This window comes from Martinezella tropici, from assembly GCF_008370325.1.
GTDB classification, from domain to species: Bacteria; Pseudomonadota; Alphaproteobacteria; order Rhizobiales; family Rhizobiaceae; genus Rhizobium; species Rhizobium tropici_B.
The window spans coordinates 226,555-282,246 of sequence record NZ_VNIP01000006.1 but is presented as its reverse complement, the minus strand read 5'-3'; the positions used below and the strand labels follow the sequence as shown (position 1 = coordinate 282,246).

The window sequence follows — 55,692 nt, the reverse complement described above, 5'->3', positions numbered from 1 at the left end:
GCGATAACGTGGCAGGGCTCTCGCTACTCGAGAAGCGGCGACCATGCCGGGTCGGAAGCGAAGCCAGGAGTCGGGATCTTCTGTTCGTTATAGCCGGTCAGGTCAATCGAATAGAGCTGCGGGCCGCCTGAACCGGCCGGCTGACGGAAGAACATGATGACGCGGCCGTTCGGTGCCCAGGTCGGGCCTTCGTTATGGAAGCCGGTGGTCAGCAGGCGCTCGCCCGAACCGTCGGTCTTCATGACGCCGATGGAGAAGCTTCCGCCGGACTGCTTGGTGAAGGCGATGAGATCGCCGCGCGGCGACCAGACCGGCGTGGAGTACGAACCGTCACCGAAGGAAATGCGGCGCTGGTTGGAACCGTCGGCACCCATCACATAGATCTGCGGCTTTCCGCCGCGGTCGCTTTCGAAGGCGATCTGCGAGCCGTCGGGCGAATAGGACGGCGAGGTGTCGATGGCGGCCGTCGAGGTCAGGCGTGTCGTCGTGCGCGAGCGCAGGTCCATCGTATAGATGTTGGCGTTGCCTTCCTGCTGCAGGCTCATGATCACGCGCTGGCCATCCGGCGAGAAGCGCGGCGAGAAGGTCATGCCGGGGAAGTTGCCGACCAATTCGCGCTGGCCCGTCTGCAACTGCAGCAGATAGACGCGCGGCTGCTGGTTGGCGAAGGACATGTAGGTCACTTCCTGCCGGTTGGGCGAGAAGCGCGGCGTCAGCACCAGATCGCTGCCGTCGGTCAGCATGCGCACATTGGCGCCGTCCTGGTCCATGATGCCGAGCTGCGTCTTGCGAGCCGTCTTCGGGCCGCTTTCGGCAACGAAAACGACGCGCGTATCGAAATAGCCCTTCTCGCCGGTGATCTTCTGATAGATCGCATCGGCAATGATGTGCGCAACGCGGCGCCAGTTATCCGGCTGGGCAAAGAACTGCTGGCCGATCATCTGGCTATTGCCGAACGTGTCCCACAGGCGGAATTCGGCACGAAGGCGGCCGCCTTCCTGCGTGACGCGGCCCGTCACCAGCGCCTGCGCGTTGATCGACGTCCAGTCCTGGAAGCGCGGGGTCGAATCCGGATTGGTGATCTTCTCGATGAAGGCCTGCTTGTTGATCGGAGCGAACAATCCGGAGCGCTGCAGATCGGCTGCGATCACGCCCGAGATCTGCGGGCCAAGGCTATCATTCGACAGAAGGTCGGTGATAGCGATCGGCATGGGCTGGACATTGCCCTTGTTGATGTTGAGCTCGACCACGGCATAGGCCGGAGTGGCGAGGACTGCCGTCAGGCCTGCCAGCACCAGCAGGAGACGAACGAGGGAGTTTCTGATCATATGTGCCAAGCCTTTCAGCATTAATTCGTCAGAGAACCGGTCCGAAGTTAAGGGTAACTTCTTTCCAGTCGTCATATTGATCTGTTGGCAGATTCTTGAAGGGGGCAGTCCGGAGCACAGCTCGCATCGCGCTCGCCGCGATGGCTTGCTGCGTCGCCTTGGGACCGCCGGTCACTGTAACCTTCGGCTCGCCGACGATTTCTCCGCTTCGGCTGAGCTTGAGATGCACCTGGACGTGGACGTGCTTCGCTCCTTCCATGCCGGGAACGATATTCCAATTCCTCGCGACGTCGTCGCGGATACTGTCTCTAGTCGAATTTTCATGCGGCTGTGTAGGGCTTGCAGCCTGCACCGACGCGGAACCAGCCAACATCATGCCCAAGGCCGCAAGCAAGCTCAGGCCGAAACGGCGACAGTGGCTCATTGAAGGCTGCATTTCCCGCATCACAGCCCCAAGTCTCTCGGATCGAAGTTGAGCACCAGCTCGTTCCAGCCGTCCGCGCCATCATATTTATCCGGCGGCAACAATCCTCCGGCGTTCACTTCCTTTTGCAGATCGGTACGGCTTTTCAGCACCGCACGCTCGGCGGCGCCTCTTAGCGCTTGCTGCGTCGTAGCCGGGCCGCCGCTGACGGAGACTTCCGGTGCGCCGACAATCTGACCTGACTTGTCGAGACGAACATGAACCTTGATCGTGACATCGCTTGCCCCTTCCATGCCGGGGACAACATTCCAGTTCTTACCAATCAGATCGCGCAAACCGTCCTTCTGGCTCTGGCTGAGCTTGCCACCGCCGAGCGATTTCATCCCACCACGTGAAGCAACCTGCGTATCCGCACCGGCGGACGCCTGCTTGGACGACCGTGCAGCACCGCCCTTCGACGATGTATTGTTCAACATCGCCGAGATTTCATCGGCGTTGAAATCGCTGGCCGATTTAGCTCCCTTTGGAGTCTCGCGCTTCTTGTCAGCGTCCTTCTTGCCGTCATCGGGAGAGGTTGTCTTGCTGGTGCTCTGCGTCGTCGTCTTGTCCGTCGGCTTGGCGTCGGCCACCTTCACATCCGGCTTCGGCGTCGGTTTGACCTCCGGCTTCTGCTCGGCGGCCTTCGGCGGCGTCGGTTGCGGCTTGACAACCGGAACGGGAGCATTGGTTGGCAGCGGGATTTCAGCCTGGTCGACCGGCTGTTGTACCGGCGGCGGGGTCGGCGTCGCATCGGCTTTCGGTGTCGGCGGTGTGGGGTCCGTCTTCGGTGTCGGAGTGGGCGTCACATCCGGCTTCTGCTGCGGAATGGCAGCCACTTCCTTCGGTGCGGCTTCCGTTTCCTTCTGCTCGATCGTCTTGACATCATTCGGCCGCGGATCGTCCTGCGGAACAGGCGTCTCCACCTTCTTCGGCGCCAGGGCCGCAGTCTCGCTCTCCGGTCGTTGGGTCGGCACGACCGGGTTCTTGATATCGACCTTGTTCTCGCCGACATTCTGGGCGTTGGCGACCTGATCCTGCTTCGTGGTCTGCTTGCGCGAGACGTGATCCGTCACCGGCGCTTTCTTCTCGCCCTGCTGGAGTTGATCCGCAGTCACGATATCGACATCCATTGCCGTGCTTTCCGGCGTCTCCAGCGGCGCCGGGGCACTCAGTGTCACCATGGCGCCGATCAGCACCAGGATGTGAATGACAGCAGATGTAGCAATACTGCGCTTCATGTCGGTTCGTCAGTGATCCGTTGTCTGCTGCTGCGTAACCAGGCCGATGTTCTTGTAGCCGGCCTCCTGAATGCGAGACATGACGTCGGCAATCACGCCGTAAGGCGCTTTCGCATCGCCCTTTACGAAGATGCGTTCGCTATAGCCGGTCGTGGCGATCGCCTTCAGCTTATCCGCGATTTCGGTGGCCTGGATCTGCGATTCCCCGATGAACACCTGGCCATCGGCCTTAATCGAAATCGTGATGGGCTGCGTCTGGGCGTTCAGCGCGCCGGCCTGCGTCTGCGGCAGGTCGATCGGAACACCCGATGTCATCATCGGTGCCGCCACCATGAAGATGATCAGCAGCACGAGCATGACGTCAACCAGCGGCGTCACGTTGATCTCGGAAATCGGACCACCCCGGCCACCGCCGCGACGACCGCCCCGGCGGCCACCGCCGCCACCCTTGCCTCCAACAGACATTGCCATGTGAAATACTCCGGTCCTGTCCGCGACTTACTGCGCTGCCTGACGCGGCTGCAGCTTCTCATCGATCTGGCGCGAAAGGATGGCGGAGAATTCGTCCGCGAAACCTTCCATGCGGCCCGAGAGCTTGCCGGCATCGCCCGAGAACTTGTTGTAGGCGATAACGGCCGGGATAGCGGCGACCAGGCCGATGGCGGTTGCAAGCAGCGCTTCGGCGATACCCGGCGCAACAACCGCAAGGTTGGTCGACTTCGAACCGGCGATCGCCTGGAACGAGGTCATGATACCGACGACCGTACCGAAAAGACCAATGAACGGACCGGCAGAACCGATGGTCGCGAGCGATCCGAGGCGCGCGGTCAAATGTTCCGATTCACGCGCCAGGGTCACGTCCATGGCGCGGTCGATACGCATCTGCAGGCCGATCGGCGAGCGGGCGCCGCGCTCGAAGGACTTCTTCCATTCGCGCATGGCGGCGACGAAGATGGCGCCGAGGCCCGTATTGTTGCGCTCCGAAAGCGTGCGATAGAGCTCTTCGAGCGACTGGCCAGACCAGAAGACCTGCTCGAAATGATCGAACTGTCGGCGCGCTCGCGCATAGCTCAAATATTTGTCGATGACGATCGCCCAGGTCCATACGGACGCTGCCAGCAAACCGATCATGACGAGCTTGACGACCAAGCCCGCCTGCATGAAGAGCGACCAGAGCGTGATGTCCGGTGTGGCCGCCGCCGCCAATGCTACTTGTTCCATTGATCCAAAATCCCCGAATCCAAACGCCCGGCGCTAGACCGGGCGGCTAAAAGTGATCTCACAAGAATTGTTTGGCAGCCGCCGCTGAACGCCCTGGTCAAGCCTTCCAAGCTTACAACTGCCTTCTTGCCGTCAAATTTGGTCAAAGGAAGGCGTGCACCGCACAAACTCCGACATAACCAGTAAGACACTATTATGGTTAAAAGAATGTTAGCGTCGAAACATGAAGGATTTAACGGCGGCGAAGGTTATTCTAGCTCCAGGGAAGAACTGACCGGACGAAACCGGCGGCAAACGCAGACAAAGCTTGCGTGGCGAATTCCTTCACATAAAACTCAAGTTATTGCAAGCAGCCTATTTCCAATCACGTATCTTTGCTCCCGCCGTCTGGCGACGTGAAGACGCCAAATCCTCTGCTAGCCAACATTTTCCGATGCCGCCAGCATCTGCGCGGCGAGTTTTTCCGGCAAACGCCGCGGGCGTCCTTTCGCGTTGATCACGGCGATGATGACCTTGGCGGCGATCAGCAACGTGTCGCCGCGCCGTATCTCCTGGGACAGCACCATCTTGGCGCCGCCGGCCTTTTCCGTGACCGTGCGGATCGTCAGCACATCATCCATGCGCGCCGGCCCCTTGAAATCGATCTCCATGCGATGAACGACGAAAACCAGCCCTTCGTCATCGGCATTCAATAGTTCGCGCTGTTCCACACCGAGGCAGCGCAGATAGTCCGTGCGCCCGCGCTCGAGGAAATGCAGATACCGTGCGTGATAGACGAGACCGGAAAAATCCGTATCCTCGTAATAGACTCGCTGCATCAGCCGGTGGCTTCCGGCTTCCAGTTCCCCAGCAATCAGAAAGGGGCTGTTCATCGTTGCCGCATCTCCTTGAATGTCCGGCATCTCTTTGGCCGAAGTTCTGCCATCAAGCAAGCTTTGAACAATTGTCATAGACTCCGACTATCCGGAATGGTGCCGGCTAGCGGATCGGCGCAGAAGGAAAAATCTCATGAAAATAGCGGTTATGGGTGGTGACGGATTCATCGGTTGGCCAACCTCGCTCCACCTCTCCGACGCCGGTCATGAGATCCACATCCTTGACAATCTTTCCCGCCGATGGATCGATACCGAACTCGGCGTCCAATCGCTGACGCCGATGGATTCGATCCAGGAACGCACCCGCATCTGGCACACCGAAACCGGACGCCGCATCCATTTCAATCTCATCGATCTCGCCAAGGACTATGAGCTTCTGAAGAAATGGCTTGTCGAGCACCGCCCCGACGCCATCGTGCATTTCGCCGAGCAGCGCGCCGCGCCCTATTCGATGAAGAGCGACCGCCACAAGAACTACACCGTCAACAACAACGTCAACGCCACGCACAATCTCTTGAACGCGCTCGCCGAACTCAATCTTGACGCGCATCTCGTGCATCTCGGCACGATGGGCGTCTATGGCTATTCCACGGTGGGTGCCGCCATCCCCGAAGGCTATCTGCCTGTCGGCATCGATACGACCGACGGTCGCACCGTCAGCCAGGAAATCCTTTACCCCGCCAATCCCGGCTCGATCTACCACATGACCAAGTGTCTCGATCAGCTGCTGTTTCAGTTCTATGCCAAGAACGACGGCCTCAGGATCACCGATCTGCATCAGGGCATCGTCTGGGGTACGCACACGGAGCAGACGCGCCGGCACGAGCAGCTGATCAACCGGTTCGACTATGACGGCGACTATGGCACGGTGCTGAACCGCTTTCTCATCCAGGCGGCGATCGGCCATCCCCTGACCGTGCACGGCACCGGCGGCCAGACCCGCGCCTTCATCCATATCCAGGACTCCGTGCGCTGCATCGAGCTGGCGCTGAAGAATCCGCCGGCCCGCGGCGCTCGTGTCGAAATCTTCAACCAGATGACGGAAACACATCGCGTCCGCGATCTCGCCGACATGATCGCCAAGATGAGCGGCGCGGAAGTCGTCCGTCTGCCCAATCCGCGCAAGGAAGCGCCCGAGAACGACCTGATCGTCAAGAACGAAAAATTCCTCGATCTCGGGCTCAAGCCAATCACCCTCGAAGCCGGCCTTCTCAGCGAAATCGTCGACGTCGCCAAGAAATATGCCTATCGCGTCGATCGATCGCGCGTTCCGGCCATCTCCGCCTGGACCAAGGATCTCGCCGCGACGGTCAACCATGATCCCGAGGGCAAGAGGTTGAAATCCGTGTCATGATGCTCGGAAGCGAAATGCTGCAGGGCTTGTGGCCTCACAGCCGTCCCCGTGCCGGGCAGGCATTCGTGACGCTCGTCACGAATGCCGATTACGCCATGGGTGCTCTGGCGCTTGCCCGCTCGATCGTTCACAGCGGCACGAAGGCCGATATCGTCGTGCTCCATACGGGAGGGGTCAATGGAGACGATCTTGCCCCGCTATCAGCGCTCGACTGCCGGCTGGTCGAAGTCGAACACCTGCCTTTGTCGGACGCCTTCAACGAGCGGCATGCCCGCGGCAATCTTCATGCCGCCGCCCCCTTCACCAGGGGTCGCAAGCCCTCCTTCCACACACCGCTCGACAATTTCTGCAAGCTCAGGCTCTGGCAGCTGATCGAATACGACACCTGCGTCTTCATCGATGCGGATGCGCTGGTGCTGAGGAATGTCGATAGGCTCTTCGACTATCCGGAATTTTCCGCCGCGCCGAACGTCTATGAAAGCCTTGCTGATTTCCATCGGCTGAATTCGGGCGTCTTCGTCGCCAAGCCGTCGCTTGCGACCTTCCGGCATATGCTAGAGAGCCTCGACCGTCCCGACGTCTTCTGGCGGCGCACGGATCAGACCTTTCTCGAGACATTCTTCCCGGATTGGCACGGACTGCCCATCTTCATGAACATGCTGCAATATGTCTGGTTCAGCATGCCCGCGCTCTGGGACTGGAACAGCATCTCGATCCTGCACTACCAGTATGAGAAACCCTGGGAAGAAAACCATCCCAAGGCCGAACAGCTCAGACCGTTAATCGAGCTGTGGCACAGCTTCCACACCGGCCGGAACATGCCCGATATCGCTACGCTCGCAAATCCAAGAGCAGCGGCATGAAAGTTCTCATCGCAGGCGGAACAGGCGTCGTCGGCCGATACATCGCCGAGGAGCTGCTGTCCGCCGGATACAAGGTTGCAATCGGCGGGCGCAATCCGCCTCCATCAGGCCTCGTTTCGCAGTCGGTCTCTTTCGTCCCCTTGAGCCTCGACCCAACGAAAAATCAGAGCGTTGCTTTCGACGACGCCTATTTCTTCGTGCATGCGGCCTTCAGCCATGTTGCCGGCAAATATCGCGGCGGCGAAGGCGAGGATCCGGACGGCTTTCGCCGGCTCAATCTCGACGGCTCGGCCAAGCTTTTCGAAACCGCCAGAAAGGCCGGCATTCGCCGTTGCATCTTTCTCTCCTCCCGCGCCATCTATGGCGATGGCACTGCCGGAGAGAAGCTGACCGAGGCGATCAAGCCGATGCCAAACACGCTCTATGGCGAGGTGAAGCGCGACGCCGAACACGCACTTTTCTCCATGTCCGCGCCCGGCTTTGCGACCACGAGCCTGAGAGCGACAGGCGTCTATGGAGACCTCCGACCGAACAAATGGGACGAGCTGTTCGACGACTATCTGAACGGCAAGCCGGTTCCCGCGCGTGCTGGAACCGAGGTTCATGGCCGCGATCTCGGCCGCGCTGTCCGTCTTTTGCTGGAGACGGAAGCTGCCCGCATTGACGGCCAAGCCTTCAATCTCTCGGATATTCTGACCGACACGCGCGAGATCCTAGGGCATCTTCAAAGCGCAACGGGCTGTCCCCACGCGTTGCCGGCGCCTGCAGCGTACGGGTCCAACGTCATGAATACGTCGAGGATCCGCGCTCTTGGATGGCAAGGCGGCGGAAAGGCGTTGCTGCAGCGGACGATCGAAACGCTGGCAAAGACGATGTCGCTACAGGCTGACCTCAGCGCATCAGCTTCGTTTCATCCCAACCAAGCGCTGCCAATTCCTCGCCCCTGAACCGCGCATCGTCCGAAACGATGAACTCGTCGAGCTGCGGTGGCGCGACGCTGGTTCCGGCAAGCATGGCATGAACCTGCCCGCGATGATGCGTCTGATGCTGGAACAGATGGTTCAGCACATCATCCGCCCTCTCCCGCTGGATGCGGCCGTCGCGTTGGATATCGATGACCCGCATCGCCGTCTCCGTCATCAACGCCTCACAGAAGGTCACCAGCCGCCGATCGACATCGGCCTGCTGCCCGGTCAATTCGTCCAGGCGGTCGTACGGCTCCTCAATGTCAAAAGCCTTCAGGCCCAGAGTGCCGCCTTCAAGCGCGTCGACATAGAACCAGTCCACCTTGAGGATATGATTGAGGGTCGCCTTGATTGAAGGAAAGAAACTCACACGCTTGGCTTCGAATTCGCCGGGCTCCAATGCCGCGCAGGCACGATGCAGCCGGACATTCGCCAATGCGTTGTTATAGGCAAGCTTGCGAAAGCTGCGAACGGCATCGAAAGCGGACATGGAGCCTCCTCGCTAGGCCTTGTCGAGATCGCCGTCCCGCCAGACGAGATGACGAGACGTCAGTGGCAAGGCTTCGATTTCCTCGGCGATAAAATAAGGTGGGATGTCGAGCGCCACCAGTGCATCGCGCGTCGCCCGCACCCATTTGAATTCCAGATCGTTGTCGCCATCCTGAATGCGATGCACGATGTCCTTCGGATCGAAGGGAAATTCGGCGGGAATATCCATCAGATAGTAGAGGCCGAGTTCATGCCAGTCGAGCTGCTCGTAGTGGAAGAAATTCTCGACCGACCACAGCAGTCGCCCGACCGTAACGTTAACGCCGATCTCCTCCATCATCTCCCGCCGCAAGGTTTCTTCCGAGGTCTCGCCGATCTCGGCGCGGCCGCCGGGAAAAGTCCAGAAGTGTTCGTGCACGGCGCGATGCACCAGGACATGGCCGTCCCGAAATCCAAGGCCCGCGACACGGACCTGGAAGCGCGCGCGGCCGGCATTCAATCTGATGTGTTTGCGTTTCGGCATGATCCTCTATCCCACATCGATCACAACGATTTCAGGCGGAACGCCGAGGCGGACCGGCGCAATGGAGCAGCCGAGGCCGCCGGATACGATGATATGGCGTTCCTCCTCGACAATATGGCCATAGACATACCGGTCACCATAGCGCGAGGGCGAATAAGGCGACCAGCCGAAAATCCTCACCTGTCCTCCATGCGTATGCCCAGAAAGAGTGAGCGAAACGCGCTGGGGAACGGCGGGAAAGATATCGGGTTCATGGGCGAGAAGGATCACGGGCGCATCATCGCCGACTTGCGCCAGCGTACCGCCGAGATCGTCAAGTCCCTTGGTGAAAGGGCGCTTCCAGCGCATGCTCCGGCGCAGCGCCAGCTGATCCTCGACGCCGGCAAGCCAGAAGCCTTGTCCATTCTTCTCCAAACGCGCTGCGCGGTTGGAATAGACTTCGATGCCGACAGCTTCCAATGCCCGATGGCTGAATGTAGGCCCGTGGCCAGTTCTTTGCGCACTCGTATCATGCCACCAATCATGATTGCCGAGGATGGCATGAACGCCGAGCGGCGCCTGCAGCTTTGCCAGTTCCGCCGCCCAGATACGATGATCGACGCGTGAGGTAATAAGGTCCGTTCCCGACGTATAGTCGCCGAGCAGCAAAATAATGTCGCCGCCGAGTTGGTTTGCGCGGTCGCAGATCGAAGCGATGCGCTCGGCCGTCATCCAGGGTTCGCAGGCATGAAAATCGGCAAGCGCCACGATCCTGAGTTTGAGCCCAGGCGCCCATCCCGGCGGGACCAAGGCGTAGCGTGTGACATTGAGACGGACGACCGGCTCATACCCGAAGGCATATCCCCCGAGTGCCATCAATCCGAATATGCTGCCGCCGAAAAGCTTCAAAAAGGCACGACGGCCGAGCATTCAATCTTCCTCCCGGAACAGCCCGAACTGTGCGGCCTCCAGATCCTTGGGCGGCTGCATGCCGAGATGTTTCCAGGCAATCGCGGTCAAAACGCGGCCGCGCGGCGTGCGTTGGATGAAGCCCTGCTGGATCATATAGGGCTCGATAATATCCTCGATCGCATCGCGTGGCTCGGAAAGGCCGGCGGCTATGGTTTCGATGCCGACAGGCCCGCCGCCGAAATTGACCGCGATCATATTGAGATAGCGCTTGTCGAGCTGGTCGAACCCGACATTGTCGACCAAAAGCCGTGTCAGAGCCTCGTCGGCAATCTCCCGGGTCACCGCTTCGACTTTCGCGACTTCGGCGAAATCGCGCACGCGCCGCAGCAGCCTGCCGGCGATGCGCGGCGTACCGCGCGCACGACGCGCGATCTCGCGCGCGCCTTCATCCGTCATGCCAAGCCCCATCAGCCTCGCACCACGCCGGACGATCAGCTCCAGTTCCTCGACCGTATAGAAGCTCAACCGCACCGGAATGCCGAAACGGTCGCGCAGCGGCGTCGTCAACAGGCCGAGACGGGTCGTCGCGGCAACCAGCGTGAACTTGGCAAGATCGATCTTGACCGAACGCGCCGCCGGCCCCTCGCCGATGATGAGATCGAGCTGAAAATCCTCCATGGCCGGATAGAGGATTTCCTCGACAGCCGGATTGAGACGATGGATCTCGTCGATGAAGAGCACGTCGCGCTCCTCGAGATTGGTGAGCAGTGCGGCAAGATCGCCCGCCTTGGCGATGACGGGGCCGGAAGTCGAGCGAAAATTGACCCCGAGCTCCTTAGCCATGATCTGCGCCAGCGTCGTCTTGCCGAGACCGGGCGGGCCGACGAACAGCACATGATCCAGCGCCTCGCCGCGCCCTTTGGCAGCTTCGATGAAGACCTTCAGGTTGGCGCGCGCTTCCGCCTGGCCCGTGAATTCGTCCAGCGATTGCGGCCTGAGCGTCGCATCGATGTCTTCGCCCCGCTTTTCCGGCGATATCAGACGTGCGGCTTCACTCATGTCAGAGGTTCCATTCCCGGTATGCGTTTCGCGGCTCCCGCGCCGAAGACGGCATTATTCTACCGCACTCAAAAATAGTCTTTAGCGAAGGAGCACCACACGTCGATCTCTCGACTTTGCGACAATAGTAAGGATTGCGGAAGGTGCAAAGCCTCACCGCGACAGTTCCTTGAGACCGAGCCGGATCAGCTTGGCGCTGTCGGCGTCCTCTCCGGCCGTCTTCATCGCAGCGGCAACGGCATTGGCGGCCTGATCGCGGGAATAGCCGAGATTGGTCAGCGCCGAAACGGCATCGGCTACGGGTGCTGCGGCAACCCCTTCCCCCAGCTCCTGCTTGAGCCCGATATTGATCGCATCACCAGCAAGGGCCGGCGCCTTGTTCTTGAGTTCGGTCACGATGCGCATGGCAACCTTGGGGCCAACACCCGGCGCCCGCGAGACGGCGGCGCGATCCTGCAAGGCAATCGCATTGGCAAGCTCGGCAGGCGTCAGCGTCGACAGCAGCGCCAGCGCCACCTTCGCGCCAACGCCCTGAACCGTCTGCACGATGTTGAACCATTCGCGCTCCAGCGCCGTCATGAAGCCGAAAAGCCGGATCTGGTCTTCGCGGACGTAGGTTTCGATGAAGACAACGCAGGCCTCGCCGACGGAGCCGAGCTTCGACAGCGTGCGAGCCGAGCAATAGGCGACGTAGCAGACGCCGTGCACGTCCACGAGCACATAGTCTTCACCGATTTCTTCGATTGTGCCTTTCAGCTTGCCGATCATGAATGAGGTCCGTCAGGGATGGGTTTCGGGAGAGATGAGGTCGAGCGAAGGAAAGTAGGAGCGATAGCGCGAGGCATCGCGCGTCAGCAGCCTATGCCTTCGCCATTCGGCATGGGCACCGATCAGGAAATCCGGAAGTGTTCTTTCCCGTTGCCCTCCGGAAAGCCGATAGAGGCGATGCGCTTTTCCAGCTCGAAACGCCGCTTCGAAAGGTATGGCCTCGCGCTTCATATCGAGCCAGGACAAGGCGATCGTCAATTCCTCTTCGCTCAAAGGCGAGGCGGCGAGTTCCGACCACACCACCGGACTGATGACGAGATCGCCTTCGCCGACGCATCGTTTCAAGAGTTTGGCAGACCATTGCCGTTGGACTGAAGCCGGGCCGAGGATATCGATGAAAATGTTGGTATCAATGAGGGTCGACGTCGTCACGCGGCCCTCTCAGAAACTCCATAAATTCGTCCGCTGTCATCCCGCCGAGGTCAATCGTGCCTCTGACACGCTCGAGCCAATCATCGAAATCGCGAATGGCTGGATCCGACGCCTCCCCGATCTTGACGAGCATCGCGCCGCTGCCGGAAGCGATGAAATCAACCTCGGAACCTGGAGCGATGCCCAGCCTATCTCGAATTTCCTTCGGGATGGTCACCTGACCTTTTTCGGTTACGCGCATGGTAATACCTCTTCAGTAATACCTAGCGATCCACCAGGAACAAGTCAAGAACAAACTATCCAGCCAATGCCGCCTGCCGCAGGCGGCTCGCGCCGCGGTTATGGGCATGGCAGATGGCGATGGCAAGCGCATCGGCCGCGTCATTGCCCTTGAACTCGACCTTGGGCATCAGGATCTTCAGCATCATGTGGATCTGCTGCTTCTCGCCGTGGCCGACGCCGATGACGGCCTTCTTGACGGCATTCGGCGCATATTCCGACACCGGCAGGCCGGCGCGCGCCGGCACCAGCATGACGACGCCGCGCGCCTGGCCGAGCTTCAAGGTTGCCACCGCATCCTTGTTGACGAAGGTCTGCTCGACGGCAGCCTCATCCGGCTTGTAGCTGTGAACGATATCGGCAAGCCCGTCATGGAGCTGGCAAAGGCGGGATGCGAGATCCATGTCGCCATCCGACGTCACGGTTCCCGACGCCACGAAACGCAGGGAATTACCGAGCGTATCGATGATACCCCAGCCAGTGCGGCGCAGGCCTGGATCGATGCCGATGATGCGAATCGTATTTTGCATGGGTCAACCTATCTTTCAGGCCTGACATGTGCCAGCAAAATGTGAACAAAACAAAAACAAGACACAGTTTGCGCTTCTGAGCGCCGTGCCGAAAACATCGTGACGAAATTGCAGCATAGGGTTTGGAATGAGCGGTCAGCACTCCTACATGTGCAAGCGACCCTCCCTTCCACCACGCAGGTTCTTGCCATGGTTCCCTTTTCCATCCTCGATCTTTCGCCCGTTGCCGAAGGCAGCAGCATCCGCCAGTCCTTCGACAGTTCGAAGCGGATGGCACAAAAGGCGGAAGAACTGGGCTATAACAGGTTCTGGCTCGCCGAACATCACGGCATGCCGGGCGTCGCCAGCGCCGCGACATCGGTCGTCATCGGCCATGTCGGCGCGGCAACCTCGCGCATCCGCATCGGTTCGGGCGGCGTCATGCTGCCGAACCATTCGCCGCTCGTGATTGCCGAGCAGTTCGGCACGCTGGAAGCCCTGTTTCCCGGCCGCGTCGATCTCGGCCTCGGCCGCGCGCCGGGCACCGACATGCGCACCGCGCAGGCCCTGCGACGCAATATCGAGGCTGGCGCACAGAGCTTCCCTCAGGATATCGTCGAGCTTCAGCATCTCTTCAGCCCGGCCGATGAGGGTCAGATCATCCTCGCCGTTCCCGGCCACGGCGCCAATGTACCGATCTGGCTCCTCGGCTCCAGCCTCTACAGTGCCCATCTCGCCGCCATGCTCGGCCTGCCCTACGCCTTCGCCTCGCATTTCGCACCGGAAGCCTTGATGGATGCCATCGCCATCTACCGCGAGCGCTTCACACCATCGGCCACGCTCGACAAGCCCTATGTGATGGTCGGCGTGATGGGTGCGGTGGCCGACACGGACGAGGAAGCGCAATATCACTTCACCTCCGCCCAACAGCAATTCGTCAATCTCCGCCGCAACGTGCGCGGCCCCTTCCCGCGCCCGCGCAGCGACATGGACGATTTCTGGACGCCGATGGAAAAGCTGAACGTGGAAAATACGCTGCGATATGCCGTGGTCGGCTCGCCGGAGACAGCCGAAACGAAGCTTGCGCAGTTCATCAAGGACACCGAGGCCGACGAGGTCATCATTTCGATGCCGATCCACGACATCGAGGCCCGCTTGAAATCGGTGGAACTGTTCGCGACGCTTCCGAGCTTCGAGAAAGTGTCCTGATTTTCGAGAAATGCAGATCCCCGGTAAGCCGATTTCATATATCCGGCTCACCGGGCGATCGACGGACTTAAGCCACGAGCCTCGTCTTCCAATGACGCCGGATGAGCATGTCGAGCGACAGCTTGCCGGCGCCCGCGACAATCAGCGCGAACATGCCGCCTGAGATCGCTAGATCCTTTTCGAAGTGCAGCAGCTCGTTATGGCTGGCGAAGTTCGTATGAAAGAGCATCGCCGTCAGCAGGCAGAACAGGCCAAGGCCAAATGCGGCTAACCGGGTCATCAGGCCAAGCGTAATGGCGAGACCCGCGCCAAGCTGCAGCACAATGGTTGCAACCGCGATGGGGGCCGTGACGCCAAGTCTGGCCATGGCATCCAAGGCATTGTCGAGATTGCTGGCAAGTTCGATGCCCTCTTCCAGGAAGAGCAGCGACAGCAGTATGCGACCGAACAGCAGTGCCATATCGGTCATGTTCACGAGAACGGCACTCTCCTCTTCAAATTCCATGACCATCTCCTTCCCGTCAAGATCCATAGGTTTCCGATCCTGTCCGGCGGCATCCCCACGACTTGGTCGAATGGAATGCCCCGGATTGGTTGAAGCCCAGCGTTAGTTGGTTGCTTTGGCGGTGATCGCCTTGGTCAGATCCTCAAGTTCCTCGCATCCGGCCGGGCAAAGCTTGGTCAGTGTTGCAAGCTGCTCGCGAGCCTTGGGCATATCGCCGGTCTCGACATAGAGTTCGCCGAGATATTCGTGCGCTCCCTTGTGATCGGGCTGCAGCTCCAGGGCCTTGGTGTAGTAGGTGAGCGACGTCTTGAAATCGCCGGTCTTGCGCAGGGTAAAGCCCATCAGATTGTAGACGTCGGCCTGCTGGTGCTCCTCGGCAATGTCGCGAAGCTCGGCGAGCGCGCCGGCATAGTCTTTCGCATCGATCTTGGCGCGCACCGAGGTGAGATCCGGCGCGTCGGTCGATTCCATATTATCGACGGCGAAGGCAATGCCTGCCGTTGCGGCCGGCAGGATGGCGACGGCGCACAGGCTGGCGATCCCGAAAATGGCATGTCTGAACATGGTAGTTGCTCCTCTTTTCGACCCTTCAGGCCTGGATGGTGGGGGTGAAGCCGTAGGCATTGCCGTCCTTGACGAAGGTGCCGGAGCCCGGGAATGGGAAATGCGAGCCGCAGATCCTGATCTTGTCGGCAATGACGCGATCGACGAGCCTGCGGCGGGTGGCGACGGCCATCGGGCCGTCCTGGTCGTAGGCGCCTTGCCATTCCGGATGCGGAGCAAGCAGCGCCGGCACATACATGATATCAGCCGAGACCATCAGCTGCTCGCTGCCGCCATCGATGAGGAAGACGGAATGACCCGGCGTATGGCCGTATGCAGCCAGCATGTGCACGCGGGGCGCGACTTCGGCGTTATCGTCGACCAGCTTCCAGTTCTTCCATGTCGGGAAGACGGAGGCGATGCGCCGGCCGGCTTCCTTGCGGCCCTCGGCCAGCTTGTCGACGCGGCCGGGATCGGTCCACCAATTATATTCGGCCGCATTGACGATCAGCTCGGCATTCGGGAAGACAGCCGCATTCGTACCCTTTTCCATCAGGCCCCAGACATGGTCCGGATGGAAATGCGAGATCATGATCGTATCGATCTTCCTATAGTCGATACCGGCTGCCGCCATGTTGGCCGGCAGATGCGTGGCATTGGTCTGCCATTGCCCGACACCCGAGCCGGCATCCATCATGATCTTGCGCCCGCCGATATCGAGGACGACGACCGTCAGCGGAATGGGCATGAACTCCGTCGTCAGGCCAGCCTTGGAAAGCGCTTCCTTCGTGTCGTCGACGGAAGCGTTCTTGATGAAGGCCGGATCGTGCGGCTTGCGCCAGATGCCGTCATAAATGGCCGTAACCTCGATCGAACCGACCTTGTATTTGTAGAAGCCGACCGTCGGCTCCAGCGGTGTTGCGGCAAAGGCTTGCGGGATGAATTCGAGCTTCGACGACAGCCCGAAGGCTGCCGCAGCTGCAGCCGTGCCGAGCACGGCGCGGCGGGTCATGTCAAACATCGCACTATCTCCTCAGGGTTATGGCTTTCGGGCCAGGCGGAGGTCGCGAGTGATTGCGACCATCCACTGAGGAAGAAGATCGACGGTCGGAGATGCTTATTCCTCGCCGAGCGAAGAATTCTTGCAAGCCATTGAAGTTTATTCGATTATTTTAACGAGCGCGGATTGAAAGGGTGGGATCGAGGCCATCCGCATTCCATGTCCGAGATTTTTTGCGTGCGGTCGGGAATAAAACCGGCGCGAGCGCGATCTAGCCTTTCAGGCAACATTGCAAGCGCCTTAGCTGAAGCTTACAGTCGGTAGCGGCGTTTTGCGGGGATCACGATGACAGACGCCCGAATAGCGATTTCGATGACGCCCGGCGACCCACTCCAGCTGTGGACATGGCACTGGCCGCAAATCACCATGACAGGCAGGCTGGCGCGACTTCTGGCCCACCTACGGGTCTTCGTCGCAGAGCCGAAAACCGCACGTCTCTTCTCCCCTCGGGGAGAAGGTGACCCGAAGGGTCGGATGAGGGGGCTTTCCGAACTGAATTCGGGGATTTTCGTGCTCCTGGCAGCCCCCTCATCCGCCTGTCGGCACCTTCTCCCCGAGGGGAGAAGGGGACGCGGCAACGATCTCATTTCATATGCGATTGCCCTGCTCATGGCGGTAGCGGAGCCGACCGCAAATGCCGGGCCGCAGCAACGCGTGATCTCCTCACCCGACGAGACTATGCGCCGCTTCCAGCACACGATCATCCCGCATCTGGACGCCGCCTATAATTTCGCACGTTTCCTGAGCCGGGATGCCGATGCTGCGCAGGATATCGTGCAGGAAGCATATCTTCGCGCCTATCGCGGCTTTGGCGGCTTTCGCGATGGCGATGCGCGGGCCTGGACCTTCACCATCGTTCGCAATTGCTACCACGCCTGGCTGCAGGAGGGCCGGCGCAAGACCCGCTACGAACAGCCGATGGCCGACGAAAGGGATCTGGATGAAGGCTCACCCTCCCCCGATCCCGCCTCCGAAGAGGACACGCCCGAGGCGGCCTTCATCCGCAAGACGGAAACGCAGCGGGTGCGCGAAGTCATCAACAGGCTGCCCGATGCCATGCGCGAAGTTCTGGTCCTGCGCGAACTGGAGGATCTCTCCTACAAGGAAATCGCCGAGATCATCGATGCACCGATCGGCACCGTCATGTCGCGCCTCGCCCGCGCCCGCCGCGATTTCGGCGAGCTCTGGCGCAGTCTCGACGAAAAAGAGGCGGCGCGATGAGTGGCGGGGAGCACGATGATCACGGCGAATGGAACGACCTGCTGCATGGCTTCATCGACGGCGAACTGGACGCAGCCAATGCCGCCCGTTTCGAGGCGCATCTGGCGACTTGCCGGGAATGTGCCGACGAGATGGAGAATGCCGTGATGGTCAAACGCCTGTCCGCACGCGAGGGCGTCAAATGGCAAGCGCCGGAGGCCGTCCATGTCCGCGTGCAAGCAGCACTTTCGCTGGAACAGGCTATGATGACACGCGCCGCAATGGCGACGCGCCAAACGGAAACCCCATGGCAACGCGCTTGGCGCTTGGTGCGCGAATGGAGCTTCGTGCCGTCGCTCGCCGCCCTTGCCGCAAGCCTCATGCTGGTGCTGAACGTGCCGCAGCAGAGCCAGATGATCGAAGATCAGCTTCTTGCAAGTCATGTCCGTTCGATGCTCGCCGATCATCTGACCGACGTGCTCACCTCCGACCAGCACACGGTCAAACCATGGTTCAACGGCAAGATCGATTTCTCACCGCCCGTGGTCGATCTGGCGGCCCAGGGCTTCCCCTTGGTCGGCGGCAGGGTGGATTATCTCGATGGCCGCGTGGTGGCGGCGCTGATCTACCGCCGGCATGGCCATGTCATCAATCTCTTCATCTGGCCGGGTGTTGCGAGAGCAAAAACTAATGCCGAGAAGGAGGGCTATAATTTCGTCGAATGGCATGCGGACGGGCTGGTCTTCTGGGCTGTCTCCGATGTCGCCGCACCGGATCTCGCCACCTTCCGCGACGATTTCACCCGCGCGACAGCCCCATAACGCAAAAAGCCGGCCGCATTGCTGCAGCCGGCTTTCTTGAATAACTGCAAAGGATCAGGCCGAGAGCTTGGCCAATACCTCTTCCGAAACTTCGAAGTTCGAATAGACATTCTGAACGTCGTCGTCGTCTTCGAGGCTGTCGATGAGCTTCATCAGCGATATGGCCTTTTCTTCGTCGACCGGCACGTTGTTCTGAGCGCGCCAGATCGCCTTGACCGTTTCGGCTTCACCAAGCGTCGCTTCGAGCGCCTTGGCAACCTCGCCGAGGGATTCGAAGGCACAGATGATTACATGGCTTTCTTCATCGCTCTCCACGTCATCGGCGCCGGCTTCGATCGCCGCTTCCATGACCTTGTCGGCATCGCCGGCGGAAGGCTTGTAGGTGATTTCGCCAACGTGATCGAAGGAGAAGGACACCGAACCGGTTTCGCCGAGCGCACCGCCGGCCTTCGTGAAGATCGAGCGGACGTTGGATGCCGTGCGGTTGCGGTTGTCGGTCAGCGCTTCGACGATGATCGCCGTGCCGCCCGGACCATAACCCTCGTAACGGATCGCGTCGTAATTCTCGGTATCGGCACCGGACGCCTTCTTGATGGCGCGATCGATATTGTCCTTCGGCATCGACTGCGCCTTGGCGTTCTGGATCGCCAGACGCAGGCTCGCGTTCATCGTCGGGTCGGGCAGGCCCGACTTGGCGGCGACGGTGATTTCACGCGCCAGCTTCGAGAACATTTTCGAACGCACCGAGTCCTGGCGACCCTTGCGGTGCATGATGTTTTTAAACTGTGAATGGCCAGCCATGGCACCCCTGTTCACGTCTTTTGTTGGGAATGGCCGCCTTATAAGAGCGAAGCGGCCTTCATTCAAGCAAAAAGCCGGATAATGGGCATGGAGAGCGCTGCGCGTTAGGAAGATCGCAGAGGCGGCCGTGACGATCAAAGCCCCTTGAGCACATAGATCAGCGGCTTGCGCGGCAGGGTCTTCAACGACACCGTGACACTTGGCGTCGGCGCATAGGCAACATCGAAGTCGGGCCCGAACAGGGCCAGGAACTGATCGACCGGCGGACCCCAGCGATGCATGGGCAGGATGAGCGACGAGCGCAGCCGCTTGACCACGCGGCTCATGCTGTCAGCACCCATGGTCAGACCGCCGTCGACAGGCACCATGACGACATCGAGCCGGCCGATCTCGGCATATTGCTGATCGGTGAGCTCGAAATGCAGGTGCCCGAGATGGCCGATGCAGAGGCCTGCCACCTCGAAGATGAAGATCGAATTGCCATTGGCTTCGATGCCGCCGCCCCAGGAGCGAATATCGGTGACGACATTGCGGATCAGCGTGTCACCGACGGTCAGATGGATCTTCGCCGGCCCTCCGGGCGTATCGCTCCATCCGTGCAGCACATATTTGATCGCCGGATCGGGCGTCAGCGTATAGTGACTCGGATGCGCCTTGTTCATCGTCACGACTTCGGGCGTATAGGGCGGCGGATAGGCGCCGCTATAATCCGTGGCGATGGAAACGCCGCCAGGTGTCTCGATGAAGAGCGTCGCGTGACCGAGGAACGTGATCTTCACTTCGCCGTTGACGGTATCGTTGGCAAACGTGGGACCGGCGGGCGAAAAACTGGCGAACGTCGCCTTGGGAAGGGATTGCGCAATCGCCTGGCATTGGCTGGGCTGCGGGCGTGCCGGCATCTGCTGGGCATGAGCCGCGCTCCAGCAGACGATCATCGACAGGAAAAACATGGCAAGGACAGGAAATCGCGGCATCATGCCATCCTCGAGCCCGATACTGGCAAGACGATGCGGCATGACCCGAAACAGGTCCAGCGACATTCAGGCACGATTGCTCACAATCGCGTCATCGCATGGCGATGCTGAATTATCGGGCAGCGATCAGCGCCAGAAGTCCGGAATGGTTTCCGCAAGGCGCGGCCCGAGCCGCAGCGGCGCGATCTTTTCGGCCAGGCCCGTCGCATCGGAAATCTCCACCCCGACGCCGCAGATGGTGGCAGGTCCCGAAGCCGCCTCGAAACGCCCCTTCGGCATCTTCGAGATGAAGCGGTTGAGCGGCTCCTCCTTGTCCATACCGAGCGAGGAATCATAGTCGCCGCACATGCCGGCATCCGACATATAGGCGGTGCCGCCGTTCAGGATCTGCGCGTCGGCGGTCGGCACATGCGTATGCGTGCCGATGACGAAGCTGGCGCGGCCATCGACGAAATGGCCGAAGCACTGCTTTTCGCTCGTCGCTTCCGCATGAAAATCGAAGACGATCGCATCGGCCTGTTCCTTCAGCGGGCAGGCATCGAGAATGGCTTCGGCGGACTTGAAGGGATCGTCTAGCTCCGGATGCATGAAGACGCGGCCCATGATGTTGGCAACAAGGACGCGCGCACCGTTGCGGGCGTAATAGAGGCCTGAGCCGCGGCCGGGCGTGCCGGCCGGATAGTTGGCGGGGCGCAGGAACTGGTCATGGCGTTCGCAGAAAACGACAGCTTCCTTCTGGTCCCAGACATGGTTGCCCGTCGTCACGACATCGGCGCCAGCATTGATCGTCTCGAGGAAGATGTCCTCGGTAATGCCGAATCCGCCGGCGGCGTTCTCGCCGTTGACGATGACGAAATCGAGCTTCAGGTCGGACACGAGGCCCGGCAGGCGTTCCCACACCGCGGTCCGTCCCGTCTTGCCGACCATGTCACCCAGAAAAAGCAGCCGCATTCGCTATCCAATCACTTCCGAAACGAAATTGAGTCCGCTCTCGGTCAAAATCGCGTCAAGACGGACATCATGCGGCTCAGCCGGTACTGATGGCACTTCTTGGCAATCGAATGCAATGCCGATCAGCTTGGGATTCAGTCCTTTTTGATGCAGCCGTTCGATAGCGCGGTCGTAATGGCCAGCCCCGTAACCGATGCGATGGCCGCTTCTGTCGAAGGCCGAAAGCGGTACGAGCATGATATCGGGATCGAACACCGTCGCATCAGGCCCCGGACCGAACGTCCCGAATCCGACCGGGACCAATGGTGCGCCCGCAACCAACTCCCGGAAGACGATCGTGCTGCGGTCGAGGATGACGGGCACGCAAAGCCGTGCACCCCGTTCCCGCAGCCGCGCCATCAGCGGCCTTATATCCACTTCGGAGCGGATCGGCAGGAAGCCGGAGACGACGGTTCCCGGTTCGACATCGATGACATCGCCGCCATGGGCAAGCATGGCAAGGCCTTTTTCGATGCGCTCATCGGCCGGAATGGCATCGCGCGCCGCCAAGCATTCGTTGCGATATCGGGCTTTCAGCTCTTTGGGAGTCATCGGATCTTCGCGAAAGTTTATATTATCGCAAAAACATAATGAGCCGGCAGCGCATTGCAAAGCGCGAAAGCGACATACGGTCGTCGCAGAAAGGAACCGGCTCCATCAGCCCTTGCGGATGATCGACAATTTTCCATCGCCATCGGCATGCGCGCGAACATTTTCATAATTCTGCAGCATCGTGTGATTGGTCTCGATTGGATGCGAGTGCGTCGCGGTGATGACGAGCACATCGGCGCCGGCCGCCTCACCCGCCTTGACGCCGGCCAAGACGTCTTCGAACACCAGGCATTCCGAAGGGCTGAGCCCAAGGCGCTGAGCGCCGAGGATATAGCCCTGCGGATCAGGCTTACCGACCTTCACGTCCTCGGCAGTGACAATGAAGCGCGGCACCGGAATCCCGGCAGCGTCCAGCCGTGCCAGCGCCAGACGATAGGGCGACGAAGTCACGATCGCCCAGCGCTCGGGCGGCAGGGAGGCGAGGAAATCGACGGCGCCCGGCAGCGCGACGACACCCTCGACATCGGCAATCTCGGCTTCCGTAATCTTCAACGACTCCGTGACCGGATCGACGCCGCGCAGATTCAGCTGGCCAATCGTATCGACACCGCGCTTGCCGTGCATGGTCGGCATGAACTTCTCGACATCAAGACCCTGGGCACGCGCCCAGTTGCCCCAGACGCGCTCGGCGGCGGCGATCGAATTGATGATCGTACCGTCCATGTCGAACAGGAAACCGGAATAGGTCTTGGTGAAGGCGGAAGACGATGCGGCGGACAAGGATGGACCTTTCTGGATGTGACGGCGAGCGTCGGCGTGAAACCGACGCTCATGGTATGTGTCCTTCCCGACTAGCGACAGCCGCAGCAAGAAGCAAATGAATGCTGCGCCGAGCGTCCAGGAAAAGGCATCTGCCTGCGCTAACGGGGAAGGACAGGAGAGACGCGCGGCAAGCAGGGATGCCGCGCGCCATGAATGCTATTCGCCGAGGCGGCTCTTCAGGCCATTGATGATATGGTTCGCCAAAGCCTCGTAGTCGTCGTCGAAATGATGACCGCCATTCATGGCGATGATTTCAGCGCCAGTGCCCTTCAGTAGCGGGCATGCGACATCCTCGTCATCGTCCTTGCCGTAGACGCACTGCACCATCTTCGGATTGACGGACTTGAGATCGCTGACAGGATCGCCGCCCTTACCCGCGCTTGAAGCGCCGAGCCAGCCCATGACCGAGATCACATAGTCGACTTTCTGCGACAGCGACAGCAGCGACATCTGGACGATCTTGTCTTTCTCGGCCTGCTTCAGACGGTTATAGCTCGCCGGCAGCACGTCGGCGCCGAAAGAATAACCCACCAGCACCACATGCTTGACCTTGAAGCGCTTGGTATAGAAATCGATGATGCGGGCAAGGTCGTCGGCCGTCTGCTGTGGATCCCGCTCCGACCAGAAGTAGTGCAGGGAATCGACGCCCACGACCGGGATACCCTGATCCTGCAGATAGCTGCCGACTTCCTTGTCGATATCACGCCAGCCGCCGTCACCCGAATAGACGATCGCAAGCGTATCCTCGGTCGGCGTCGTTTCCAGGACATCGAGGGGGAGGCCGAGTGGCGACTTGGAACTATCGATCGACTTCATCAGATCGGCAAGCGAAGCCTCGAGGCTCGCATAGGTATCGCCATTGTCGGAATCCGTCGACTGGACGTCGGGATGTTCCTTCTGGATCTCCTCGACATGGTCGCGCCCGTCCTTCGGTGCACTCGGCGTGAAGGTCACGAGGATCGGGTTGGGCAGCGCGCCTTCCTGCAGGCCGAAGGACACCATATCGCCATCGGTCTTCTTCTCGGCCGGCGTGCAGAGCTCCTGCTTCAGACCGATACCGGCTGTCGGATCGACGGCCAGCGTGCCGGCGACCGTCGCATCCGGCGTCTGGGCGGCAATGGTCAGCGCCATGGCGCCGCCTGCGCCAACGCCGGCAATGATGGGCAGCTGATAGGTGCTGTCGGCAAAGGATCGCTGCACCTGCTGGCTCAGCGATTCCAGATCCGAGACGATGTAGATGCAGCCGTCGTTCTGGCTGACGTCGTATTTGTTGAGCGAAGCCAGAAAGGACGGATAATCGATGCCGATGACCAGAGTGCCGTTGGCGACGAGCTTATCGGCGACTGCCTTTTCTTTGTCGCTCCAGCCGGCAAGGTCGGAAATCAGAACGACTTCGCCCGTCACCTTGCCCTGCGGGCGCATGATATGCGGCGCCGGGATCACGCCCAGATCATATTTGGCATCGTCGGCTTCAGCGCGGGCGGGGCCTGATACCAGAAGGCCTAGCGACACCATGCCGGCGAAAGCCAACGACATTGCGTATTTCAAGATCATTTCCTCACGACCCCCTTAAGTCCGCCTCCGATGAGGAATGTGGCATCCATCAACGCGATCATTGGACTGACACCTCCCGAAACAGCCAGGTAGCGCGGCTGCCATTCGGGATGGAACTTGGATTTGAAGGCACGAAGCCCCTTGAAGTTATAGTAGCGCTCACCGTGCTCGAAGACAGTTCCTCCGACCCTGTCCCAAACCGGCGCCGATTCCCGTCTCGACATGCCCGACAGCGGCGCCATGCCGAGGTTGAAACGCTGAAAGCCCTGCCCCTTGAGGTATTCGAGAATCTGCACGAACAGGAAGTCCATCGAACCCTTCGGGGCATCAGGCGAAAAACGCATCAGGTCGACGGACCCCTCCTCCTTGGTCTCCGTCATCAGGATATTCGCAAAAGCGACGATATTACCATCCTTCTTCAACACGCCGATCGGCTGCGAGCACACATAATCCGGATCGAACGCGCCAAGCGAAAAGCTCTTTTCCTTGGCATTGTGATCGGCGAGCCATGTGTCCGACACATGGGCAAGCTCATCCATTGCTGCAGGTATATCCTGAGGCTCGATAACGGCAAATTCTAGTCCGTCGCGAACCGCGCGGCTCGCGGTCTGCCTGAGGTTGGCCCATTTGCCGCCTTTCAGTTCGAAATTGGCAAGGTTGACCACGGCCAATTCGCCGAGCTTGAAGGCACGCAAACCGGCATCCGCACAATAGGACAGAAGCGCCGGCGAAATCTGGTAGAATACCGAACGGCATCCCGCGGCTCGCGCCGCCTCGACGAAGCGCCAGATGAGATCGGGCAGCGCCTGGCGCGGGCCGATCGGATCGAACAGCGCGATCCAGGAGCGGCCCTGCTTGCCATACATGATAAAGGCATCACCCTTTTCGGAGAACATGATGCTCTTGTCGCCCATGCGCACCAGATTGGCGTCGGCCACACCTTGCTTGCGGACGATTTCGACGGCCCGCGTCACCGCATCGTCGGTTACAGGCTCCAGCCGCTTTGTCGCTGGACGCAGCAGGCTGAAGATCGCGATCGCCGAGGAGAGGATGGAAATGCCAAGCGCTGCGCGAAGGCCACGCGGCGCCTCGTCGGCAAACTCGAACTGCCACCAGAGCTCGTTGCTGTATCCGACATCACGATAGACGAAGAACAGGACAACGACAGCGCCGATGCAGATGACGGCAATCGCCGTCAGCCATCCGGCGGTAAGCGTCTGGTTGAGCAGCGAAGCCGGCCGGCTGAACAGACGGCGGCTGACCATAAGGCTGAAGACGAAGAAGGCGAGCAGCCCGGCCTCGACGAGGGCGATCGCCTTCAGCAGCGAGAAGAATAGCGCCAGCAGTGCCGAAAAGATCGCGACCCACCAGGCGCCGTCGAGACGCTGGCTGAGGCCGCGCGCCGCGACGATGATCGCAAGACCGAGAAGGCTCGACAGGAAGTGGGCGCTTTCGACGAGCGACAGCGGCAGATAGTCGGAAAGCACGATCAGGTTCCGGTCCGGCGTCGGCGTCACGCTCGAAAAGACCAGCATCATGCCGAGCAGCAGCGCGAAAGCAGACAGCAGCTGCGGCATGAGACGGGCGCCGATGCGGCGCATGCTCGAAGCGACCGGATGATCGACGAAACGGCGCAGCTCCGCCACGGAGATCGCGGCAATCGCTATGACGAGCGGGATAACGTTGTAGATGACGCGATAAAGGACCAGCGAACTCAGCACCGCATCTTCGTTCACCGAGCTGCCGAGCCAGGCGATGATGATCGTCTCGAAGATGCCGAAGCCGGCCGGGACATGGCTGAGCACGCCAAGACCGACGGCGATGGCATAGATGGCGAAGAAGCCCGGCCAACCGATCGAGGATTCCGGCAGCAGCACGTAAAGCACGGAGGCCGATGCGGCGATGTCGAAGGCGGTGACGAGGAATTGCCGCGACCAGGTCCGCGAATCCGGCAGGCGGACAGCGATCGGCCCGATGCGCACCTCGCGACCGTTGCGGCCGGCATAGACGACGAAAGCAAGTGCGGCCAGGATGGCAATGGCGACCAGCCGCAACCACAATCCATTGACATTGATCAACGGGCCGATCTCATCGGCGATAACAAGCAACGCAATCGCACCGACGGCTGCCAGCCCGAGACCGAAGGCGAGCGTGACGAAGGCGATGACGCGGGTGATGTCGTCGGGCGACAGACCGAGCCGGGTATAGGCGCGATAGCGGATCGCGCCGGCGCTGAGCGCACCGAAGCCGGCGGTATTGCCGACCGCATAGGCACTGAAGGAGGTCAGCGCCACATGCGGGAATGGCAACCGCTTGCCGATATATTCAAGCGCGTTCTGGTCGTAGAAGATCAGGGAAGCGAAGCTCAAGCCGGTGAACAGCAGCGCGAGGAGCACCGAAGAGATCTTCGTTGTCGTCAGGGCGTGGACGACGTCGTCATAGCGCACTTCATTGGTCAGGTCATAGATCGCATAGGCGGCGATGCAGAAGACGGCGACGGTGAGAAGAGCGACGATCAGCGCGCGATAGCGGTTCAGCACGCCGACGAAACCGCCACGCTCTTCCAATTCCTCATCGGCATTTTCCAGATCGATTGGGCTCGACATGCTCTACCTGTTTATAGTGACCTTTGCCGGTCCCGATTGTTGGGAATGTCCAGTAACACCGACGATGTGTCTTCGTGTTGCCGCATACACTTCTTTCGACAGGCCCGTTGTGACGCGCGCTCCCATCCTTCTGAATTTAGGCAATTTTGGCGCAGGCCCCGTTCCACCACCAATGAATCTGTTATTATTTAAAGGATTTTGTCATTCACCCGGCTTTTGGAGCTTATCCACACACAAAAGTGATCTTCCCCTCCCCGCTGTTGCTCCCTATCAGGAATCTGCGACGCGGTCATCTGCTGGGTCGCCCTATGGTCGGGCATTGCTCTGCATCCGGCAGACCGTCCGAGGCGGGGCATTCGGCAAGATTCCTGTCACGCGACATCAGCAAGGCAAAAATGAAACCGGCCGCCGGCACGGATTGGTGCGGGCAAGCCGGAAGCATGTTTTGTCGGTGTCGGACTTTCTTCAACGATCCGGCGCGTCCGCCGGCTCGCCGCGCATTTCGCTCAGGAAGAAGCCTTCGCGCAGGTTGATGCCATATTCGACGAAGGCCTTCATGCAGCAAAGCATTTGCGTCCAGCCCTCGCAATTCAGATAGGTGCCGCGACGTCCGGCTTCGTCGTCACGCCAGCCGGATTCTTCGATGACGACAAGCGTGCCACCATCGTCCAGGGCATCGAACGTCATCTCGACCTTCGTCCTGTAGCGAACGCCATCCTCACCGGTGCCGCCTTCCCAGTGAAAGACGATGCGCTTGTTCTCCTCCACTTCATTGACTTCGACAGGCGCGTTTTTCCACCAGATGACGGTGGTCCCCGCGACCAGTAGTGCGCTGGCGCCGCCGACGGTGGTGAAATAGCTCGAAAGCTTCTTCGGGTTGACGACCGCATCGAAGACTTCACCGACCTTGCGGCCGATCCGTCCTGAAATCCGAACATTCAATGTCATGGCATCTCCTCCATTGTTCGTCTGTCGTGATCGCTCCATTGCGATTGCTCCCATTATGTTATAAAAACATAACATGTTAAACGAATCGGATAGCGATCTCATCTTCAAGGCACTCGCCCATCGTCGCCGGCGCGAAATTCTGGATATGCTCAAGGATGCGCCGCGAACGACAGGCATGCTCTGCGAGGCCTTCGCGGATATGGACCGCTGCACTGTCATGCAGCATCTGAAAGTGCTGGAGGAAGCAGACCTCGTGATCGCGAAAAAGGACGGGCGCGAGCGCTGGAACCATCTGAACAGTCTGCCGATCAAGCAGATCCACGATCGCTGGATCAGCGCTTATGCCGGCCACGCGCTCACTATCCTCGATCGGCTGAAAAGCGATTTGGAAGGCTGAAAAGCGAAGTATGGCTGCGGTCGATGGAAGCCGGGAGGTTATGCCGCGCCAACTCGGCTCAATAGCCGCTCCAGTCTGTCGCTCGATCCATCCTCGTCGAGCGGGGTATAGACCACCAGCTTCATATCGGCCCGATCCATGACGGCGAGCGCGGTATATTCGAATGTCATAAGGCCGCCTTCGGGATGGCGCAGGCGCTTGTGACCGGTCAGCGGCCGCAACACGTCTTGTCTCGGCCACCATGCCCGAAATTCCGGACTTGCCTGCGTCAAGGTGGTGATCAGCCGCTCGAAATCCGGATCGCCGGCGTAGCGGGCACTGTCGGCACGAAACATCGCCAGCGAATTCGCCGCCACTATCTCCCAATCGACCAATAGCTGCCGATGGGCAGGATCGGTGAAGACCCGATGGATGCTGTTGCGCGCATCGCCCTGCAGCCGGCTGTAATCGCCGAATATCGCGACGGCCGCCGCGTTCCAGGCCAGTACATCCCAGCGCCGGCCGAGAACGTAGGCGGGCTGGCCTTTAAGGCTCGCAAGCATGTGTAGCAACGCGTCCGGCACATCCTCGGGTCCGCGCGAGGGAACCTCCGCCGACGGCCGATCGCTGAGGGTAAAGAGATGCCGCCGCTCGGCCGGATCGAGACGCAGGGCATCGGCCAGCGCCGAAAGAACCTCCGCTGAGGCGCGCACGTCCCGGCCTTGTTCCAGCCATGTGTACCAGGTGGTGCCGACGCCGGCGAGCAACGCCACCTCCTCGCGCCTGAGCCCCGGCGTACGGCGCCGAAACCCTACCGGAAGCCCGACGCTTGCCGGGGTCAATTTTTCTCGGCGAGAGCGCAGGAAGGCGGCGAATTCGCGACGCCGGGCCTCGAGAATGGTCTGGTTCTGATTGATGGTCATCGCTTATCATAGCAGGATTAATACTAGGATAAAGTCGGAACTGTTTGTTGCCTCCGGAACCTGCCAAATATCGGATGCAAGCTACATGGAGGCTGTTGCGATGGACATGAGCGGTAAGACGATCCTGATCACGGGCTCGACCGATGGCGTCGGCCGGCGGGTTGCCGAAAGACTGGCGGAGATGGGTGCCAAGGTACTGGTCCACGGCCGCAACCCGGCGCGGGCTGAAGAGGTGGTTTCCGGCATTCGTGATAAAGGCGGCAATGCAGCCATCCATCTCGCTGACTTCTCCGCGCTGGACGAGGTCCGTGCACTTGCCGATGCCGTCGAACGCGACCACGAGCGGCTTGACGTCCTGATCAACAATGCCGGCATTGGCACCAGTGGCGGCGGCGGACGCCAGGAGAGCCGCGACGGACATGAACTACGCTTTGCGGTAAACTATCTCGCCGGCTTTCTGCTGACGCGCCGGCTCCTGCCGCTCTTGAAGGCGAGCGCTCCCGCCCGCATCGTCAATGTTTCCTCGGTCGGTCAACAGGCCATCGATTTCTCCGATGTCATGCTGACCCGCGGCTACAGCGGCGTGCGCGCCTATTGCCAGAGCAAGCTGGCGCAGATCATCTTCACCTTTGATCTTGCCGAGGAGCTTGCCGGCGCCGGCGTAACGGTCAACTGCCTGCACCCAGCAACCTATATGGACACCACCATGGTGCGCCAGGCAGGTGTCGCACCGCTGAGTTCCGTCGATCAGGGCGCCGATGCCATCCTCAATCTGGCTGTCGGCAGCGCCTTGGAAGGCCGTACGGGCCTTTATTACGACGGGCTGCGCCCATCCCGCGCCATTGCCCAGGCCTATGACCCAACCGCGCGACAGAACCTGCGAACACTCAGCCAAAGCCTTACCCGCCTCGCCTGAGCGATAGCCTTCCCACAACTTCCTCGCCCAGAAAGGAGACAACCCATGTCGTCTCAACACGCAGTTATTGTCGGTGGTTCCTCCGGCATCGGCCTTGCGACCGCCGCCCACCTTCTCGAAAAAGGATATCGGGTCACGATCACCGGTCGCGATGCGGAGAAACTTCAGGCAGCCGCGCGAAGCCTGAATGACGATGTCACCGCCACCGTCGTGGATGCGGCCGACTTTGCCGGCCTTGTCGAAACCTTCCAGGCGATCGGACCGCTGGATCATCTCGTCCTGGCATTGGGCGGTGGAAACGGGGCTGGTCCCTTCGCCACCGTCGATCTTGCCGATGTCAGAAAAGGTTTCGAGCAGAAGACTTTGGCGCATTTCGCCTGTGCGCAGGCCTGCCTTCCCCATCTTTCGAAACAGGGCAGCATCACCTTCGTCTCCGCCGTCTCGGCGCAGGCCGCCATGCCCGGAACAGCAGGGCTCGGAGCCATCAATGCCGCCATCGCCGCTTTGGCGCCGATCCTCGCCGTCGAACTCAAGCCCATCCGGGTGAACTGCGTTTCCCCGGGCGTCGTCGATACGCCCTGGTGGGATTTCCTGTCGGCGGAGCAGAAAGAACCGACCTTTGCCGGTTTCGCAGCGCGCACACCGGTTGGCCGCGTCGGCAACCCACGGGAGATCGCCGAAGCCATCGCCTTCCTGATCGGCAACGGCTTTACCAGCGGTCATACGCTGATCTGCGACGGCGGCATCCGCCTCGGTCTATGATCTTCAGCGCCACGGCCGGCCAACACCGGCCATGGCGCCTTCAGCCACTACGGACATCTGCCTGAAGCTGCATGAGGATTTCGATCAGCCTCGGCGCCATCTCGCGGATTTCGACCAGATGGATCGAGCTGAGCCGCTGAAGAACCTCCTCAGACTTCTCCGTCAATTGCAGGGTCTGGCGACGCTTGTCCAAGGGATCTGGATGGCGAGTGACATAGCCGCCGTCGATCAGCCGCCCCACAAGTTCCGTCGCCGTATGGGGGGCAATCAGCAGCTTTTCCGCCAACATGCCGATCGTCATCGCCTCGCCGGCGGCGTTACCTTTGATGGCAAGCAGCGCCTGATGCTGCTGCGGCGGCAGACCGGCCTCATGGGCGGCCGAGGTGCTGAAATCCATGAATTTGCGCAGGGTATGGCGCAGCGTCGCCAGCGCCTCGTAATCCGCCTGCGAAAGAGCTTCATCCAAACGTCGCACCATCAAATCGTCCTTATCGCCGCCGTTCGCGGTCCCAAATCATGTCACGCGAAATCTTCAGCGGTTTTGCGGCAACGCAGTGCTCCAGATCAAGGAACTATAGTGCCGAAAACGAATCTTGCAGATCGCGATGCGCTTTGGTTGATTTATATCGCATTACGATATATTTGCCATCTCGAAGCGGGAAGCGGCTGAAGGACGGCCGCGCGCGCTTAGCACAGAAGGCCCCCCATGCAGGACATACCCACCTCACAAAGCCACAGTCACGATTTTTCCGCCGGCGCCTCGCGCAAGGACAATGGCGATTTCACCACGGACAAGCGCGTCCTGGTGCTGATTGCCATGGCACTCGTCGTCGGCACCGGCGGCGCATTCGCGGCCTGGGTGCTCATCAATCTCATTGCGCTCGTCAGCAACGCCGTCTGGCTGTTCAAGATCAGCACCGAGCCGCTCTTCTTCACCACGGTGGCGCGCTCGCCCTGGATGGTGGCCGCTCCCATTCTCGGCGGCCTCGTCATCGGCCTGATGGCGCGCTATGGCTCGGAGAGGATCCGCGGCCACGGCATCCCCGAAGCCATCGAGGCGATCCTGATCGGCGGCAGCCGTATGTCGCCGAAAGTGGCGGTGCTCAAGCCCCTGTCATCGGCGATCTCGATCGGCTCCGGCGGCCCCTTCGGCGCGGAAGGCCCGATCATCATGACCGGCGGCGCCATCGGTTCGCTCTTTGCGCAGCTCTTTCACATGAGTGCCGCCGAGAGAAAGACCCTGCTGGTTGCCGGCGCGGCCGCCGGCATGACGGCAGTGTTCGGCACGCCGATCGCGGCCGTCATGCTCGCCGTCGAATTGCTGCTGTTCGAATGGAAGCCACGCAGCTTCATTCCGGTCGCGGTCGCCGCCTGCGTTTCAGCCATCTGGCGTCCATTGCTGATCGGCAGTGGTGCGCTCTTTCCCGCTCATTTCGATATGTCGCTCTCCTGGTGGGGCATCGTGCTCGCCGCCGGCCTCGGCATCGTCTCGGGCCTGCAATCCGGCCTGCTGACCACCTTGCTCTATAAGATCGAGGATGCCTTCGAAAAGCTACCGATCCACTGGATGTGGTGGCCGGCACTCGGCGGTCTCATCGTCGGACTTGGCGGATTGATCGAGCCGCGCGCGCTGGGCGTCGGTTACGACATCATCGCCGATCTCTTGCACAGCCATATCGCCGTCAGTGCAGTGCTGGCGATCCTGCTGGTCAAGGCGGGTATCTGGCTGGTGGCACTATCCTCGGGCACATCGGGCGGCGTGCTCGCGCCGCTGCTCATCCTCGGCGGCGCACTCGGCTGGCTCGTCGGCCTTGTCCTGCCCGGCGATCCCGGCTTCTGGGCGATGCTCGGCATGGCGGCGATGATGGGCGGCACCATGCGCGCGCCCCTCACCGGCACCTTCTTCGCCGTCGAACTGACCGGAGATACGAGCGCGCTGGTGCCTTTGCTTGCGGCAACGGTCGCGGCCTATGCCGTCACCGTACTGCTGTTGAAACGATCAATCCTGACGGAAAAGATCGCCCGTCGCGGCCAGCACATCACCCGCGAATATGGCATTGATCCGTTCGAGCTGACCCGCGCCCGCGATATCATGATCGCCAAGGTGGACACGCTGCCGGCATCCATGCGCGTATCGGAAGCGCTGGCGCAGATGACAGAGCGGCCGGATGCTCATCGCTTCTATCCCGTCGTCGGAGAGAATGACCGCTTCGTCGGCATGATCTCGCGCGCCGACGCCTTGCGCTGGCAGAGCGAGCCGGACCTCATGGATCAATCGCTCTATGACGTGATCTCCGATACGTCACTCCCGGTCGCGCATGCCGAGGACACCGTCGGGCGCGTCGCCGACATCATGATCCACGCCGATACGGGACGCGTTCCCGTCGTCGAGCCGCAGACCGGCCACCTCATCGGCCTGATTGCCCGCAAGGATCTGCTGCGGCTGCGCAGCGCGACGAACCGGGCGGAACTCGAGCGCGGCGCCTATCTGCGGTCGAAAAGTTAAGGGGAGGAGGAGTGGCGTCAGCGCGGCGGAAGAACTGCGCGGCGCCCTTCTTTGGCCATAGGCCGGAAAATTCGCCATAGGCCGGAAAATTTGAGAGCGATCCACGACGACCGATGGATGTTTACGATCCTGGGTGCCTACAAACGTAGGTGGGCGCCGTGTGTCCAGGCCCACGGGCCTAGTCAGGGACAGCTCCCTTTGGATCGAGTATGGCCCCAGGGATTGTGGTTCCTGTCGGGAAGCGCAGACCGCCTGAACTATATAAAGAGCTTTGAAGCTTTGTACCAGAGGGCTCCGATGCGCAGCCCCAGAAATAAACTCAAGCCTGCTCGGCGCCAGGCCGCTCCAGAAGCTTCTCGGTAATGCCGTGAATACGCGTCGTCACCTCATCGATGACGCTTGCCAGCGTTTCCTCGGCGCGCGCATTGGCCGCCACGGTGGTATCCCGGCTGCTGGTCAGGGTTTCCAATTGGGCCTCCAGCGTAGACACGCGCCGCGTCAATTCCGACACTTCGTCCATGATCATGATGCCAGCCATGACGGTCACCCGGAGATCGCCGATTTCGCCGAACTGGCTTTTCAAATGCATGACATAGCGATCGAAGCGATTGGCGAGGTCTGTCAGATGGTCTTCCTGCCCCTCTTCGCAGGCCATCCGGTAGGCTTTGCCGTCGATCGTTACCGTTACTTGCGCCATTCGACTTTCCGATCACTGCCGCGCTGCGACGGCTGCCTCCCGAGGGATCAGCGGTCCAGCACGGCTCTTATGGTTTCCATCGCCGTAACCAGCCGGCGCGACACTTCACGATTGACCTCCTCGAGCCGGTTCGCACGGAACTCGGCCTGGTCCAATTCCTGGGCAAGGCGGGAACGATCGGCGTGAACCCTGCGGACCTCGCCTTCTATATCGCTTTGCGCCCGTTCCCGCTCGAACCGTCCGTCGACGGCGCTCTCCAAAGTCGAGAGTGCCTGGCGCAATTGGGCGAGCGCCGCGTCCACCGTTTTGCCTGAAGGTGTCATACCCTTCGCTTCTCCGCGCAAGGCCCGAATCAAAACATCCAGCCACTTGTCTGATTTCGCAACAATATTCAACTCGGCAACAGCACGTCAATAAAGGCTGTCATGTGGCACCCCCCCTATTCTGTGGATGAATGCCGCCTTTTCCGGCTGCACAGGCCTTGTCGCATCATTGTCGTCTTTTGTAAAAGTGAACGGGCAAATGTTAAAAAATTGCCGCGGGAGGGTCGGATTGAGCCCTCGATTTGTTGACTTGCTCGCCCCAACTGCTATGTCTCAGCCGCCTGAGGCGACGTTGGAAATGACGTTCGGAAGAGTGTCGCTTTCATCCGCCTTTCAACCGATGGCCCTCCCTCCCAAGCGTGCGGCCATCCCCCGAACCCGGAACACTGCGGAAAAACCCATGAACTCTCGCGAACAACACGACCGGATGGCGAATGCGATCCGTTTCCTTGCCATGGATGCTGTCGAGAAGGCCAATTCCGGTCACCCCGGTTTGCCGATGGGGATGGCTGATGTCGCCACCGTTCTCTTTAGCAAATATCTGCGCTTCGATCCGAAGAACCCCCATTGGCCGGACCGCGACCGCTTCGTGCTTTCGGCCGGCCACGGCTCGATGCTGCTTTACTCGGTTCTCTATCTCACCGGTTATTCGGACATGACGGTCGAAGAGCTCCAGCGCTTCCGCCAGCTCGGCTCCAAGACCGCAGGTCATCCGGAATATGGCCACGCCACCGGCATCGAAACCACCACCGGCCCGCTCGGCCAGGGCATTGCTAATGCCGTCGGCATGGCGATCGCTGAACGCAAACTGCGTGAGGAATTCGGCGCCGACCTGCAGGATCACTACACCTACGCCATGTGCGGCGACGGCTGCCTGATGGAAGGCATCAGCCATGAGGCGATCGCCCTTGCCGGCCACCTCAAGCTCAACAAGCTGATCCTCTTCTGGGACAACAACTCCATCACCATCGACGGTGCCGTCTCGCTTTCAGACTCGACCGATCAGGTCGCCCGCTTCAAGGCCGTTCACTGGAACACGATCGAAGTCGACGGTCACGACCAGGCCGCCATCAGCGCCGCCATCGAAGCCGCCCACCAGTCCGACCGCCCGACGATGATCGCCTGCAAGACGATCATCGGCTTCGGCGCTCCGAACAAGCAGGGCACGCATAAGGTCCACGGCTCGCCGCTCGGCGCCGAGGAAATCGCCGCGACCCGCGTCGCACTCGACTGGCCCTACGAACCCTTCGTCATCCCGAACGACGTCCTTGGTGAATGGCGTGCCGCCGGCGAACGCTCCATCAGCATCCGCGAAGCCTGGGAAGGCCGCCTCGCCGCCGCCGATGCCACCAGGAAGGCCGAGTTCACCCGCCGCTTCGATCACAAGCTGCCTGTTGGATTCGACGCCGCCATCAGCGATTACAAGAAGAAGCTCGCCGAAACCAAGCCGACGGTCGCCACCCGCAAGGCATCGGAAGATGCGCTCGAAGTCATCAACGGCTTCCTGCCGGAAACCCTCGGCGGCTCCGCCGACCTGACGCCGTCGAACAACACCAAGACCAGCCAGATGAAGTCGATCACCCCGACCGATTTCTCCGGCCGTTACATGCACTGGGGCATCCGCGAACACGGCATGGCTGCCGCGATGAACGGCATTTCCCTGCATGGCGGTCTGATCCCCTACTCGGGCGGCTTCCTGATCTTCTCGGATTATTGCCGTCCGCCGCTGCGCCTCGCCGCCCTGATGGGCATCCGTGCCATCCACGTCCTGACGCATGATTCCATCGGCGTCGGCGAAGACGGCCCGACCCACCAGCCGGTCGAGCAGGTTGCCAGCCTGCGCGCCATCCCGAATTTCCAGCTGTTCCGCCCGGCGGACGCAACGGAAACGGCCGAATGCTGGCAGATCGCCATCAAGACGACGAACCGCCCGTCCGGTCTCGCGCTGACGCGCCAGAACCTGCAGGCCGCTCGTACGGAATATAGCGAGAAGAATCTCTGCGAACTCGGCGCCTACACGCTGGCCGGCAATGCCGACGCCAAGGTGACGATCTTCGCTTCGGGCTCGGAAGTCGAACTCGCCGTCGCCGCTCGTGCGGTCCTGGAAGGCAAGGGCGTCTCCACGCGCGTCGTTTCCGTTCCCTGCACCGAACTCTTCTTCGAGCAGCCGGACGCCTACCGCAAGGACGTCATCGGCAACTCGCCGGTCAAGGTTGCCGTCGAAGCCGGCGTTCGCGAAGGCTGGGATGCCTTCATCGGACCGGAAGGCGCCTTCATCGGTATGAAGGGCTTCGGCGCTTCCGCTCCATACAAGGACGTCTACAAGCATTTCGGCATCACGACGGAGGCCGTTGTCGCCGCCGCCGAGGCAAAGCTTTCCTGAGGGCGCTGACAAGCGCTCTCAAATCCAATAGATAAACACCCTGAGTGAATGGGAGTGAAATTCAATGACTGTAAAAGTTGCTATCAACGGCTTTGGCCGCATCGGCCGTAACGTCCTGCGCGCAATCGTCGAATCCGGCCGCACCGATATCGAGATCGTTGCCATCAACGACCTCGGTCCGGTCGAGACCAACGCCCACCTGCTGCGTTACGATTCCATCCACGGCAAGTTCCCCGCCGAAGTGAAGGTCGAAGGCGACACGATCATCGTTGGCGGCGGCAAGCCGATCAAGGTCACGGCGATCAAGGACCCGGCAACCCTGCCGCATCGCGATCTCGGCGTCGACATCGCCATGGAATGCACCGGCATCTTCACCGCCCGCGACAAGGCCGCCGCCCACCTGACGGCCGGTGCCAAGCGCGTCATCGTTTCGGCTCCTGCTGACGGCGCCGACCTGACGGTCGTTTTCGGCGTCAACCACGACCAGCTCACCAAGGAGCACCTGGTCATCTCCAATGCTTCCTGCACCACGAACTGCCTGGTGCCTGTCGTTAAGGTTCTTGACGATGCCGTCGGCATCGACCACGGCTTCATGACAACAATCCACTCCTACACCGGCGATCAGCCGACGCTCGACACCATGCACAAGGACCTGTACCGCGCCCGCGCCGCAGCCCTGTCGATGATCCCGACGTCGACGGGCGCCGCAAAGGCCGTTGGTCTCGTTCTGCCGCACCTGAAGGGCAAGCTCGACGGCACGTCGATCCGCGTTCCGACCCCGAACGTCTCGGTTGTCGACTTTAAGTTCGTGGCCAAGAAAGCAACGACGGTCGGCGAGATCAATGAAGCCATCAAGGCTGCATCGAACGGCAAGCTGAAGGGCATCCTCGGCTACACCGACGAGCCGCTGGTCTCCCGCGACTTCAACCATGACAGCCACTCGTCGATCTTCGCGACCGACCAGACCAAGGTCATGGAAGGCAACTTCGTGCGCGTCCTGTCCTGGTACGATAATGAATGGGGCTTCTCCAGCCGCATGTCCGACACGGCCGTCGCACTTGCCAAGCTGATCTGATCATGGCCTTCCGCCCTCTCCTTCCGACGACAGTCCGCTGGCGTCCCATGGAAGGAGACGGGCTGGAGCATCTGACGATCACCCCTCTCGACAATGCCGGCGCCGCGGCCATCCGCGCCGCCGGCATTATTATTGGCGCACGCGGCGGCACGCCCTACGGCGTTTCCTACCGCATCGATTGCTCCGCCGATTGGGCCGTTCTTTCCTTCTCCGTCGAAACCACCGATGGACGCCGTCTCGCGCTGATGTCGGACGGCAAGGGACATTGGCGCACCGAGGATGGCGTGGCCTTGCCGCAATTCGATGGCTGCATCGATATCGATCTCTACGGCTCGCCCTTCACCAACAGCCTGCCGATTCGCCGGCTTGACATGAGGCCGGAAAACGGAACCGCCAAACTTTCCATGCTCTATATCCCGTTCGACACCTTCGAGCCGGTGCGCGACGGCCAGCACTACACCTGCATCGTGCCGCAGAAACTTTATCGCTACGCCGCCGAAGACAGGGATTTCACCGCCGACCTTCCGGTCGACGAGGATGGGCTGGTGATCGACTATCCGATCTATTTCAGACGCGTGGATGTTTGAGCTGCAGTATCGGTTTCGATCCCCTGCTCATTCGGTGAGCAGCGAGCTTGTGCATGGATCCTCGGGTCAAGCCCGAGGATGACGGGCTTTGGGGTAGGCCAAAGAAACATGCCGACGTTCGAGATGCATTTCGCTGATTGGCTGCGTGGTGACAGTGAGATCCTGTCCAAGAAAGCTATCGTTTGCCCGCAGGCATACCCAATACATCGTCATCCTCGGGCTTGACCCGAGGATCCACACACAAGCCTTTCGGCCTCAATCGCAATTGCCCTTCAAAACGCCCCAATCTTTGCTCTCCCTGCCCTGCTATGGTCCAGATTTACCAATAAAATTTGGGTAGGAAGTCTCCCAGGGCATTCCAAGCCGCTTCGCCGTTCTGGCAAAAGCGCATCACACCATGCCGTCGCAATCGTCAGAGCGGGCTTCAGTCGTAAAGCTCTCCTCTGAATAAAGCCATATTTGCCAATATGGCCGGCAAGACTGCATGATGGGATGACGAAGGGATTTCCGTATTCCGGGCTCTTGGCCCGGCAGCGGCGCACGGAAAGGGGAAGACAAGGTGGAGGCATTTTACGTCATCGTGCTGGTCAGCACGGTCCTTGTTCTCATTGCGGCTTTCTCCAGCCTTATCGCCTTCCGTTTCGGCGCACCCTTGCTGCTGCTGTTCCTCATGATCGGGCTTGTCGCCGGCACCGACGGGCTCGGCATCGAATTCTCCAACAATTATCTCGCCTATATTTTGGGGTCCCTGGCCCTTGCCATCATCCTTTTCGATTCCGGCTACGGCACGCCGATCCAGGCCTTCAAGCTTGCCGCGGCACCGGCGCTGACCATCGCCTCTGTCGGCGTCATCGCCACCGCGGCGCTATTCGGCCTTGCCTCCACCTGGCTGCTCGGCTTCACGTGGCTGCAGGGCCTGTTGCTGGGCTCGATCGTCGCCTCGACGGATGCTGCCGCCGTTTTCTTCCTGCTGCGCATCGGCGGCATCAATATCCGCGACAAGGTGCGCTCAACCCTGGAAGTCGAATCCGGCACCAACGACCCGATGGCGATCTTCCTGACGCTGGCCTTGGTCGAGCTGCTGGCAAGCGGCGAAGGCTATGCCGGCATCAATCTCGCCATGCTCGTCACCTTCGTCCAGCAGATGGGGCTCGGCGTCATCCTCGGCCTGCTCGGCGGCATGATGATCGTGCTCATCGTCAGCCGGCTGGAAACCGATCGCGGCCTGACGCCGATCTTCGTGCTGGCCCTGGCGCTCCTCGTCTTCTCCTTCACCGGCGCCGTCGGCGGCAGCGGCTTCCTGGCCGTCTACGTCGCCGGCATCTATGCCGGCAATCGCAGGATGCCGGCCTCAGCCTCGATCAAGCGTTTCCAGGACGGCATGACCTGGCTGGCGCAGATCATCATGTTCCTCGTTCTCGGCCTGCTCGCCACGCCGTCGCAATTCCCGGCCATTGCCGTTCCTGCCGTGGCATTGGCTCTTTTCCTGATCTTCATTGCCCGGCCGATCGCCGTGTGGCTCTGCCTGCTGCCCTTCGATTACACCCAGCGCGAGACCGGCTTCGTCGCCTGGGTCGGTTTGCGCGGCGCCGTCTCCATCCTTCTCGCGATCATGCCCATCCTCGGCAATCTGCAGGCAGGGCAGACCTATTTCAACGTCGCCTTCATCGTCGTGCTGGTGTCGCTGCTCGTCCAGGGCTGGACCATCAAGCCCATGGCGCGCCGCCTTGGCCTCATCGTTCCCCCGCGCATGGGAGCGATCGACAAAGTCGAAGTCGACCTGCCCGGCACCGTCAACCACGAACTTCTCTCCTATCGTGTCGTGAAGGACAGTCCGGTTCTGCGTGGCGAACGCATACCGCGCTGGGCCATGCCCTCGCTCGTCGTGCGCGACGGCAAATCCATGCGCTATCAATATGCCGGCCGGCTGCGCGAAAACGATATCGTCTATCTCTTCATCTCGCCCAACTATTCCCGGCTTCTCGACCGGCTCTTTGCCAGCCGCGCGCCCGTGGATCCCGATGATGCCGAATTCTTCGGCTCCTTCTCGATCTCGCCGCTGCGCCCCGCCGCCGATCTCGATGCGGCCTATGGGCCGGGGCTGCTGAGCGAACAGGAGAAGGGGCTCACCATCGCCGAACTCATGCGTCATCGCCTGGGCGGCAAGGCCGATTATGCCGATCGCATTCGCCTGGGCGAGATCATCCTCATCGTCCGCGATCTCGACGAAAATGACCATATCCAGTCGGTCGGCATGTCGCTCGAAGCGGTGGAGCCGCCCGTCATCCTTCCGATCTTCATCAATCTCCACGATATTTTTAAGAGCATTCGCGCTCACCTGCAAAAGCGCCGGGAACACCCGGAGGACGGCGTTTCAAACGATTCAAATGCCGGGAAAAACGACGCCTGAATGGCCTTGCGTCTCCGATCATCCGTAGTATGGTCGGCGCACTTTTCGCCACCAACAACATTGGATCCTCCCATGGCAGCCTTCAAGACTCTCGACGATCTCACCGACATCAACGGCAAGCGCGTGCTCGTGCGCGTGGACCTCAACGTGCCGGTCAAGGATGGCAAGGTCACCGATGCGACCCGCATCGAACGTGTCGCTCCGACGATTCTCGAACTGTCCGAAAAGGGCGCCAAAGTCATCCTGCTTGCCCATTTCGGCCGCCCGAAGGATGGCCCCTCCCCGGACCTTTCGCTTGGTCTTATCGTGCCCGCCGTGGAAGAGGTTCTGGATCATGCCGTTCTCTTTGCCTCAGATTGCATCGGTACTCCGGCAGCTGACGCCGTTGCCAAGATGAACAATGGCGACATCCTGCTGCTGGAAAACACCCGCTTCCACAAGGAAGAGGAAAAGAACGACGCAGCCTTCACCAAGGCGCTCGCCGCCAATGGCGATATCTATGTCAACGACGCCTTCTCGGCCGCGCACCGCGCCCACTCTTCCACGGAAGGCCTCGCCCACCTGCTGCCGGCCTATGCGGGCCGCACGATGCAGGCGGAGCTCGAAGCCCTGGAGAAGGGTCTTGGCAATCCGGTCCGCCCGGTCGTCGCCATCGTCGGCGGCGCCAAGGTCTCCACCAAGATCGACCTTCTGATGAACCTCGTGAAGAAGGTCGATGCGCTTGTCATCGGCGGCGGCATGGCCAACACCTTCCTCGCCGCGCGCGGCACCAATGTCGGCAAGTCGCTCTGCGAACACGATCTCGCCGACACCGCCAAGCAGATCATGATCGAAGCCGCCACGGCCGGCTGCGCGATCGTCCTGCCGGAAGACGGCGTCATCGCGCGCGAATTCAAGGCCGGCGCCGATAACGAGGTCGTGGCGATCGACGCCATCCCGGCCGATGCCATGGTGCTCGATGTCGGCCCAAGGTCGGTGGAGGCCGTCAACAGCTGGATCGGCCGCGCCACGACGCTGGTCTGGAACGGCCCGCTCGGCGCCTTCGAAATCGCTCCCTTCGATGCCGCCACCGTCGCGGTCGCCAAATATGCGGCTGAATGCACCAAGGCCGGCAAGCTGACCTCGGTCGCCGGCGGCGGTGACACCGTCTCGGCACTCAACCACGCCGGCGTTGCCGACGACTTCACCTATGTCTCGACCGCCGGCGGCGCCTTCCTGGAATGGATGGAAGGCAAGGTTCTCCCCGGCGTCGCCGTTTTGCAGTCTGCCAAGTAATCAAGCCTCAGCGCCATGATTGACGGAAGCCGCGAAAGCCAAGACTTTCGCGGCTTTTCCATGAGTGCTACGATGGCATACAAAACATTCAAACGGTTGAAATCATTTCAATCGTTTCAATTAGTTAGCCTGCCATTTCCCTCCTTCTACACTTCTGTTATCGCCGATCTATATTGATCCTGTCGCCGACTGAAATCGCCTTGGAGAAACAAAATGAGCGAACGAATTGAAGACATTGCCGTAAAGATGGTTGCTGGTGGCAAGGGCCTCCTGGCGGCGGACGAATCCACCGCCACGAACAAGAAGCGCTTCGACACCATCTCTCTCGTATCAACGGAAGAGAGCCGCCGCGACTATCGCGAGATGCTCTTCCGCTCCGACGACGCCATGAAGAAGTACATCTCCGGCGTCATCCTCTATGAGGAAACCCTTTTCCAGAAGGCTGCGGATGGCACCCCCTTCGTCGATATCATCAAGGCTGCAGACAGCATTCCCGGCATCAAGGTCGATGTCGGCGCCAAGCCGCTGGCCGGTTTTCCCGGCGAAACCATTACCGAGGGTCTCGACGGCCTCGCCGATCGCCTGGCGAAATATTACGAAGCCGGCGCCCGCTTCGCCAAATGGCGCGGTGTGATCGCGATTTCCGACACGCTGCCGACCTATGGCGCCGTTAAGGCCAACGCCCATGCGCTCGCCCGTTATGCCGCCCTTTGCCAGCAGGCCAAGATCGTTCCGATCGTCGAGCCGGAAGTGCTGATGGATGGCGAACCCGGCACGCAGAGCCTCGACCGCAGCGAGGAAGTGACCCGCTGGACACTGCAGATCGTCTTCCAGGAGCTCGCTGAAGCCCGCATCAAGCTCGAAGGCATGATCCTGAAGCCGAGCATGGTCATCGACGGCAAGAAGGTCCGCAAGGCCTCCGTCGAACAGGTTGCCGAGCGCACTGTCAAAGTTCTGAAAGAAACCGTTCCTTCCGCCGTGCCGGGCATCGCTTTCCTCTCCGGCGGCCAGTCGACGGAAGAGGCAACCGCCCATCTCTCCGCCATCAACTCCGGCTACGATCTGCCCTGGCAGGTCACCTTCTCCTATGGCCGCGCCCTGCAGGACAGCGCGCTGAAGGCCTGGGGCGGCAAGGCCGAGAACGTCGCCGCCGGCCAGCGCGCCTTCACCCATCGCGCCGAGATGAACTATCTCGCCGCCAAGGGCAGCTGGACGAAGGACAGCGAAAAGGCTGCTTGATTTCAGCCAGCGCTCGAATGAACGAGAGCCCCGGTCGCGATGCGATCGGGGCTTTTTGCGTTCGGGCAATAGCCAGCCGATCGTTCAGAACAGCGCAAGTCACATCTGTCACAATGGCGAGAATAGGTTTGCTGTGATATCGGAAAACAAACCATGTCAAATGGATGTTACAAAAACACGGCACCAGGTTGTCCCACTTATAATAAAAGGGGCCAGATAGAGGGGTTGCCATATGCTTGCTTGGCGCAGTTTTGTTGCTGCTCTTGCTGTAGTCTTAGTTGCTCAAGTAAACATTGCTCGCGCCCAACAGTTGCAGCCGGCTGTTCCCGTCTTTTCCCCGACCGGACCAGACGCAGAGGCGTACGGTGAGAAACTTGGCTATCCCGTCGGTCTGCCGCTGAGCGAACAACGGAACATGATCGGCAACTTCAGTCACGCCGATCAGCTTGCTCAAACGCACACGATCGCAGCCGCCGAGCACCCGTTACCACTGCTGCGCGCCCCATCCGAGCTTTCAATCAAGTTCACCTTCGGCACTGAAACCGCGTCGTTGTCGAAGTATCTGGACACCAATCCCACCACGGGATTGCTGATTGCACACGACGACACGATCCTGTTCGAACACTATCAATATGGCCGTACCGATCGCGACCGCCTCGTCTCTCAATCCATGGCGAAAACATTGACTGGCATGCTTATCGGGATTGCGCTTTCCGAGGGTGCCATTCACTCCGTTGACGATATCGTGCAGACCTATGTACCGGAATTGAAGGGCACAGAAATGGGCGGCACGCCGATCCGAGCGCTGCTGCATATGGCCTCCGGCATTGCCTTCACCGAGAACTTCGGCAATCCCGACGACAATATTCGTCTCAGCAACTCATTGCTCGGCCCGGAAAAGCTCGACCCGATTGCAGCCGTGTCGCGATATAACAAGCGGGTCGCTGCTCCGGACACGGTCTGGCACTACAGCAATCTCGATACCGAAGGGCTGAGCCTGGTCCTGACCCATGCCACCCATATGACCATGTCGGACTATCTCCAATCCCGGATATGGCAACCGATGGGTGCGGAAGCCAGCGCGAGTTGGCAGGTCGACAGCTCAGGCCAAGAGGTCGGCTACTGCTGCTTTAGCGCGACATTGCGCGACTACGCTCGCTTTGGCCTGCTGCTCGCCCATGATGGCGCCTTGAACGGCCGGCAGATCATACCGCGCCAGTGGCTGCTCGATGCGACGCAGCCGATTAAGCAAGGCTCGTTCCTCGCAGTCAATCGTGAGACGAACCCGTGGGGCTACGGCTATCAAACCTGGCTGATGCCCGGCCCGCGCCGAACGTTCTTTCTGGACGGTCGAGCCGGCCAACGCATCCTCGTCGATCCTGCAACACATCTCGTGCTGGTCCACACGGCCGTACGTGCAAAGCCGGCTGATGTAGGCAGTGCCGAACTGGTCGAGCTCTGGTCCAGCGTGCTCAAGCAGTTCCAGAACAATTGAAGCGGCCATTATGCACGCAGCAAGCTTGCCGCATGAAGGATAAAGAGCTCTTCTCCTGAAGAGGTCGCCAAGTCTTTGTTTTACGCAATTCCGGACGGAAAACCGCCACGGACTTTTCTTGGAGTTGCGCTAGCGTTGAATGAACAAAGCCCCGACCGCGATGCGGTCAAGGCTTTTACTTTTGGGTCGTGACATACGCCTGAAAGCATTCTTGCGGCTTAGTGCGGTCATCGCCACCCAACTCTTCCTAGACGGTCGGCAACATTCCGCCATCGAGCCTCAGATTGACGCCGGTTATATACCCGGCTCGCGGACTGACGAGGAAGGAAACAGCATCGGCGATCTCTTCCACGGTTCCCACGCGACCGACGGGGACTTGGGCGAACATAGGTAGCACGGTTTGCTCGATCGTTTCCCACGGAGCGTCTTTCGCAAGCCTCTGCTCCAAGGCCACCTCACGAAACCGGGCGTCCAACCTGGCGCTATGTATCGTGCCGGGCGATACCGTATTGACTGTGAGCCCGTCCGCCGCGACCGCTTTCGCCATGGAGACCGTCATCGCGTTCATGGCCGCCTTGCAAGCGGCGTAATCCGGTCTGGAGGCTGGCGGCATCAAGCCGGTCAGGCTGGAAATATTGACGACCCGTCCCCACTTGGCCTGCCGCATTCTCGGCAGCAGCAGGGTCGTTACTCTCACGGCGGCGACAACATTGCGATCGTAGGCGGACGCCCATGAAGCGGGGCGACTATTCGTCCAGTCCTCCGTATCGCCTGAGCCGCCGGCATTGTTGATCACGATGTCTATCGGACCGGCGAGCGCTTGCGCCTCGGCGACGAGCCGCCGCACGTCGTCATCAATGGTGAGGTCTCCCACAACGGCATAGGCGCGTCCTCCTTCAATGATGACGTCTTCGGCAACCCGTTCCGTCTGCGCCCTGTCGCGGCCGTGGACGACGACGACCGCCTTCTCACGAGCGAGCCCCTTGGCGATCGCTTCTCCTATGCCCTTGCTGCTCCCGGTGATGAGCGCTGTCTTCCCGTCCAGTTTCAAATCCATTGCGCGGTACCCATCTTGAAGTTGATACCTCACAAGAGAACAGAACGATGATCGAAACAATTACGCACTTTAAAGTGCCTGTAGAACACGAAGAGCGGTCGGTATGCCTGGGTCCGGACGGGTCAGTCGCGCATGTCACCAGGATGCTTCGAATGATCAGCGGTCGCTGGAAGCTTCCGATTCTGTTCCACCTCTTCGCGGAGCCATCTATGAGAACTTCTCAATTGAAACGGGATATGCCGGGCATTTCGCAGAAAATGCTCACGCAACATTTGCGGGAGCTTGAGAATGACCGTCTTGTTGAGAGGCGAGACTTTGGCGAGCAGCCACCCCGCGTGGAGTATCAGCTTACCGACGCCGGACGAGGGCTTATACCTGTCCTAATGGTCGCAAGGGAATTTTCAATACGCCATGTCGCTGAAAGGTAGTTGCCCGCCTACGTTCGGATCTTACTCGAATTATGTGAATGACCTGAACTTGTCACCGGCACAAGTTCGCGCTTTCATGCCCGCTTCAGCAGCGGCTAAATCCTTGCAGATCTACCAAAGCTTGGGGGCCGCCATGAACACCGTCGCCTATGTCACCGTCGACGTCTTCACATCGGAGCGCTTTGTCGGCAATCCGCTAGCCGTCATCCCCGATGCCCGTGGTCTCGGCAGCGACGCCATGCAGAAGATCGCAGCCGAGTTTTGCTATTCGGAAACGACCTTCGTGCTGCCGCCTGACAATCCCGACCATACCGCCCGCGTCCGCATCTTCACGCCGACAGCCGAAATCCCCTTTGCCGGCCATCCGAATGTGGGCACTGCTTTCGTTCTCGGGCAACGGCGGGAGATCTTCGGAAAGCCCACAGGCGACAGGCTGACCTTCGAGGAGGATGCCGGCCTGGTGGAGGTGACGTTGCTGCGCACCGCTGGCGCCGTCACAAGCGCAAGCATACGTGCGCCGGCGAGCCTGACGATCGGCGAAGCGATTGCCGACGAATTGATTGCGCGTTGCGTCCAGATCGACCCCCAATCGATCCGCAAAACCACGCATGCCCCGACCTTCGCCTCCGTTGGCCTGCCTTTTGCCTTTGCAGAGCTGGACAGCCTCGGGGCGCTTGGAAAGGCAAGGCCGAACGCGGCCGTTTTTGCCGAAGCGGCCGCGCGGCACAAAGAGGACAAGACCGGCTTTTCGCTCTTTCTCTACGTGCGTTCCGCCGAAAACCCGTGGCATATCCGCGCCCGCATGTTTGCGCCGCTCGACAATGTGACGGAAGACCCCGCGACCGGCAGCGCCTCCGCAGCCCTTGGCGCCTACCTCACCTCGCTGCTGCCGGCACGGGATGCGGACGTGAAAATCGCCATCGAGCAGGGCGTGGAGATGGGAAGACGCAGCCTCATCGGCGTCGAGGTCAAGAAAACTGCCGGCACGGTAAATGAAGTCTTGCTGTCGGGCAGCAGCATCCATGTCATGCGCGGCGAAATTCGGATTTAAGCAGCCTCAAGCGAGCCTCCGAAAGCCTGAATTCAGGCGCAGCGCCCTAAAAAGCCTCGTTGATGACCAAGGCCACTGTCCAGATTGCAAAGGCGAAGATCGCGATCTTCCAGAAATCAGTCCTGCGCTTCAATCCCGGCAACCCCAGGGGCTTGATGATATGCACCGCCATGGCGAGCAGAAGCAGCAACGCTATGGCTTTTGTCACGCTCTTTTTCCCCGTTTTCGCAAGAGTGAGAGCCGCCGCGACCAAAAACCGCTGCATAGCTTTCGCGTTCATGCTGTAATCGCCACAGGACGGACATCTTTCCGCGCCAACAGACTGTTTCTACAGGCCGATAGCGGCAATCCGGGACACAATCAATACTGAAAACAGGCAGGGCGGGATCCTGTCTTATCGGTTCCTTAAGCGGAGCCGCATGAAGGTGGGGAGCATGAAAAGAAATATTTTGCCCGTACTCGCTCTGCTGTTCGGAACGCTGTTCCTCTTTACGGGAAACGGCCTGCATAGCCTGCTGCTGCCCGTGCGCGGCACGGCCGAAGGTTACGCGACCACGACGCTCGGCCTCCTCGGCACGACCTGGGCCACCGGCTTCGTGCTCGGCTGCCTGACCGCGCCGAAGCTGGTCAGGCGCATCGGCCATGTTCGCGCCTTTTCCGGCTTCATCTCCGTCATCGCCATCATCGCACTGTTGACCGGCATCGTCGTCGACCCGATCTGGTGGGTGGCGCTGCGCGCCATCACCGGCTTCTGCACCGCCGGCACCTCGATGATCATCGAAAGCTGGCTCAACGAGCGTGCCACCAATGAGAGCCGCGGCGCGATCTTCTCGCTCTATATCGGCATTACCCTCATCGGCGCCGTTGCCGGCCAGATGATGGTGCCTTTTGCCGACATCCACACGCCCATCCTCTTCATGATGTGCGGCATCTGCTATTGCGTCGCCATGCTGCCTACCACGCTGTCGACCGCCGCTTCCCCGCAGCCGCTCAAGGCAGTCAGCCTCGACCTCAAGGCGCTCTACCGCAATTCGCCCGTCGCCTCGATCGGCATCCTGCTCGTCGGCATCGCCAACGGCGCCTATGGTACGCTCGGCGCCGTCTTCGGCGCCAATGCCGGCCTTTCCCAAAGCGATATCGCGCTGATGATGAGCTTGACCATCTTTGCGGGCGCCGTCATGCAGCTGCCGGCAGGTCGTCTTTCCGATCGCATCGACCGACGCTACGTGCTGGCGGGCATGGCCGCCGTTGCCGCGCTCGACGGCCTGCTGCTCTTCCTGGTGCAGCCCGGCAATCCCGCCTTCCTCATCGGAATGGTGGTGATCTATGGCGCCGTGGCCAACACCCTCTATCCGATCGCCGTTGCCCATGCCAACGACTTCGCCGCGCCGGAAGATTTCGTCAAGGTTTCCGGCGGCCTGCTGCTGCTCTATGGCATCGGCACCATCATCGGCCCGACGCTCGGCGGGCCGGTCATGTCTTCCATCGGCCCCTATTCGCTATTCTTCGTGACGGCCATCGCTCACGTGTTGATCACGGCCTATTCGATCTTCCGCAGCCGCATGCGTGCCGCCAAGCCGGCGGGCGATCGCGACGCCTATACGACCATGCCTTCAGCCAATGCGCAGATGATCACGCCCGAGAGCATGGCACTCGCGCGGAGCGAGACTTCAAAAAAGGACGATATAACTGTAAATTACGGCACCTGATCCCCCAAAAGGGAAAGGAGGAGCCGAAATGAGCTTATTCGATGATGATCGTCCGCAGCAGCCATCAGCCCACGAAATCGGCAGCGATCTGTCGCTGCTGTCGGTGGACGAGCTGAAAAACCGCATAGCATTGCTTCAGGGCGAGATCGCCCGGCTGCAAGAGGAAATCGAAACCAAGGCATCCGGACGCAAGGCGGCGGAGAGCCTCTTCCGTTTCTGAAGCGCTTGTTCCAGGCACCTGGCGGCAGCTCAAAATCTGCGCGCCGGAGACCGGGATCAAGGCATGCTCAACCGAATATTAAGCTTTACGACATATTACTATGATCATCCAGATTCGCTCTGGACTCAGACAGTTCCTCCACTTGACGAATTGGTCTGATTTTTCTCCCTGTTTTACCTTGAGAGCCGCTTTTGCGGCTCTTCTTTTTTCATCCTGTAACACCGCCTCCATCGAAACTGTGGAGATTAACCCTTTCTTAAGAATCGCCTTGCGGATTTCAGTTAAAACCAGCATCCTAAAGTCATAAAAGCGGATGCCGAAAGCTCTTAAAGCTCTTAGGGACTTGACCGGCTTTTCCTGAACAAAAGTGTTGCGTGAAGCAGGGATTTATTCGATGTCGGAACTTGGGTTGAACACGATCAGCTTTGCTGGCCATGCCGCATCGTCGGCGCAGTTCAGAGCACTATATTCTGAAGGCATGTCGCTGGTCGAGGAAACCGCCGGCTATCTCGACGGCCAGGGCCGCGCCGCCTCCAAGGTTCTGCCGCGCATGGCTTCCGTGCTCTATGCCGCCGAATCCATGCGGCTGACGACCCGCCTCATGCAGATGGCATCCTGGCTGCTGCTGCAGCGCGCCGTCAACAATGGTGAAATGTCGCGCGACCAGGTGCTGGCCGAGAAGAACAAGGTCCGTCTCGACGGCTTCAACGTCGATCGCAGCGCTCCGGGCTGGAACGATCTGCCGGAAGCTTTCCGCGATCTGGTCGAGCGCTCGCTGCGCCTGCAAAACCGCGTCGCTCTGCTCGACCGTGAGATTTATCGCCCGACCGAGCCTGCGATGGTTCCCGATAACCAGAACAGCGTCAAGGCACAGCTGACCCTGCTGCAGACGGCCTTCGGCGGCAACTGAGCTATTCGAACTTCGGCTATGAATTTGAACCGGTCGCGCCTGGCGCTGCCGGTTTCGTTTTAGCCGCTATCCCACACTCGGAAAAGCCACACGCAAAAGTTAAGCCCAGAGTAGAAACCGGGCAAAGGTTGACGGTTTCCGCGAAACATTTGTAAAAGGAGTGCCAGTCTTTCTCAAACCGAAAGGCTGGTAAGCCGATATCGATGTGCGTGGAGGACCCAATGCGCCGACTCACTTCTCACGAAAATCAAATCCGAAATTCTGAGAAGATGAGGGACCATGCGCACATTGAATCTGGGCATTCTCGCCCATGTAGACGCAGGCAAGACTAGCCTTACGGAACGACTCCTTTTCGACACCGGCGTTATCGACAGGCTCGGCAGCGTCGATGCCGGCAATACGCAGACCGACAGTCTCGACCTCGAAAGACAACGCGGCATCACCATCGCCGCGGCCGTGGTTTCCTTTACCATCGGCAATGTGACGGTGAACCTCATCGACACGCCAGGCCATCCGGACTTCATCGCCGAGATCGAACGGATCCTGCAATTGCTCGATGCAGCCGTGGTCGTCGTTTCGGCGGTCGAGGGCGTACAGCCGCAGACCCGCGTGCTCGTCCGCGCATTGCGACGCCTCGGCATCCCCTTCGTGTTCTTTATCAACAAGGTCGACCGCCTCGGCACGCGTTACGATGACGTTCTCAAGGATATTGCGACCCAGCTGGCGGTTCACCCGGTTGCGATGTCAGATGTCCGCGATGCCGGCGGCAGGCTCGCCGTCGTGGAAGCCGCAGATATTGCAAGCGATCCGCATTTCTCGCGCCTATGCGAGGTGCTTGCTGCCAACGACGAAGCCATGCTGGCCGATTACGTGCTTCATCCGGAGCGCCTGACGAGACAAAGGCTGGAGCGCGCCCTTGTCGATCAGGTGGCAAAATCTTTGATTCATCCGGCATTCGCCGGTGCGGCAACACGGGGCCTTGGCATCCCCGCCCTGATCTCGGCAATCGAGACCTTGCTACCAAGCCGGCGCCCGAATCCTGATGATCCGGTTTCCGGGACAATCTTCAAGATCGAACGCGGATGGGGCGGGGAGAAGCTCGCCTACCTCTATCTGGCGTCAGGCACGATCGGGATTCGCGACGATCTCGAACTTCCGAGCGGCCCGGCAAAGATCAGCAGCCTTCAGCTTTTCCGCGATGGCCGAGCAGACAAGATCACTCAGGTCCACGCGAGGCAGATCGCCAAGGTCGGCGGCTTCACGAATGCCCGCATCGGCGATTGGGTGGGCACCGAGACGTCACTTGGCAGCCTTCGCCACTTTGCGCCGCCCACTTTGGAAACCCGTATCCGCCCGATGCGGCCCTCCGAAAATGCAGCACTCTGGCTGGCCCTTTGCCAGCTCGCGGAGCAGGATCCGCTCATCAACCTGCGCTCCAACGAGGAAACCGGCGACATATACGTCTCGCTCTATGGCGAGGTGCAGAAAGAGGTCATCCAGGCAATGCTCTCGAGCGAGTTCGGCCTGGATATCGCCTTCGAGGAAAGCACTGTCATCTATGTCGAGAGGCCGGTCGGAACGGGGAGCGCGGTTGAGCATATATTCAAGGAGCCCAATCCGTTTCTCGCAACGGTCGGATTGCGCGTCGAACCGCGGCCGGAAGGCGTCGGCAACAGCTTTGCCCTGGAAGTGGACGTCGGCCAGATGCCCGCAAGCTTCTATCGAGCCGTCGAGGAAGCCTGTTTCGAAACGCTGAAGGAAGGACTTTTCGGATGGCAAGTCATCGATTGCCACGTCGCCATGACATCGGCGCGCCAAAGCTCGCCGGCCACGACGGCGGTGGATTTCCGCAGGCTGACGCCGCTGGTGCTGGCATCGGCGCTTTCGTCCGCGCGCACCATTCTATGCGAGCCCATCGAGCATTTTCACATCGAGATACCCGCAACGGCGCTCACCGGCGTGCATGGCCTGCTGGCAAAATCCGGCGCATCGATGAAGAAATCGCTGATCGACGGTGGGCTGGCGCGATTGGAAGGCATCGTGGCATCATCCATGATCCAGAACATTCAGAGGCAGTTGCCAGGATTGTCAGGCGGAGCGGGCGCCATGGATCACGCCTTTGACCATTATGCGCCGCTATCGGGTTCGCAGCGCCTGCGGGAGCCCGCCGGTGCAAACCCGTTCGATCGCGCCGATTATCTGCGGCGCTTGCGATGAGGCGCCGGGGCCATGTGCCGAACGCAAAAAAGCCCGGCAAAACCGGGCTCTTTTCAAACGGCAAATCGCAGAGCGATTAGATGCCGAGACCGCCGAAGCGCTTGTTGAACTTCGAAACGCGGCCGGCACGGTCCATCAGCTGCTGGTTGCCGCCCGTCCAAGCCGGATGGGACTTGGAGTCGATTTCGAGGTTCATGACAGCGCCTTCAGAACCCCAGGTCGAGCGGGTTTCATATTCGGTGCCGTCGGTCATGACTACCTTGATCGTGTGGTAGTCGGGATGAATGTTGGCCTTCATAACAATCTTCCTGTCATGCCAGGGTCCATTTGTCGCAAGGCATTGCGGCAACCGAACCGATTGAATAAATGAAGCCGCAGTCCGTTAAAGGCCACGGCTTCCAATTAAGATGGCGTGCCTATACATGAAGGCAGCGGCGATAACAAGGGGCGAAACGTCGAGTCCCTTGCTGATATGGGGATTGGAGACGACTTGTCAGAAACTGGCCAGGCAGAGGAAAAGAAAACCCGTTCGATCCGTCCCCTTGGACGACTGGCGCCATATCTTAGGCGATATCGCGGCATGGTGGCTGGAGCGCTTGTCTCGCTCGTCCTTGCAGCCGTCACCTCGCTCGCTCTGCCGGTCGCCGTGCGCCGCATGATCGACCACGGCTTCGATGAGGCCGACCGCGGCCTGATCGACAGCTATTTCGTTGCGATCATGGGCATGGCACTGGTACTCGCTGCGGCGAGCGCGCTGCGCTACTATTTCGTCATCTCCATCGGCGAGCGCATCGTCTCCGACATGCGCCGCGAGGTCTTCGACCACGTCACGCGACTGTCGCCCTCCTTCTTCGACGTCAATCAGTCGGGCGAGATCGTCTCGCGGCTGACGGCCGACACGACCCAGATCAAGTCCGCGGTCGGCGCCACCGCCTCCGTGGCGCTACGCAACCTCATACTCTGTCTTGGCGCCGTGATCATGATGATCGTCACCAGCCCGAAGCTTTCCAGCATTGTCCTGATCGCCATCCCGATCATCGTGCTGCCGCTGGTCAGTTTCGGCCGTTCCGTGCGCAAGCGCTCGCGTGCCGCGCAGGATACTCTGGCGCAGGCATCCGCCTATGCCAACGAGACCATCGCGGCCAACCGCACCATACAGGCCTATAATGGCGAGATCGCCGCCTCGCGGCGCTACGGCAACGCGGTCGAGGATGCCTATCAGGCGGCGCGCGCGGCGATCAAATCCCGCTCGCTGCTGACGGGTTTTGCCATTGCCATGGTTTTCGGCAGCATCGTCGCCGTTCTCTGGGTCGGTGCGCAGAATGTGCTCGCCGGCACCATGTCGGCCGGCACGCTCGGCCAGTTCCTGCTTTATTCCGTCATTGCCGGTTCCTCGCTCGGTTCGCTGTCGGAAGTCTGGGGCGAGCTGTCCCAGGCCGCGGGTGCGGCCGACCGTCTGGGCGAGCTGCTCGCCGAGGTATCGCCGATTGCCGCTCCAGCCAATCCTCTGCCCTTGCCGCAGCCGCCGCAAGGCCGCGTGGAATTCTCCGATGTCCACTTCTCCTATCCGTCACGTCCCGGCAGATCGGCGCTGCATGGGCTCTCCTTCTCGGTGAAGCCGGGCGAGACGGTTGCGATCGTCGGGGCGTCCGGAGCCGGCAAGAGCACCATCTTCTCGTTGCTGCTGCGTTTCTATGATCCGCAAAAGGGTCGCGTCGCCATAGATGGCGTCGACGCTCGCGATGTCCTGCCGGACGCCTTGCGCGAGCGCGTCGCCATCGTGCCGCAAGATACGACAATCTTCGCCGCCTCCATCCATGACAACATCGCCTTCGGCCGCCCGGATGCCTCTCGCGAGGAAGTGCACGCCGCCGCCATCGCCGCACAGGCGGACGAGTTCGTCTCGCGTCTGGAACAGGGATACGACACGCAAGTCGGCGAGCGCGGCGTAACGCTCTCCGGTGGCCAGCGCCAGCGCATCGCCATTGCGCGCGCCATCCTGAAGAATGCGCCGATCCTGCTACTCGACGAAGCAACCTCCGCCCTCGATGCGGAAAGCGAAACCCTGGTGCAGAAGGCCTTGGAAGGCCTCATGGAAACACGCACCACCCTCGTCATTGCCCATCGCCTGGCGACAGTGCTGAAGGCCGACCGCATTCTGGTGCTGGATCAGGGGCGTATCGTCGAGGAAGGCACGCATCAGAGCCTGATCCGCCACGGCGGCATCTACGCGAAGCTTGCACGCCTGCAGTTCGATGCCGGCATAGAGCAACACATGCTTGTCGCGAAATAGTGTGTGCAGCGTTCCGTTGCCGCAAATACAACCATATGGAAATAACTTTGAAGTTGAGCTAGATTTTCCGCGTTATCCCGCGCTGATGCGATTCTAGGAGACGTGAACCATGTATAAATTTGAAGTCTACAAGGACAAGGCCGGCGAGTTTCGCTTCCGCTTCAAAGCCTCGAATGGTGAAACCATGTTCGGTTCCGAAGGCTACAAGGCGAAGGCTTCGGCTCTGCATGCCATCGAATCGATCAAGGCTCATGTCGGCGCCGCCGTCATCGACGACCAGACCACCGCAACGGCCTAAGACTTCTCGTCAAGCATTCGCTGCAAAGCCATTTCCGGCCGGCTGCCCTTGGGCATGCCGGCCGTTTTGATTTTTCGGCCGCGAATTTCAAAAAATCTTTCCGCGAGTGTCGAATTCACCCGGGCTCACGGTTCATTATGTCGAAGCGGCAGGAAGCCGTTTTGCCAGCGGTGTTGTATAGTCCGGCATTCAGCTTTGCAGGGTACACCGTCCGGCTATCGTCAAAACTGCAAATGGGAGACCTATCTCATGCAATATGCTTTGATCATCCGTGAATCAGCCGAGGATTTTGGGCGTCGCGCCGATCCGACCTATAAGAACGGTTGGATCGCCTACACGCAGGCGCTTATCCAGGCCGGCATCATGACTGGGGGCGCTGGATTGACCGCGCCGGAAACGGCAACGGTCGTCCGTCGCCAGGGCGAGGACCACGAGGTAAAGGACGGTCCCTTCCCTGACGGCAAGGAGCAGCTTGGCGGCTTCTATCTGATCGACGTGCCGGATCTCGATGCTGCGCTGGAATGGGCCTTGCGTATACCGATCTCCCAGCAAGGCTCGGTCGAGATACGGCCGCGATTGCAAATGTAGCCATCATGGCATTGGATGCCCGACGCGCTGCCGAGCAAGCGGCGCGTCAATCCTACGGCAAGCTGATCGCTTTTCTCGCCGCGCGCTTCCGCGACGTGCCGGCGGCCGAGGA

General features: G+C 60.5%; 59 protein-coding genes and 1 other RNA gene (1 of these 60 only partly in view). 27 read left to right on the top strand and 33 right to left on the bottom strand.

Features of this window, described 5'->3' with window-relative positions; genetic code table 11:
- Positions 1-23 precede the first annotated feature (23 nt).
- The 6 genes from tolB to ybgC all read right to left on the bottom strand — a co-directional run bounded on the left by tolB (position 24) and on the right by ybgC (position 5,122).
- Positions 24-1,328, bottom strand: a complete 1,305-nt coding sequence (gene tolB / locus FP026_RS09765) for a Tol-Pal system beta propeller repeat protein TolB (RefSeq protein ID WP_149634425.1) — start codon at positions 1,326-1,328, stop codon at positions 24-26.
- Positions 1,329-1,356: 28 nt separating this feature from the next.
- Positions 1,357-1,773, bottom strand: a complete 417-nt coding sequence (locus FP026_RS09760) for a cell envelope integrity protein TolA (RefSeq protein WP_149634424.1) — start codon at positions 1,771-1,773, stop codon at positions 1,357-1,359.
- Positions 1,773-3,029, bottom strand: coding sequence for a hypothetical protein (locus tag FP026_RS09755; protein ID WP_149634423.1), 1,257 nt, complete (start codon positions 3,027-3,029; stop codon positions 1,773-1,775). Before FP026_RS09755 ends, FP026_RS09760 begins: the two co-directional genes overlap by 1 nt.
- Before the next feature lie 9 nt (positions 3,030-3,038).
- Complete coding sequence (gene tolR / locus FP026_RS09750) at positions 3,039-3,500, bottom strand: protein TolR (RefSeq protein ID WP_149634422.1); 462 nt, start codon at positions 3,498-3,500, stop codon at positions 3,039-3,041.
- Between the two features lie 27 nt (positions 3,501-3,527).
- Positions 3,528-4,250 (bottom strand): protein TolQ, encoded by a 723-nt coding sequence (gene tolQ / locus FP026_RS09745; protein ID WP_149634421.1) that lies wholly within the window; start codon positions 4,248-4,250, stop codon positions 3,528-3,530.
- A gap of 416 nt (positions 4,251-4,666) precedes the next feature.
- On the bottom strand, positions 4,667-5,122 hold the full coding sequence (gene ybgC, locus FP026_RS09740; protein ID WP_149634420.1) for a tol-pal system-associated acyl-CoA thioesterase: 456 nt from the start codon (positions 5,120-5,122) through the stop codon (positions 4,667-4,669).
- 136 nt (positions 5,123-5,258) lie between these two features.
- Here ybgC and FP026_RS09735 point away from each other — a divergent pair, with 136 nt between their 5' ends.
- From FP026_RS09735 to FP026_RS09725, 3 genes are read left to right on the top strand one after another with little or no spacing between them, the layout of a single operon-like run.
- Positions 5,259-6,479 carry an NAD-dependent epimerase/dehydratase family protein gene (locus tag FP026_RS09735; RefSeq protein ID WP_149634419.1) on the top strand — a complete coding sequence of 407 codons (1,221 nt, stop codon included), beginning with the start codon at positions 5,259-5,261 and terminating at the stop codon, positions 6,477-6,479.
- A 14-nt stretch (positions 6,480-6,493) separates the two neighbouring features.
- Positions 6,494-7,342 (top strand): glycosyltransferase, encoded by an 849-nt coding sequence (locus FP026_RS09730; RefSeq protein WP_149634953.1) that lies wholly within the window; start codon positions 6,494-6,496, stop codon positions 7,340-7,342.
- Positions 7,339-8,289 (top strand): NAD-dependent epimerase/dehydratase family protein, encoded by a 951-nt coding sequence (locus tag FP026_RS09725; protein ID WP_149634418.1) that lies wholly within the window; start codon positions 7,339-7,341, stop codon positions 8,287-8,289. The genes FP026_RS09730 and FP026_RS09725 overlap by 4 nt, the downstream gene beginning before the upstream one ends.
- Here FP026_RS09725 and FP026_RS09720 read toward each other — a convergent pair.
- The 8 genes from FP026_RS09720 to ruvC form a co-directional block, all read right to left on the bottom strand.
- On the bottom strand, positions 8,234-8,797 hold the full coding sequence (locus FP026_RS09720; RefSeq protein WP_149634417.1) for a DinB family protein: 564 nt from the start codon (positions 8,795-8,797) through the stop codon (positions 8,234-8,236). The two genes, FP026_RS09725 and FP026_RS09720, sit on opposite strands and share 56 nt — an antisense overlap.
- Before the next feature lie 12 nt (positions 8,798-8,809).
- Complete coding sequence (locus tag FP026_RS09715) at positions 8,810-9,319, bottom strand: NUDIX hydrolase (RefSeq protein ID WP_149634416.1); 510 nt, start codon at positions 9,317-9,319, stop codon at positions 8,810-8,812.
- Positions 9,320-9,325: 6 nt separating this feature from the next.
- Positions 9,326-10,228: a metallophosphoesterase gene (locus FP026_RS09710; RefSeq protein WP_149634415.1), complete on the bottom strand. Its 903-nt coding sequence runs from the start codon at positions 10,226-10,228 to the stop codon at positions 9,326-9,328.
- The gene (gene ruvB, locus FP026_RS09705; RefSeq protein ID WP_113250509.1) at positions 10,229-11,269 is read right to left on the bottom strand and encodes a Holliday junction branch migration DNA helicase RuvB; all 1,041 of its coding nucleotides are present in this window, start codon (positions 11,267-11,269) and stop codon (positions 10,229-10,231) included.
- Between the two features lie 153 nt (positions 11,270-11,422).
- A complete protein-coding gene (gene ruvA / locus FP026_RS09700; protein ID WP_149634414.1) occupies positions 11,423-12,037 on the bottom strand; it encodes a Holliday junction branch migration protein RuvA in 615 nt (204 codons plus the stop codon).
- A gap of 12 nt (positions 12,038-12,049) precedes the next feature.
- Positions 12,050-12,469, bottom strand: coding sequence for a type II toxin-antitoxin system VapC family toxin (locus FP026_RS09695; protein WP_149634413.1), 420 nt, complete (start codon positions 12,467-12,469; stop codon positions 12,050-12,052).
- Positions 12,447-12,710 carry an AbrB/MazE/SpoVT family DNA-binding domain-containing protein gene (locus tag FP026_RS09690; protein WP_149634412.1) on the bottom strand — a complete coding sequence of 88 codons (264 nt, stop codon included), beginning with the start codon at positions 12,708-12,710 and terminating at the stop codon, positions 12,447-12,449. The genes FP026_RS09695 and FP026_RS09690 overlap by 23 nt, the downstream gene beginning before the upstream one ends.
- Before the next feature lie 55 nt (positions 12,711-12,765).
- On the bottom strand, positions 12,766-13,278 hold the full coding sequence (gene ruvC / locus FP026_RS09685) for a crossover junction endodeoxyribonuclease RuvC (RefSeq protein WP_149634411.1): 513 nt from the start codon (positions 13,276-13,278) through the stop codon (positions 12,766-12,768).
- Between the two features lie 189 nt (positions 13,279-13,467).
- Between ruvC and FP026_RS09680 the strand changes: the two genes are divergently transcribed.
- A complete protein-coding gene (locus FP026_RS09680; RefSeq protein WP_149634410.1) occupies positions 13,468-14,466 on the top strand; it encodes an LLM class flavin-dependent oxidoreductase in 999 nt (332 codons plus the stop codon).
- 67 nt (positions 14,467-14,533) lie between these two features.
- Here FP026_RS09680 and FP026_RS09675 read toward each other — a convergent pair whose 3' ends face one another.
- The 3 genes from FP026_RS09675 to FP026_RS09665 all read right to left on the bottom strand — a co-directional run bounded on the left by FP026_RS09675 (position 14,534) and on the right by FP026_RS09665 (position 16,535).
- On the bottom strand, positions 14,534-14,971 hold the full coding sequence (locus FP026_RS09675) for a DoxX family protein (RefSeq protein ID WP_149634409.1): 438 nt from the start codon (positions 14,969-14,971) through the stop codon (positions 14,534-14,536).
- A gap of 102 nt (positions 14,972-15,073) precedes the next feature.
- Positions 15,074-15,535, bottom strand: coding sequence for a tetratricopeptide repeat protein (locus tag FP026_RS09670; RefSeq protein ID WP_149634408.1), 462 nt, complete (start codon positions 15,533-15,535; stop codon positions 15,074-15,076).
- Positions 15,536-15,560: 25 nt separating this feature from the next.
- Positions 15,561-16,535 (bottom strand): MBL fold metallo-hydrolase, encoded by a 975-nt coding sequence (locus FP026_RS09665; RefSeq protein ID WP_149634407.1) that lies wholly within the window; start codon positions 16,533-16,535, stop codon positions 15,561-15,563.
- A 324-nt stretch (positions 16,536-16,859) separates the two neighbouring features.
- Here FP026_RS09665 and FP026_RS09660 point away from each other — a divergent pair, with 324 nt between their 5' ends.
- Both FP026_RS09660 and FP026_RS09655 read left to right on the top strand, forming a co-directional pair.
- A complete protein-coding gene (locus tag FP026_RS09660; RefSeq protein WP_246665300.1) occupies positions 16,860-17,795 on the top strand; it encodes a sigma-70 family RNA polymerase sigma factor in 936 nt (311 codons plus the stop codon).
- Positions 17,792-18,595 (top strand): anti-sigma factor family protein, encoded by an 804-nt coding sequence (locus FP026_RS09655; RefSeq protein ID WP_149634406.1) that lies wholly within the window; start codon positions 17,792-17,794, stop codon positions 18,593-18,595. The genes FP026_RS09660 and FP026_RS09655 overlap by 4 nt, the downstream gene beginning before the upstream one ends.
- A gap of 54 nt (positions 18,596-18,649) precedes the next feature.
- Here the strand turns inward: FP026_RS09655 and FP026_RS09650 are convergent, their stop codons facing one another.
- From FP026_RS09650 to FP026_RS09615, 8 genes are all read right to left on the bottom strand, one after another.
- Entirely contained in the window at positions 18,650-19,396 is a 747-nt protein-coding gene (locus tag FP026_RS09650; RefSeq protein ID WP_149634405.1) for a YebC/PmpR family DNA-binding transcriptional regulator, read from the bottom strand.
- Between the two features lie 134 nt (positions 19,397-19,530).
- A complete protein-coding gene (locus FP026_RS09645; RefSeq protein WP_149634952.1) occupies positions 19,531-20,373 on the bottom strand; it encodes an MBL fold metallo-hydrolase in 843 nt (280 codons plus the stop codon).
- 123 nt (positions 20,374-20,496) lie between these two features.
- A complete protein-coding gene (locus FP026_RS09640; protein WP_149634404.1) occupies positions 20,497-21,321 on the bottom strand; it encodes a TIGR00282 family metallophosphoesterase in 825 nt (274 codons plus the stop codon).
- A 3-nt stretch (positions 21,322-21,324) separates the two neighbouring features.
- A complete protein-coding gene (locus tag FP026_RS09635; RefSeq protein ID WP_149634403.1) occupies positions 21,325-21,912 on the bottom strand; it encodes a 5-formyltetrahydrofolate cyclo-ligase in 588 nt (195 codons plus the stop codon).
- A 105-nt stretch (positions 21,913-22,017) separates the two neighbouring features.
- A complete protein-coding gene (locus FP026_RS09630; RefSeq protein ID WP_149634402.1) occupies positions 22,018-22,692 on the bottom strand; it encodes an HAD family hydrolase in 675 nt (224 codons plus the stop codon).
- Between the two features lie 198 nt (positions 22,693-22,890).
- The gene (locus tag FP026_RS09625; RefSeq protein WP_149634401.1) at positions 22,891-24,288 is read right to left on the bottom strand and encodes a virulence factor; all 1,398 of its coding nucleotides are present in this window, start codon (positions 24,286-24,288) and stop codon (positions 22,891-22,893) included.
- Entirely contained in the window at positions 24,285-26,894 is a 2,610-nt protein-coding gene (gene mprF / locus FP026_RS09620; RefSeq protein ID WP_149634400.1) for a bifunctional lysylphosphatidylglycerol flippase/synthetase MprF, read from the bottom strand. The genes FP026_RS09625 and mprF overlap by 4 nt, the downstream gene beginning before the upstream one ends.
- Before the next feature lie 465 nt (positions 26,895-27,359).
- Entirely contained in the window at positions 27,360-27,842 is a 483-nt protein-coding gene (locus tag FP026_RS09615) for an SRPBCC domain-containing protein (protein WP_149634399.1), read from the bottom strand.
- A gap of 73 nt (positions 27,843-27,915) precedes the next feature.
- Between FP026_RS09615 and FP026_RS09610 the strand changes: the two genes are divergently transcribed.
- On the top strand, positions 27,916-28,239 hold the full coding sequence (locus FP026_RS09610) for an ArsR/SmtB family transcription factor (RefSeq protein WP_149634398.1): 324 nt from the start codon (positions 27,916-27,918) through the stop codon (positions 28,237-28,239).
- 38 nt (positions 28,240-28,277) lie between these two features.
- Here FP026_RS09610 and FP026_RS09605 read toward each other — a convergent pair whose 3' ends face one another.
- Complete coding sequence (locus FP026_RS09605) at positions 28,278-29,141, bottom strand: helix-turn-helix transcriptional regulator (protein ID WP_149634397.1); 864 nt, start codon at positions 29,139-29,141, stop codon at positions 28,278-28,280.
- 100 nt (positions 29,142-29,241) lie between these two features.
- On the opposite strand from FP026_RS09605, the gene FP026_RS09600 reads away from it, so the two are divergent.
- A complete protein-coding gene (locus FP026_RS09600) occupies positions 29,242-30,057 on the top strand; it encodes an SDR family NAD(P)-dependent oxidoreductase (RefSeq protein ID WP_149634951.1) in 816 nt (271 codons plus the stop codon).
- A 45-nt stretch (positions 30,058-30,102) separates the two neighbouring features.
- Positions 30,103-30,819 (top strand): SDR family oxidoreductase, encoded by a 717-nt coding sequence (locus FP026_RS09595; RefSeq protein WP_149634396.1) that lies wholly within the window; start codon positions 30,103-30,105, stop codon positions 30,817-30,819.
- A 40-nt stretch (positions 30,820-30,859) separates the two neighbouring features.
- Here the strand turns inward: FP026_RS09595 and FP026_RS09590 are convergent, their stop codons facing one another.
- Complete coding sequence (locus FP026_RS09590) at positions 30,860-31,297, bottom strand: MarR family winged helix-turn-helix transcriptional regulator (RefSeq protein ID WP_149634395.1); 438 nt, start codon at positions 31,295-31,297, stop codon at positions 30,860-30,862.
- A gap of 228 nt (positions 31,298-31,525) precedes the next feature.
- On the opposite strand from FP026_RS09590, the gene FP026_RS09585 reads away from it, so the two are divergent.
- Positions 31,526-33,325, top strand: a complete 1,800-nt coding sequence (locus FP026_RS09585) for a chloride channel protein (RefSeq protein WP_149634394.1) — start codon at positions 31,526-31,528, stop codon at positions 33,323-33,325.
- A 94-nt stretch (positions 33,326-33,419) separates the two neighbouring features.
- Here the strand turns inward: FP026_RS09585 and ssrS are convergent.
- From ssrS to FP026_RS09570, 3 genes are all read right to left on the bottom strand, one after another.
- Positions 33,420-33,578, bottom strand: a non-coding RNA gene (ssrS, locus tag FP026_RS09580) — 6S RNA.
- A gap of 66 nt (positions 33,579-33,644) precedes the next feature.
- Positions 33,645-34,022, bottom strand: a complete 378-nt coding sequence (locus tag FP026_RS09575) for a cell division protein ZapA (protein ID WP_149634393.1) — start codon at positions 34,020-34,022, stop codon at positions 33,645-33,647.
- A gap of 47 nt (positions 34,023-34,069) precedes the next feature.
- Entirely contained in the window at positions 34,070-34,345 is a 276-nt protein-coding gene (locus FP026_RS09570) for a DUF4164 domain-containing protein (protein ID WP_015341018.1), read from the bottom strand.
- Between the two features lie 400 nt (positions 34,346-34,745).
- On the opposite strand from FP026_RS09570, the gene tkt reads away from it, so the two are divergent.
- The 7 genes from tkt to FP026_RS09535 all read left to right on the top strand — a co-directional run bounded on the left by tkt (position 34,746) and on the right by FP026_RS09535 (position 44,809).
- On the top strand, positions 34,746-36,728 hold the full coding sequence (gene tkt / locus FP026_RS09565; protein ID WP_149634392.1) for a transketolase: 1,983 nt from the start codon (positions 34,746-34,748) through the stop codon (positions 36,726-36,728).
- A gap of 64 nt (positions 36,729-36,792) precedes the next feature.
- Positions 36,793-37,803 carry a type I glyceraldehyde-3-phosphate dehydrogenase gene (gene gap / locus FP026_RS09560; RefSeq protein ID WP_149634391.1) on the top strand — a complete coding sequence of 337 codons (1,011 nt, stop codon included), beginning with the start codon at positions 36,793-36,795 and terminating at the stop codon, positions 37,801-37,803.
- 2 nt (positions 37,804-37,805) lie between these two features.
- Entirely contained in the window at positions 37,806-38,390 is a 585-nt protein-coding gene (locus tag FP026_RS09555; RefSeq protein WP_149634390.1) for a putative glycolipid-binding domain-containing protein, read from the top strand.
- Positions 38,391-38,949: 559 nt separating this feature from the next.
- Positions 38,950-40,800: a potassium/proton antiporter gene (locus tag FP026_RS09550; protein WP_149634389.1), complete on the top strand. Its 1,851-nt coding sequence runs from the start codon at positions 38,950-38,952 to the stop codon at positions 40,798-40,800.
- Positions 40,801-40,872: 72 nt separating this feature from the next.
- Positions 40,873-42,075 (top strand): phosphoglycerate kinase, encoded by a 1,203-nt coding sequence (locus FP026_RS09545; RefSeq protein WP_149634388.1) that lies wholly within the window; start codon positions 40,873-40,875, stop codon positions 42,073-42,075.
- A gap of 213 nt (positions 42,076-42,288) precedes the next feature.
- Positions 42,289-43,314: a class I fructose-bisphosphate aldolase gene (locus tag FP026_RS09540; protein WP_149634387.1), complete on the top strand. Its 1,026-nt coding sequence runs from the start codon at positions 42,289-42,291 to the stop codon at positions 43,312-43,314.
- A gap of 232 nt (positions 43,315-43,546) precedes the next feature.
- Positions 43,547-44,809, top strand: coding sequence for a serine hydrolase domain-containing protein (locus FP026_RS09535; RefSeq protein ID WP_149634386.1), 1,263 nt, complete (start codon positions 43,547-43,549; stop codon positions 44,807-44,809).
- 247 nt (positions 44,810-45,056) lie between these two features.
- Here FP026_RS09535 and FP026_RS09530 read toward each other — a convergent pair whose 3' ends face one another.
- Entirely contained in the window at positions 45,057-45,866 is an 810-nt protein-coding gene (locus FP026_RS09530; RefSeq protein WP_149634385.1) for an SDR family NAD(P)-dependent oxidoreductase, read from the bottom strand.
- Between the two features lie 47 nt (positions 45,867-45,913).
- Between FP026_RS09530 and FP026_RS09525 the strand changes: the two genes are divergently transcribed.
- Both FP026_RS09525 and FP026_RS09520 read left to right on the top strand, forming a co-directional pair.
- Positions 45,914-46,294 (top strand): winged helix-turn-helix transcriptional regulator, encoded by a 381-nt coding sequence (locus FP026_RS09525; protein WP_149634384.1) that lies wholly within the window; start codon positions 45,914-45,916, stop codon positions 46,292-46,294.
- A gap of 133 nt (positions 46,295-46,427) precedes the next feature.
- Positions 46,428-47,345 (top strand): PhzF family phenazine biosynthesis protein, encoded by a 918-nt coding sequence (locus FP026_RS09520; RefSeq protein WP_149634383.1) that lies wholly within the window; start codon positions 46,428-46,430, stop codon positions 47,343-47,345.
- A gap of 46 nt (positions 47,346-47,391) precedes the next feature.
- Here FP026_RS09520 and FP026_RS30180 read toward each other — a convergent pair whose 3' ends face one another.
- The gene (locus FP026_RS30180; protein WP_188112545.1) at positions 47,392-47,553 is read right to left on the bottom strand and encodes a hypothetical protein; all 162 of its coding nucleotides are present in this window, start codon (positions 47,551-47,553) and stop codon (positions 47,392-47,394) included.
- A gap of 226 nt (positions 47,554-47,779) precedes the next feature.
- On the opposite strand from FP026_RS30180, the gene FP026_RS09515 reads away from it, so the two are divergent.
- The 4 genes from FP026_RS09515 (at position 47,780) to FP026_RS09500 (ending at position 52,401) form a co-directional block, all read left to right on the top strand.
- A complete protein-coding gene (locus FP026_RS09515) occupies positions 47,780-49,054 on the top strand; it encodes an MFS transporter (RefSeq protein WP_149634382.1) in 1,275 nt (424 codons plus the stop codon).
- Between the two features lie 28 nt (positions 49,055-49,082).
- A complete protein-coding gene (locus FP026_RS09510) occupies positions 49,083-49,274 on the top strand; it encodes a DUF1192 domain-containing protein (protein WP_149634381.1) in 192 nt (63 codons plus the stop codon).
- 394 nt (positions 49,275-49,668) lie between these two features.
- Positions 49,669-50,184: a DUF1465 family protein gene (locus tag FP026_RS09505; RefSeq protein WP_149634380.1), complete on the top strand. Its 516-nt coding sequence runs from the start codon at positions 49,669-49,671 to the stop codon at positions 50,182-50,184.
- 279 nt (positions 50,185-50,463) lie between these two features.
- Positions 50,464-52,401: an elongation factor G gene (locus tag FP026_RS09500; protein ID WP_149634379.1), complete on the top strand. Its 1,938-nt coding sequence runs from the start codon at positions 50,464-50,466 to the stop codon at positions 52,399-52,401.
- A 76-nt stretch (positions 52,402-52,477) separates the two neighbouring features.
- On the opposite strand, the gene rpmE is transcribed toward FP026_RS09500, so the two are convergent.
- Positions 52,478-52,699, bottom strand: coding sequence for a 50S ribosomal protein L31 (gene rpmE / locus FP026_RS09495; RefSeq protein ID WP_015341030.1), 222 nt, complete (start codon positions 52,697-52,699; stop codon positions 52,478-52,480).
- 174 nt (positions 52,700-52,873) lie between these two features.
- Between rpmE and FP026_RS09490 the strand changes: the two genes are divergently transcribed.
- The 4 genes from FP026_RS09490 to FP026_RS09475 form a co-directional block, all read left to right on the top strand.
- Complete coding sequence (locus FP026_RS09490) at positions 52,874-54,694, top strand: ABC transporter transmembrane domain-containing protein (protein WP_432444113.1); 1,821 nt, start codon at positions 52,874-52,876, stop codon at positions 54,692-54,694.
- Between the two features lie 109 nt (positions 54,695-54,803).
- Complete coding sequence (locus FP026_RS09485) at positions 54,804-54,992, top strand: YegP family protein (protein ID WP_007701263.1); 189 nt, start codon at positions 54,804-54,806, stop codon at positions 54,990-54,992.
- A 249-nt stretch (positions 54,993-55,241) separates the two neighbouring features.
- On the top strand, positions 55,242-55,580 hold the full coding sequence (locus FP026_RS09480; RefSeq protein ID WP_149634377.1) for a YciI family protein: 339 nt from the start codon (positions 55,242-55,244) through the stop codon (positions 55,578-55,580).
- Between the two features lie 5 nt (positions 55,581-55,585).
- Positions 55,586-55,692 carry the start of an RNA polymerase sigma factor gene (locus FP026_RS09475; RefSeq protein ID WP_149634376.1) on the top strand. The gene runs 1,141 nt beyond the window's last position, so 107 of the gene's 1,248 nt are visible here — the first part of the coding sequence; the start codon lies at positions 55,586-55,588; the stop codon falls past the right edge of the window.

Coding starts and splice junctions, on each gene's coding strand:
- tolB (WP_149634425.1), bottom strand. CDS start 1,328: ATGATCAGAAACTCCCTCGTTCGTCTCCTGCTGGTGCTGGCAGGCCTG.
- FP026_RS09760 (WP_149634424.1), bottom strand. CDS start 1,773: ATGCGGGAAATGCAGCCTTCAATGAGCCACTGTCGCCGTTTCGGCCTG.
- FP026_RS09755 (WP_149634423.1), bottom strand. CDS start 3,029: ATGAAGCGCAGTATTGCTACATCTGCTGTCATTCACATCCTGGTGCTG.
- tolR (WP_149634422.1), bottom strand. CDS start 3,500: ATGGCAATGTCTGTTGGAGGCAAGGGTGGCGGCGGTGGCCGCCGGGGC.
- tolQ (WP_149634421.1), bottom strand. CDS start 4,250: ATGGAACAAGTAGCATTGGCGGCGGCGGCCACACCGGACATCACGCTC.
- ybgC (WP_149634420.1), bottom strand. CDS start 5,122: ATGAACAGCCCCTTTCTGATTGCTGGGGAACTGGAAGCCGGAAGCCAC.
- FP026_RS09735 (WP_149634419.1), top strand. CDS start 5,259: ATGAAAATAGCGGTTATGGGTGGTGACGGATTCATCGGTTGGCCAACC.
- FP026_RS09730 (WP_149634953.1), top strand. CDS start 6,494: ATGCTGCAGGGCTTGTGGCCTCACAGCCGTCCCCGTGCCGGGCAGGCA.
- FP026_RS09725 (WP_149634418.1), top strand. CDS start 7,339: ATGAAAGTTCTCATCGCAGGCGGAACAGGCGTCGTCGGCCGATACATC.
- FP026_RS09720 (WP_149634417.1), bottom strand. CDS start 8,797: ATGTCCGCTTTCGATGCCGTTCGCAGCTTTCGCAAGCTTGCCTATAAC.
- FP026_RS09715 (WP_149634416.1), bottom strand. CDS start 9,319: ATGCCGAAACGCAAACACATCAGATTGAATGCCGGCCGCGCGCGCTTC.
- FP026_RS09710 (WP_149634415.1), bottom strand. CDS start 10,228: ATGCTCGGCCGTCGTGCCTTTTTGAAGCTTTTCGGCGGCAGCATATTC.
- ruvB (WP_113250509.1), bottom strand. CDS start 11,269: ATGAGTGAAGCCGCACGTCTGATATCGCCGGAAAAGCGGGGCGAAGAC.
- ruvA (WP_149634414.1), bottom strand. CDS start 12,037: ATGATCGGCAAGCTGAAAGGCACAATCGAAGAAATCGGTGAAGACTAT.
- FP026_RS09690 (WP_149634412.1), bottom strand. CDS start 12,710: ATGCGCGTAACCGAAAAAGGTCAGGTGACCATCCCGAAGGAAATTCGA.
- ruvC (WP_149634411.1), bottom strand. CDS start 13,278: ATGCAAAATACGATTCGCATCATCGGCATCGATCCAGGCCTGCGCCGC.
- FP026_RS09680 (WP_149634410.1), top strand. CDS start 13,468: ATGGTTCCCTTTTCCATCCTCGATCTTTCGCCCGTTGCCGAAGGCAGC.
- FP026_RS09675 (WP_149634409.1), bottom strand. CDS start 14,971: ATGGAATTTGAAGAGGAGAGTGCCGTTCTCGTGAACATGACCGATATG.
- FP026_RS09670 (WP_149634408.1), bottom strand. CDS start 15,535: ATGTTCAGACATGCCATTTTCGGGATCGCCAGCCTGTGCGCCGTCGCC.
- FP026_RS09665 (WP_149634407.1), bottom strand. CDS start 16,535: ATGTTTGACATGACCCGCCGCGCCGTGCTCGGCACGGCTGCAGCTGCG.
- FP026_RS09660 (WP_246665300.1), top strand. CDS start 16,860: ATGACAGACGCCCGAATAGCGATTTCGATGACGCCCGGCGACCCACTC.
- FP026_RS09655 (WP_149634406.1), top strand. CDS start 17,792: ATGAGTGGCGGGGAGCACGATGATCACGGCGAATGGAACGACCTGCTG.
- FP026_RS09650 (WP_149634405.1), bottom strand. CDS start 19,396: ATGGCTGGCCATTCACAGTTTAAAAACATCATGCACCGCAAGGGTCGC.
- FP026_RS09645 (WP_149634952.1), bottom strand. CDS start 20,373: ATGATGCCGCGATTTCCTGTCCTTGCCATGTTTTTCCTGTCGATGATC.
- FP026_RS09640 (WP_149634404.1), bottom strand. CDS start 21,321: ATGCGGCTGCTTTTTCTGGGTGACATGGTCGGCAAGACGGGACGGACC.
- FP026_RS09635 (WP_149634403.1), bottom strand. CDS start 21,912: ATGACTCCCAAAGAGCTGAAAGCCCGATATCGCAACGAATGCTTGGCG.
- FP026_RS09625 (WP_149634401.1), bottom strand. CDS start 24,288: ATGATCTTGAAATACGCAATGTCGTTGGCTTTCGCCGGCATGGTGTCG.
- mprF (WP_149634400.1), bottom strand. CDS start 26,894: ATGTCGAGCCCAATCGATCTGGAAAATGCCGATGAGGAATTGGAAGAG.
- FP026_RS09615 (WP_149634399.1), bottom strand. CDS start 27,842: ATGACATTGAATGTTCGGATTTCAGGACGGATCGGCCGCAAGGTCGGT.
- FP026_RS09610 (WP_149634398.1), top strand. CDS start 27,916: ATGTTAAACGAATCGGATAGCGATCTCATCTTCAAGGCACTCGCCCAT.
- FP026_RS09605 (WP_149634397.1), bottom strand. CDS start 29,141: ATGACCATCAATCAGAACCAGACCATTCTCGAGGCCCGGCGTCGCGAA.
- FP026_RS09600 (WP_149634951.1), top strand. CDS start 29,242: ATGGACATGAGCGGTAAGACGATCCTGATCACGGGCTCGACCGATGGC.
- FP026_RS09595 (WP_149634396.1), top strand. CDS start 30,103: ATGTCGTCTCAACACGCAGTTATTGTCGGTGGTTCCTCCGGCATCGGC.
- FP026_RS09590 (WP_149634395.1), bottom strand. CDS start 31,297: ATGGTGCGACGTTTGGATGAAGCTCTTTCGCAGGCGGATTACGAGGCG.
- FP026_RS09585 (WP_149634394.1), top strand. CDS start 31,526: ATGCAGGACATACCCACCTCACAAAGCCACAGTCACGATTTTTCCGCC.
- FP026_RS09575 (WP_149634393.1), bottom strand. CDS start 34,022: ATGGCGCAAGTAACGGTAACGATCGACGGCAAAGCCTACCGGATGGCC.
- FP026_RS09570 (WP_015341018.1), bottom strand. CDS start 34,345: ATGACACCTTCAGGCAAAACGGTGGACGCGGCGCTCGCCCAATTGCGC.
- tkt (WP_149634392.1), top strand. CDS start 34,746: ATGAACTCTCGCGAACAACACGACCGGATGGCGAATGCGATCCGTTTC.
- gap (WP_149634391.1), top strand. CDS start 36,793: ATGACTGTAAAAGTTGCTATCAACGGCTTTGGCCGCATCGGCCGTAAC.
- FP026_RS09555 (WP_149634390.1), top strand. CDS start 37,806: ATGGCCTTCCGCCCTCTCCTTCCGACGACAGTCCGCTGGCGTCCCATG.
- FP026_RS09545 (WP_149634388.1), top strand. CDS start 40,873: ATGGCAGCCTTCAAGACTCTCGACGATCTCACCGACATCAACGGCAAG.
- FP026_RS09540 (WP_149634387.1), top strand. CDS start 42,289: ATGAGCGAACGAATTGAAGACATTGCCGTAAAGATGGTTGCTGGTGGC.
- FP026_RS09535 (WP_149634386.1), top strand. CDS start 43,547: ATGCTTGCTTGGCGCAGTTTTGTTGCTGCTCTTGCTGTAGTCTTAGTT.
- FP026_RS09530 (WP_149634385.1), bottom strand. CDS start 45,866: ATGGATTTGAAACTGGACGGGAAGACAGCGCTCATCACCGGGAGCAGC.
- FP026_RS09525 (WP_149634384.1), top strand. CDS start 45,914: ATGATCGAAACAATTACGCACTTTAAAGTGCCTGTAGAACACGAAGAG.
- FP026_RS09520 (WP_149634383.1), top strand. CDS start 46,428: ATGAACACCGTCGCCTATGTCACCGTCGACGTCTTCACATCGGAGCGC.
- FP026_RS09515 (WP_149634382.1), top strand. CDS start 47,780: ATGAAAAGAAATATTTTGCCCGTACTCGCTCTGCTGTTCGGAACGCTG.
- FP026_RS09510 (WP_149634381.1), top strand. CDS start 49,083: ATGAGCTTATTCGATGATGATCGTCCGCAGCAGCCATCAGCCCACGAA.
- FP026_RS09505 (WP_149634380.1), top strand. CDS start 49,669: ATGTCGGAACTTGGGTTGAACACGATCAGCTTTGCTGGCCATGCCGCA.
- FP026_RS09500 (WP_149634379.1), top strand. CDS start 50,464: ATGCGCACATTGAATCTGGGCATTCTCGCCCATGTAGACGCAGGCAAG.
- rpmE (WP_015341030.1), bottom strand. CDS start 52,699: ATGAAGGCCAACATTCATCCCGACTACCACACGATCAAGGTAGTCATG.
- FP026_RS09490 (WP_432444113.1), top strand. CDS start 52,874: ATGGGGATTGGAGACGACTTGTCAGAAACTGGCCAGGCAGAGGAAAAG.
- FP026_RS09485 (WP_007701263.1), top strand. CDS start 54,804: ATGTATAAATTTGAAGTCTACAAGGACAAGGCCGGCGAGTTTCGCTTC.
- FP026_RS09480 (WP_149634377.1), top strand. CDS start 55,242: ATGCAATATGCTTTGATCATCCGTGAATCAGCCGAGGATTTTGGGCGT.